Genomic DNA, 55,602 nt, shown 5'->3' with positions numbered 1-55,602 from the left:
CGCACTGCCATTGCGGCGGTGCGGGGCTGTTCGGGTGCGCGGCTGTTTGGCTGCGGGACGCGCAGCCTAGGCCCGGGTGACGCTGATGCGCACGTTCGGGCAGGAGTCTGCATAGCGGATCAGGGCTGCCTTCTCGGCGCTGTCAACCCGCAGGCCCCACCGGATCTTCACCGCGATCCAGTTGCCGATGTACTCGCAGCGGTTCACCGGCGGCATCCATGCCTCCGGACCCTTGGCTTGCTTGCTGGAGTTCAGTGCCGCCGTCTGCGCGTTCAGGGACCGGCCATCACCGAGGTCGTTGTAGAAGGCTACCCGGCGCGCCTGCGACCAGTAGCGGGCGCCGGAGCCCCACGCCTCATGGACGGGAACCGTATGGTCGATCTCCACGGCCGACGCCAGGGTGTGCGTGCGGTTGTCCCACCTCGTGACCCAACGGCCCGTGCGCACGGTGCACCGCCGCGCGGTGGTGTACGTCGCGGTGGCCTTCGCCTCCTGCAGCAGGACCTCGGCCCGGGTGTTCTGGCAGTCACGGTTGGTGTCCAGCCAGTTGCCGAAGTAGCGGGTCCGGTCGTAGCCGGCGTTGTTCTCCGCAGCCACCGTGAGGGCACGGGCAGCGGTGCGCAGCGGTGCGGAATAGTACGTGGCAGCCTCGGCCGGGACTGCCAGCCCGGTGAGCAGCAGTCCGGCGGCCACGGCGGTGGCGGACAGCGACCGGACCCAAAGGCCGGACCTGACGGACGCAGTGACGGCCACCACCCGGCGTCGGGCGTGCTTGAACGGACCTGTGTGCCCGGTCGGGCCTGCGTGATTGAACGTGCCTAGCGGCATGATTCCCCCATGATGATTCCTGGAACGGTACAAGTTGCTTGATGCGTCAACCAGCATGTCAGCCGGAACAGGGGAGAAGCGGGTCCTTGATCGGGTCTTGATGCAATCCTGTGGCAACGCTGCGGATGACTCCGGAACCGGCGGAACCGTTGTCATCCGGGCGACATGAGCCTAAGGTCGGACTGCACACCGCCGAGGGCGACAGGAGCCGGCATGGCCAGACTGATCTACTCGGGACTCATGTCCCTCGACGGCTACATCGCGGACCGCGACGGTAAATTCGACTGGGCCGAGCCGGACGCCGAGGTGCATTCTTTCGTCAACGAGCTGCAGCGGCCGGCGGGAACCTACCTGCTCGGGCGCCGGATGTATGAGGTGATGGCCGTCTGGGAGCATCCGGAAGACTTCGGCGATATTCCCGACTACATCCGGGACTTTGCCGACCTCTGGAAAGCAGCGGACAAGGTGGTCTTTTCCCGCACCCTGCAGGACGTGACCACCGCCCGGACCCGGATCGAGCGGGAGTTCGGCGCCGACGCCGTCGGACGGCTCAAGGCCGACGCCGGCCGGGACGTGGCGGTGGCCGGCGCGGACCTTGCCGCGTCAGCCATCCGGGCCGGGCTGGTGGACGAGTTCCAGATGTTCCTCTCGCCCGTGGCAGTGGGCGGCGGCAAGCGCTTCCTCCCGGAGGACGTCCGCCTCCGGCTTGAGCTGCTGGAGGAACGGCGGTTCGGGAACGGCACGGTCTTCCTCCGCTATGCCAACCGGTCCGGATGAAGCGGTCCGGATAAAGCGGCGCCGGCCTGCGGCGCGTGCCGCGCCTGTGACACTATCCTGCGACACAATGGGGGCATGACCCGTATCGCAATCATTGGCGGCCACGGCAAGGTAGCCCTGCATCTGTCCGCCCTCCTCACGGAACAGGGGCACAGTGTCACGTCCTTCATCCGCAACCCGGACCATGCGGCGGAGGTCGCCGCCACCGGTGCGTCGCCGTCGGTCCTTGACGTTGAAAAGTCGACGACGGCGGACATCGCCGCCGCGCTCGGGAGCCACGACGCCGTGGTCTGGTCAGCCGGTGCCGGGGGAGGGAACCCGGCCCGCACGTATGCGGTGGACCGCGACGCCGCCATCCGTTCCATGGACGCGGCCGCGGAGGCCGGCGTCGGGCGCTACGTGATGGTGTCCTACTTCGGCGCGGGCCCCGACCACGGGGTTCCCGAGGGGCACAGTTTCCACGCGTACGCCGAGGCCAAGGCGGCCGCAGATGAGTACCTCCGCGGCACCGATCTGGCCTGGACCATCCTGGGGCCGGGCTCCCTGACCGAGGGCCCGGGGAACGGGCTGATCGAGGCGAACCCGGACGACGCCAGTTCCGGCACGCAGACATCGCGCGCCAACGTGGCCATCGTTGCCGCCGCGGTGCTGGACTTGCCGGCAACCGCCGGCCGGACCATCGAATTCCGCGACGGCACCCAGCCGGTCGCTGCCGCGCTGGACGCCCTGCAGCAGTAGCGCAGGGCAGGAGAAGGGCCGCAGCGTTCCCGGTAGGGTTGAAAGGCACGGCCGCCCTCCGTCCGAGGCGTGGCGCACTCCGGGGAAAGTGGTCACATGGACCAGTTGGCACTCATCATCGGGCTCCTGCTCGCCACCGTGGTGGCCGTGGGCCTCGGGGACCGGCTGCGGCTGCCCTACCCGGTCCTGATGCTGCTCCTGGCCGTGGCGCTGACGTTCATCCCGGGCTTCCCGGACATCGAGATTCCGCCGGAGCTGATCCTGCCGATCTTCCTGCCGCCGCTGCTCTTCGCCACGGCGCAGCGGGGCTCCTGGGCCGTCTTCCGGGTCCGGTGGCGGACGCTGATCATGCTCGCCGTGGCCCTCGTCGTCCTCTCGACGGCCGTGGTTGCCGGCGCCGCCTGGCTCATGATTCCGGGGATCGGCATCCCGGCCGCCATTGCACTCGGAGCCATGGTGGCGCCCCCGGACCCCGTTGCGGTGGAGTCGGTGGCCGGCCGGGTGCACATGCCCCGGCGCCTGATCACGGTGCTGCAGAGCGAAGGGCTCTTCAATGACGCCGCCGCCATTGTCATCTTCCAGGCGGCTGTTGCCGCTGCGGTCGGCGGCACCAGGATAGGGCCCGACGTCGTCCTCAAGTTCGTCGTGGGAGCGGCACTTGCCGTCGTGGTCGGCATTGCCATGGGCTGGCTGACATCGCTGGTCACCCGGCTGGTGGCGTCCATGGTGGCCCGCAGCGCCGTGACCCTGGTGGTGCCCTTTGCCGCGTACATCCTCGCGGAGGAATTCCACGCCTCCGGCGTGATCGCCGTCGTGGTCACCGCCCTGGAGATGCAGCGGCATACCCGCCCGCAGGACGCCGCCGAGCGCGTAACCCGGACCGCTTTCTGGGACGTGGTGGAGCTGCTGGTGACGGGGCTTGCCTTTGGCCTCGTGGGGCTCGAGATCCAGGATGTTGTCCGCACGGAGGGTTCTGCGATCTTCGGGATGGCGGGCGCCGCCGTCGTGGTCTGCGTCCTGGTGTTCGCAGTGCGGTTCGGCTGGCTGGGACTGCTGGCCGTGTCCGCCCGGAAACAGAAGAACCTGCTGCAGCCGACCTCCGCCAAAGAGGTCCTGATCCTGACCTGGTGCGGCATGCGCGGGCTGGCCACCCTGGCCCTGGCGCTGGCCCTCCCGGTCGCGCTCGCCGACGGCACGCCGTTCCCGGCGCGTGACCAGGTGCTGGTCACGGCCTGTGCGGTGCTGCTGGCCACGCTGGTGCTGCCGGGGCTGACCCTGCCGTGGCTGATGAAGGTGCTGAACGCGTCCCAGGACGGCACGGAGGAGCGCGACGCGGCCCGGCTTCTGGCCCGCCGTGCCCAGGCAGCCGCCGTGGCCGCGCTGAAGGACCACGAGCTCGTGAAGGAGCTGCCGCCGGAGAAGGTGGCGCTGGTGAAGGAAAAGATGACCCGGCTGCACGCCGAACTGCTGGACGGCAGCCTCCGCAACGAGAGCCTCGCCGAGAAGCGTGAGCGGGGCAGGGAGCTGGCCATCACGGTCCAGACCATCGCCCTGGACGCAGCGCGGCAGGAGGTCGTCGCTGCCCGGAGCGAGCCGGACATGGATCCCGAGGTGGCGGACAGGGTGCTGCGCCAGCTCGACCTGCGGACCATGATCATGCCGGAGTAAGGATCACGCCGGAATAGAACAGCGCGAACGTACACTTGGGCCCCAAAAGCGTGTGGTTTTGCGGGCCCCAAGTGTACGTTCACGCCGGTCTTGGATCACGCCGGGATGTTCAGCTCCAGGTCCAGGGTGTTCGTCTCCACGTAGTCCAGGGCGCGCCGGACGGCGCCCACGGTGACGATCGAATCGCCCAGCGGTGAGACCGCCACCTGCGGCGGGGTGGCGGTGAACTCCGGCAGCCGGGCCGCAATCGGCTCGAGCAGAACCCCCGCAGAGTTGGCCACGGCCCCGCCGATCACCACGAGCTCGGGGTTGACCATGGTGGCCACAGAGCCGATCACCCGGGCCATCCTGTCGGCCAACCGGTCAAGGATCTTCAGTGCCTCTGCGTCGCCGGCAGCTGCCGCGGCAAAGACGTGCTCCGCCTCGGCCCCCGATGCGGCGTGTTCGCGGAGGGACGTCTCGGCGGTGCCCTCCAGCGCCTCCGCAGCCCAGACCCGGGCCAGCGTCGCGATACCGAAGGTGTCGCCCACGCCCTTCACCAGGTCCAGATAGGCGAGTTCACCCGCGCCGCCGCCGCTGCCGTGCAGCAGGCGGCCGTCTTCGATGACGCCCGAACCGAAGCGTTCACTGGCCAGGATCACGACGACGTCGTCCACGCCCGTCGCCGCGCCACGCCACCGGTCGCCGAGGGCGGCGAGGTTGGCGTCGTTCTCCAGCAGCACCGTCCATCCGTGCAGCTTGTCCAGCGCGGACTTGAGCCCGACGTCGAAGAGCCCCCAGAAATGCTGGGCCGCCAGGACGTTGCCTTTCCGGTCCACCGGGGCGGCGATGCCGGCGCACACGGCCAGCACGGCGTCGGGGGAGGCCCCCACACTGTGCAGCGCCATTAAGGCGGCCCGGTCAATGACAGCCACGCGCTCCTCGGCGGAGATGTCCTCAATCTCAAACGGCTGGCTGGCCCGTCCCAGCGCCTTGCCACGCAGATCGGACACCACCACCGTCGCCTTCGAGAAGCCCACGTCCATACCCAGGACATAGCCTGCCCGCTCGTTGAGTTCGAACCTGCGGGCGGGACGGCCCTTCTGGTAGCCGCCAAAGGCGCGCTGGTTCTCCAGCTCGGTTATCCACCCGCGCTGCATGAGGTCCTCGCACACGGAGATGGCGGTGGCCCGGGTCAGGCCAGTGGCCTGGATGACGTCGGTAACCGTCACCGCGCCCGAGGCGCGCATGAAATCCAGGACTGCTCCGGCGCTCACGCGGCGAAGCAGCTGCGGCGTGGCCGCCGTCATTTCGGACATGGTGTTGACCTCCTTGTGCTCTGCCCCACATAATACTTGAGGAACTAAATTTAGATTCCATATAAAATGACCACGTGGGCCGGACGGCCGCCGGCCACGGGATTCCCCTTCCAGCTTTTTCCTCAGCCTTTTGCAAAGGAGCAACTGTGAACTGCCCTTCGAAGCACCGCCCATTCAGGAACCCGCAACGCCGCGCCACCTGCCAGTACGCCGCCCGGACCTCCGCACTGTGAGCGCAATCCCGCCCAGCCACGAGACCCCGCTCAGCCGCCGCGCGCTGTTCAAGGCGGCCGGCCTCGCCGGCGCCGCAGCTGTCCTTCCGCTGGCGGGCTGCGGCTCCGTGCCCAGCAGCCAGAACGGCGTCACCACGCTGCGTTTCATGCAGAACAAGCCCGAGGTGGTGGCCTACTTCAACCGCGTGATCAAGGACTTCGAGGCGCTCAACCCGGACATCCGCGTCATCCAGGACTTCAATGAAGGCAACTTCGTTCCGGGCCTGGTCCGCAACGACCCGCCCGACGTCGTCACCCGGGGCTTCGCCCAGGCCACCGCCGACTTCGTCCGCAAGGGCGTTTTCGCAGACCTTTCGGACCATCCGGCCGCAGCCACGATCGACCCCAAGGTCCAGGACCTGGTCAGTTCCTGGGGACGGTACAACGGGCACGAAACCAGTGCCCTCCCGTTCTCCCTGGCAGCCGCCGGGGTCATCTACAACCGGGACGTCTTCGAGGCCCAGGGCGTGGCGGTCCCCACCACGTGGGACGAATTCGTCGCGGCCTGTGAGAAATTCAAGGCCGCCGGCATCACCCCGATCTACGGCACCTTCAAGGACAGCTGGACCCTCGGCCAGGGCATGTTCGACTACCTCGCGGGCGGCTCACTGGACGTCGCCGGCTTTTTCGCGAAGCTCACCGCCAAGGGTGCCGCCATCAGTGAAAACGCCAAAGAGTCATTCACCAGCAACTTCGGCCCGGTCCTGCCCAAGATGCTCGAGCTGGCAGCCTTCTCGCAGAAGGGTGCCACGAGCAAGAACTACGCGGACGGCAACGCCGCGTTCGCCAAGGGCCAGGCGGCCATGTACCTGCAGGGCCCGTGGGCGCTGTCCCAGCTGGTGGCCGCCAACAAGGACGTCAGACTCGGCAGCTTCCCGCTCCCCGTCACCAACAACCCCGCGGACACCAAGGCCCGGGTCAACGTGGACATGGCACTGTCCATCACCCGGAACACGCCGAACATGGCCGCGGCACGGCGCTTCGTCAGCTACCTGCTGGACCCCTCCGTCGTGAACGCCTACAACGAGAAGAACGCGGCGTTCTCGCCGCTCAAGGAAGCACCCGCCGTCGAAAATCCCCAGATCACCGGCCTCGCCGCCTCCGTGCGGGCTGGGCGGTACTACCAGGGAGCCACCACGTACTTCCCGCCGTCGGTACCGCTGTACAACTACATCCAGTCCTTCGTGTACGGCAAGAACGGCGAGCAGTTCCTTTCCGCCCTCGACGACGAATGGCGCCGGGTCGCCGAGCGCACCGCGGTCTGACCCACCCGAATCCAGGAGCCCCCATGACTACAACCTCCGAGACGGCGCAGGCAGCCCCGCCCGCCGCGTCGACCGTTTCCCCGAAGACCCCGCTGCGGTCCGTCCGTGCCAAGGGCCGCATCGACCCCGCCTACTACTGGATGGTGGTGCCGGTCCTGGCACTGTTCGCCTTCTTCATCACCCTGCCGGCCCTCGTCGGCGTGTTCTTCAGCCTGACGAACTACGCCGGCTACGGCGACTGGAAGTTCATCGGACTGTCCAACTACGTCAACATCTTCAAAGACCCGGCCATCCTGCAGTCCTACATCTTCACGTTCGTCTTCGCCCTGACCACCACCGTGGTGGTCAACATCGTGGCCCTCGCGATCGCCCTCGGCCTGAACGCCAAAATCAAGTGGCGCACCGGCATCCGCACCGTATTCTTCATCCCCATGGTGCTCTCGGCCCTGGTGGTGTCCTTCGTGTTCAACTACCTGTTCTCCAACACCCTGCCCGTGCTGGCGGACCGCTTCGGTGTGACGCCCCTGGCCACGAGCATCCTGGCCAACGAGAACTACGCCTGGCTGGCCATCGTGCTGGTCACGGTCTGGCAGGCGGCTCCCGGCGCCACCATCATCTACCTGGCCGGGCTGCAGAGCGTCCCCGCCGAGGTATATGAAGCCGCGGACCTCGACGGCGCCGGCAGCTTCCGGCAGTTCCGGAGCCTGACGCTGCCGCTCATCCTCGGCTACCTGGTCATCAACGTGATCCTCGGCTTCAAGGGCTTCCTGGGAACCTACGAAATCATCGTGGGCCTCACCGGCGGCGGACCGGGCATGGCCACCCAGTCCGTGGCCATGCGCATCTTCTCCGGCTTCACCGGCGGCGACTACTCCTACCAGATGGCGAATGCGGTCATCTACTTCCTGATCACCCTGCTGATCTCCGTCATCCAGCTGCGCCTCATCCAGCGCCGGGGGGTTTCACTCTAATGACAGCTTTTCCGCTTACCGCCCGCCGCACCCCGCACGATCCGGACCGCCCCGCACTCCGCCGGAACAACCGCTCCGGCCGCGAGGGCTACAAGGTCAACTGGTGGCTCACCGCGCTGATGCTGGTGGCCTCCCTGACCGTGCTCCTTCCGCTCTACTTCACCGTGGCCATGGCCCTGAAGTCCCCGGACCAGATCGGAACGGGCACGGGCCTCGCCTGGCCCAGCCCGGTGAACTGGGAGAACTTCGGCGCCGCCTACGTGGCAACGGATTTCCCGCGGGCATTCATGTCGACGGCGTTCGTCACCGTGCTCAGTGTCCTTGGTTCCCTGGCATGCAGCTCGCTGGTGGCGTATGCCATCGCCAGGAACTGGAATCGGCGGTTCTTCCGGGGCTCCTTCGTGTACCTGCTCTCGGCCATGTTCATCCCGTTCCCGGTGATCATCCTGCCGCTGATCAAGCAGACGGCCCTCCTCGGCCTGGACAACCCGGGCGGCGTGGTGTTCCTGCACGTGCTGGGCGGCATCTCGTTCAACACGCTGCTGTACATTGCCTTCGTCCGCTCCATCCCGGTGGAGCTGGAGGAATCGGCCCGGCTCGACGGCGCCACCACGTGGCAGGTGTTCCGCCGGATCATCTTCCCGCTGCTGGCCCCCATGAACGCCACCGTGGGCATCTTCGCCTTCCTCGGCTCATGGAACGACTTCCTGCTCCCGCAGATGATGATCGCCGATCCCGCCCTGCAGACCCTCCCCGTGGTGCAGATGCTCTTCCAGGGAGAGTTCAACACCAACTACAGCCTCGCATTCGCGTCCTACCTGATGGCCATGGCACCCACTTTGGTGGTTTACATCCTGGCCCAGCGTTGGGTACTCTCCGGAGTCATGCGCGGGGCCGTCAAGTAGACCCATCAAACCAGTCCAGCAACAATCCCAACCACAAGAAAAGGATCATCCCTTGTCCACCACCGCCACGCTGGCAACCCTTTCCGATTCCGACCGCCTGGCCGATCCGAACTGGTGGCGCCAGGCGTCCGTCTACCAGATCTACCCCCGCAGCTTTTCCGATTCGAACGGCGACGGTCTGGGCGACATCAAGGGCATCACGGCCAAGGTCCCGTACCTGAAGGCGCTGGGAATCGACGCGGTCTGGCTCAGCCCGTTCTACCCCTCGGCGCTCGCCGACGGCGGCTACGACGTGGATGACTACCGCAACGTGGACCCTAAGCTTGGCACGCTGGAGGACTTCGATGAGATGGCCAACGCCCTCCACGCCGCCGGCATCAAGCTGATCGCCGACATCGTCCCGAACCACTCCTCGGACCGGCACGAATGGTTCAAGGAAGCCCTGGCCTCCCCGAAGGGCTCCCCGGCCCGGGACCGCTACATCTTCCGGGACGGCAAAGGCCCCAACGGCGAGTTCCCGCCGTCGGACTGGGACTCGGTCTTCGGCGGCCCCGCCTGGGAGCGCATCACCGAACCCGACGGCACCCCTGGCCAGTGGTACATGCATATCTTCGCCAAGGAGCAGCCGGACCTGAACTGGGCCAACCGGGAAATCCGCGACGACTTCCTCAAGACCCTGCGCTTCTGGTCAGACCGCGGCGTGGACGGTTTCCGCGTCGACGTGGCGCACGCGCTCACCAAGGACCTCACAGAACCGCTGCTGTCCAAGCTGGAGCTGACCGAGGCCAACACCGGCACTGACGGATTCCCGGACGGCTCGCACCCGTTCTGGGACCGCGACGAGGTGCACGAGGTCTACGCCGAATGGCGCGAGGTCTTCAACGAGTACAACCCGCCGCGCACCGCCGTCGCCGAGGCCTGGGTGCACGCCACCCGCCGGGCCCGCTACGCCAGCCCCGAAGGCCTGGGCCAGGCGTTCAACTTCGACCTCCTGCAGGCGGACTTCGACGCCGAGGAGTTCCACGAGATCATCACCCGCAACCTGGCAGAGGCCGCAGCCACCGGAGCCTCCTCCACCTGGGTGTTCTCCAACCACGACGTCGTCCGCCACGCCACCCGATACGGCCTGCCCAAGGGCTCCAAGGGCAAGCACGCCAAGGGCCAGGACGGCAAGGACTGGCTGCTGGCCGGCGGCCCGGAAAAGGACCTCGACATCGAGCTCGGCAAGCGCCGCGCCCGCGCCGCCACGCTCCTCATGCTCGCACTGCCCGGCTCCGCCTACCTCTACCAGGGCGAGGAACTGGGACTGCACGAGGTGGCGGACATCCCGGAATCCGAACGGCAGGACCCGTCGTTCTTCCGCAACAGGGGAGTGGAAGTGGGGCGCGACGGCTGCCGCGTGCCGCTGCCGTGGTCCGTGGAGGGCACGTCCTTCGGGTTCGGCGACGGCGGCGCCCACCTGCCCCAGCCCGACTGGTTCAGCAGCTACGCCGTTGAGGCGCAGGACGGCACCCGGGGCTCCACGCTCGAGCTCTACCGCACCGCCCTGAAGCTCCGCCGCGAACTGCAGACCGCCGAAGAGCTGGAATGGATCGAAACCGGAAACCCGGACGTCCTGCACTTCAGCCGCCCTGGCGGCTGGCGGGCAGTGACCAACTTCGGGGACACCGCCGTCGACCTTCCCGCGGGCACGGTGCTGGTGAGCAGCGCACCGCTGGAAGACGGCAAGCTGCCGGCCAACACCACCGCCTGGCTGCGCTGACCCGCAGCGGGCTGACACGCCGCTGGCGCACCCCGGTTCTGACCGGGGTGCGCCAGCGGGTCCGTTTAACCGGGTACCCGGCCGGGCCTCTGTGCGAGGCCCGGAACAAATGAAAGAGTGATGCCATGACTGAACAGACTGCAGCACCCTACGGCCGGCTGCTCTACGGCTGCATGGGCCTGGGCGGGGACTGGTCGACGGAACCCCACGAAATCACTGACGTCGAGGCCGCGGCTGAGGCCATCGATGCGGCGCTGGACATCGGCGTCACGCTCTTTGACCACGCCGACATCTACCGGCACGGAAAAGCCGAAGCCGTCTTCGGCGAGGTCCTGGCCGGCACCAGCGGGCTGCGCGAGCGCATCCAGCTGCAGACCAAATGCGGGATCCGGCTGAACGAGCGGGGACTGGAAACCCACTACGACCTGAGCGCGGACGCCATCATCGAGCGCGTGAACGGCAGCCTCGAGCGCCTGCGCACCGACTACGTGGACATCCTCCTGCTGCACCGCCCCGATCCCCTGACGGACCCCGCGGAGGTGGCGGCCGCCGTCGGGAAGCTGATGGCAGAAGGTAAGGTGCGGGCTCTGGGGGTGTCCAACATGTCCGCCGCCCAGATCGAGTTCGTGCAGGACAGCCTCGAGACCCCGGTGGTGGCCAACCAGCTGGAGCTCAGCCTGCTCAAGCGCGACTGGCTGGAAAGCACAGTGCTGGTGAACCACCCCGATGCCCGGGGCTACAGCTTTCCGCACGGGACGCTGGAGTACTGTGCCCGGCAGGGGATCACGCTGCAGGCCTACGGCGCCCTGGCCCGTGGCCACTACACCGGCAACCCGCCCGAGCGGCCCACGCAGTCCGAGAGTGCCACAGCCGTGCTGCTGGCAGAGATGGCGCGGGAGTACGGCACCACCGTGGAGGCGGTGCTGTTGGGCTGGCTCATGAAGCACCCGGCCGGGATCGCGCCGGTCATCGGCACCGCCAACCCGGACCGGATCCGTGCGTGCGCCGGGGCCGCCCGCGCTGCCGAGACCATGACCCGCGCCGAGTGGTACAGGCTCTGGGTCACGGCCCGGGGAAGCAACATCCCCTAAACCCAACTAGGTCGCAGCTGAGGGCGTTCTGAGTGCTCGGAACACCATCTGCTGCGACCTAGTTGGGCGGAAGCCCCAGAGCGGGCCCGTCAGACCAACAGCCCTAGAGCGGGGCGATCTCCGAGTACGTGGAGGCATCACCCTTCAGGGCCTGGCTCTGCTTGCCGTCCACGCCCACCGGGATGTCCCCGGCGATAGTGACGCGGTTGAGCTTGCGCGGCTGGCCGTCGTAGTTGTCGGGTGCGTAGTGCTGGGTGATCCGGTTGTCGAAGAGCACCAGCTGGTTGGGCTCCCAGTTCACGCGGACCACGTTTTCGGGACGGGTTACGTAGGCCTGGAGCAGCCGGATGATGTCCCTGGACTCGGTGTTGGACAGGCCAACGATCCGCAGGCGCTGCGCGAAGCCCCCAATGAACAATCCGCGCTCGCCGGTCAGCGGGTGGACCCGCACCACGGGGTGGGCCGTCTCGAACTTGAGCCGGGTGAACTCCTTGCGGCGCTCCTCGGCGTTGGCGTGCTCCAGGTTCTTGGGCACCGAGTAGTCGTAGTCGTTGGTGTGGATGGCCCAGAGAGTGTCGGCGAAGTTCCGCAGCTCGTCCGGCAGGTCGCTGTACGCGCCGGCGGAGGATGCGATCAGCGTCTCGCCGCCGTACGCGGGCAGGTCGATGCTGCGCAGCGTGGACGCCTGCGGCGGGTTGACCACGAACGTGACATCCGTGTGCCAGTTGTTGGCCGAACCGTTCTCGCTGTCCACCGGCAGGACGTTCTCTTCGCCTTCCACGGACGCCACGGTGGGGTGCGCCTTGGTGAGTGGGCCGAAGTGGCTGGCGAACTTCACCTGCGCCTCGTCGGAGAGGATGTTGGCTTCACGGAACACCAGGGCCTTGTGCTCGTTGAGGGCCGCACGGATCTCTGCAACAGTCTCTGCCGGCAGGTCGCCGCTGAGGTCCAGACCCCGGATCTCGGCGCCGATGCGGGAGCCCAGCTTGGAGAATTCGAGCTTTGTTTCGGTAATGACAGTCATCGTTCTTTCCTCACTTTGTGCTGCGGTACTTTGTGCTGCGGTTATTTGAATCGGGCGTTACTTTGAATCGGTCAGGAGCCCGTTGAACTCATTGGTGTACAGCTTCTTGGCATCCAGGTCGGACTTGATGATGCCTGCGGACTTCAGGTACTCCTCCCAGCGGGTGAAGTCCTCATCCTTGATCTCGCCCTTGGCCGGGACGCCGACGCTCTTCCAGTACTGCAGGGCGGCGGGGTTCTCATTGCGGCCGCGTTCCTTCAGGATCTTGGTGAGCCGGGCAATGACTTCCTTGCGGGGAGTGGACCGCTCCCACTCGATGGCCTTCGCCACACCCGTGGTGAAGGTCCGGACCGTGTTGGGGTTCTGGGCGAGGAAGTCCTCCCGGAAGACGTAGGGTCCGCCGGCAAACGTGCCGAACAGGTCAAAGTCGCTGAAGACGGACCGCAGCCCGCCGTTGGCGACAGCCTTGTCCTGCAGGATACTGCCCAGCGAGCCGGCGTCCACCTGGCCGCGGCGGATGGCTTCCTCCGTGTCGTTCGGCGGAACCACTACGAGCTGGACCTGCTTGATCTCGTCCGCGCTCAGGCCGTTCTTGCGGAGGTAGGTGTTGATGACCGCCTCGGAATGTGCGCCAAGGGTGTTCACCGCGATCTTCTTGCCGATGAAGTCCCGGGCCGTCCTGATCGGGCTGTCTTCCTTCACGTAGAAGCCGTTGAAGGTCTTGCTGTCCTCGCCGTAGTAGTTGATGACGGCCTTCACCGGTGCGCCGGCCTCCACGAGCTTCACCACTGCGCCGGCGAACGCGCCGCCGAAGTCGGTCTGGCCTGTTGCTGCGGACTGGATGTCCTGCGGCCCGCTGATGGTGTTGCCCACCCAGTTCAGCTTGACGTCGCCCAGGTAGCCGAGGTCCTGCGCCAGCTCGGGAAGGGTGACGTTGTTGGCCCAGCCCTGGTAGCGGAGCTCCTTGACTTCATTGGCGCCGGGGGCTCCGCTGGCGCTTGTGTCATCGCCGGCGGCGCTCCCGCCGCAGCCGGACACCGTCAGGGCGATGACGACGGCGGCCGCAGCACTCAGGATGGTCAGGTGTCGTTTCATTGGGGGGTTCCTTCAGGGGGTTGGTTGGCTGGTGAGCCAGGTTCTTGGCGGCCGCTGCAACGGCCGATGGATCGATGTAAGCGCACTCGGCGGACGCGGAAAAGTGCCACGGTCACGGTGGGCAACCCTTGGAAATCCGCGGAAACACGGCGCAACAGCGGGTCATGAGGCGCCGCGTTGCGGCCGGTGAATGCCCGTGACGGGCGGTGCCGGGGCGCAGTTCCGACGGCGGTACACTGTGGCTTTTGTTCGTATTGGTCTGCCCCGTGGGGCCGATCTGCGTCGCGCACACGGGCGCGCGCCCGATACGGTAGAACCATGACGTCTACTTCCACAGCCGAGATCACCCGGCACGAACGCAATATCCCCGCCGAGATCGCCCGGTCGTGGCTGCTTGTCAACGCAATGAAAACCGAGCTTTTCGATCAGTCCGCCGTGTCCCGCGCGGACTCGGTCATCCTGGACATCGAAGACGCTGTTGACCCCTCGCAGAAGGACGTTGCCCGCGAGAACGTGGTGAACTGGCTCTCCGGTGGCGGCCAGGCCTGGGTGCGGATCAACGACGCCACCAGCAAGTTCTGGGCCGACGACCTCGCCGGCCTGCGCGGCACGCCGGGGCTGCTCGGCGTCATGCTGGCCAAGACGGAATCGGCCGACCAGGTCACCGAGTCCTTCCACCGCATGGATGGCAAGACGCCGGTGATCCCGCTCGTGGAATCGGCGCTTGGCATCGAGGAAGCCAACCACATCGCCAAGGCGCAGGGCGCTTTCCGCCTGGCCTTCGGCTCCGGCGACTTCCGCCGCGACACCGGCATGGCGAACACCCAGGAAGCCATGGCCTACCCGCGCGCCAAGCTCGTCGTTGCCAGCCGCGTCGGCAACCTGCCGGGCCCCATCGACGGACCCACGGTGGGCACCAACCACCCCATCCTGCGCGAGCAGACCGGCGTCACGGTGATGATGGGCATGACCGGGAAGCTCTGCCTGGCCATCGACCAGACCAGCGTCATCAACGAGGTCATCAGCCCCACGCCGTCGGACGTCGCCTGGGCCACCGACTTCATGGCCGACTTCGAGGCCAACGGCCGCGTCATCCGCGATGGTTCCGACCTGCCGCGCCTCGGCCGCGCCGAGAAGATCATGAAGCTCGCGGTAGCGTTTGGCGTACAGCCCGCGCTCTAGTCTGCATCAGCATTACCAGGAGACCCCGTGACCGATACCCGTTATCTGGTGCACGGGGTCTTTTGGGATGGGCCGCCGGCCGTTTCCGCAGCGTCCGACGGCGGCAGGCCGGTTCTGCGCCTCCAGCACCGTTCCGGCGGGTTCACTGAGATGGCTCTCGACGCCGGCACCCGCCTCGGATTCCGGGTAGCCGATGGGGTCAGGCACTGCCTCGGCCACACCAGGGTTTTCTCCGCAACCGGGCGCCGGCACGTGACGTGTCCGGACAGTGCTGATGCGCTCCGGGGCAGCCAGTGCGAGCCTTGCCAGCTGGCAGACGATACCAGGCTGATTCACGACTTCCACCGGGGCGGGCGGGTCCCAGCCGGCTTGCGGGACTACCTCATGCAGCCGCACTGGCTCTACGTCGCCACGTTCGCCAACGGTGCCAGCAAGATCGGCACGGCCTCACAGCCGCGCAAATGGAACCGGCTGGCTGAGCAGGGTGCGGTGGTCGCCCGTTACGTTGCCCTGGCAGAGGACGGGCGGGTGGTGCGCGTCCTGGAGGACCTGGCCACAAGCGAAGCTGGCCTGGCCCAGCAGGTGCGCGGCGCGGCGAAGGCCGCCGCCCTGACTGACCCGCTTCCGGGCGATGAGCTTGACCTCCTCAACCGGAGCCGGGCGGAGGACGTGCGGACGCTCCTGGCGGGCACCGCCGTCGGGGGTTTTGCCATTGTTGATGAGCAGTGGGTCCGTCCGGCGCAGGCCGCGGACCTCTGCGCGGCGGCTGCCCGGCACGCGTACCCGCACGCGATGCACAGCGGAAACCACGGCTTCACCCTCAGAGCCCTGTGCGGCAGCCACGGCCTGGCCGGCCTGGACGGCTCGGAACTGGACTTTGTGGTGAACCTCGGACTGCTCAAGGGCCGCCTGGTGGAACCGGGGGAGTACAGCTCGGAGGTGCCGGCGATGCAGGAAGCCCTTTTCTGAGCCCACACAGCCTGACTGGGTAAACTGGCACGGTGCTGCACGAATTCTGGGCCACCGCGCCCAAATCCTACAAAATCCTGGTCTTCACCGCGATGGGCCTCATCGCCGTCGGTCTCATCCTCAACATCGCAGGCAACGTCACCGCCAACCAGGGGCTCATGATCGCGTCCCTGCCGGTGATCGGCCTGGGCCTGGTGCTGCACATGGCCGGTCTGGTGGTCCGCGGCCAGCGTGTGCGGAAGAACATCCCCAAGTAGGAAACCCGCGGTAGGAAACCCGCGCGCCCGCCCCGATAGGCTTGAACCCATGACTATCAATCCGGACCTGCAGGGCCGAAGCTACCCTGCCGCAGAGGTGTATGACGTCGGCCGCGAGAAAATCCGCGAATTCGCCCGCGCCGTCAAGGCCACCCACCCCGCCCACTTCGACGTTGACGCCGCACAGGGCCTGGGCCACCCCGACCTCGTGGCACCGCCCACGTTTGCGATCATCATCGCCCAGCGCGCCGACGCCCAGCTGATCGAGGACCCCGAGGCCGGCATCGACTTCTCCCGCGTGGTCCACGCGGACCAGCGGTTCACCCACCACCGCCCGATTTTCGCCGGCGACCGGCTCGTCGCCGAACTGCACGTCGACGGCGTGCGCGCCATGGGCGGCGGCGCCATGATCACCACGCGCAGCGAGATCTTCGCGCTCACGGACGGGGACGGGCGCGAGCCGGTATCCACCACCAAGTCATCCATCCTGGTCCGCGGAGAGGGACAGTAGCCATGAGCCCCACATTCGAAGAACTCAGCGTCGGCCAGGACATCGGCAGCCGCAGCATCGAGGTGACCCGGCAGGACCTGGTCAAGTACGCCGGCGCATCGGGCGACTTCAACCCCATCCACTGGAACGAGGCCTTCGCCACGGGCGTGGAGCTTCCCGGCGTCATCGCCCACGGCATGTTCACCATGGGTGCCGCCGTGCAGCTGGTCAGCGACTGGGCCGGTGACCCGGCCGCCGTCGTCGACTACCAGACCCGCTTCACCAAGCCGGTGCTGGTTACCGACACCACGGGAACCGGCGACGCCGGTGCCGTGATCGACGTCAGCGGTGCCGTCGGCGCCCTGGATGCCGACGCGCGCACCGCTCGCGTGGACCTGACCGTGGTGTTCGACGGCCAAAAAGTCCTCGTGAAGGCCCAGGCCCTGGTCCGGTTGGCGTGACGTGATGCTGTCTTGAGTTCCACCGCCGTCCAGGCGCGGGAAGTCACCCTCTGGCGCAACGCCGTCGTGGTGGCTTATGCCGCCAGCGGGCTCGCGTTCGCGTCGTGGGTTTCCCGCCTTCCCGCGATCCGCGACGGCCTGAATCTCACGCCCGGCACGGTGGGACTGCTTCTGCTGTGCATGACGGCCGGGTCCTTCCTCTCGGTCTCCGCGTCGGGGCTGATCGTGCTGCGGCTCGGGTCCCGGCGGACCATCCGTTCCGGTTGCCTCATGGTGGGCTGCGGCCTGGTCCTGGCCGGTTTCGGCACGTCCGTCCTGTCCAGCCCGGTTGCGGTTGCCGCCGGGCTGGCCGTCGTCGGACTGGGCACCGCCAGCTGGAACACGGCATCCAACGTGGAGGGGGCCGCCGTCGAACGGGCCATGGGCCGGCACATCATGCCCAGGCTGCACGGCTCGTTCAGCCTCGGCACGGTTGCCGGAGCCGGGCTGGGCGCCTGGGCCGCCGGCGCGGCCGTGCCGGTCCTCTGGCACCTCGCCGCCGCCGGGCTCGTCGTCGCCGGTTCGGTGACGACGGCGGCACGCTGGTTCCGTGCGGACGTCACCCCTGCCGAACGCACGGCACCGTACCGGCCGGACAACTTCGAGGACCCCTCCACCGGGCCGCTTCCCGTCATCCGGGCGGGGAACGGCGGCGGCGAGGCCCCGCTGGACAACAAGCGCAAAATCGCCCAGGCCTGGCGGGACCGGCGAACCCTGCTCCTGGGCGTCATGGTGCTGGGCCTGGCGCTGGCCGAAGGCGCGGCGGGGGACTGGGTGGCCCTGGCGCTGGCCGACGGGCACCACCAGTCGGACGCGGCCGGCGCCGCCGGGTACGGGCTGTTCGTCACCTTCATGACCATCGGCCGGTTCGCCGGAACGGTGGTGCTCGACCGGTTCGGCCGGGTCCCCGTGATGCGCTGGTGCTCCGCCATGGCCGTCGTCGGGCTTGCGCTGTTCGTGTTCGCTCCGGCGCCGTGGCTGGCCTACGCCGCCCTGGCCGTCTGGGGGCTCGGCGCCTCGCTGGGTTTCCCGGTGGGCATGTCCGCGGCGGCCGACGACCCCGCCAAAGCCGCCGCACGGGTGTCCGTGGTGTCCACCATCGGGTATGGGGCGTTCCTGTGCGGCCCGCCGCTGCTGGGGCTGCTCGCCGAGCACGTGGGCATCCTGCACTCGCTGCTGGCCGTCATGGCCGTGCTGGTGGTGAGCTTCCTGCTGTCCCCGGTGGCCCGCAAGCTGCCCTGATTTTCCCTGCTTCTGTTCCCTATAGGCTGGACTGGTGACCTCCCCAATGCTTTCCGATCTGACCACGGCCGCCGTCGGCGGCCCCGCCGGCACTTATGTCGAGGCCCGCACCGAGGCCGAGATCATCGAGGCGGTGCGCGCGGCGGACGCCGCCGGTGAGCAGCTGCTGATCATCGGCGGCGGTTCCAACCTCCTGATTTCCGACGACGGGTTCCCCGGAACCGTCCTCAAGATCGCCTCCGAGGGGTTCACCGTCAACGCCGAGGACTCCTGCGGCGGCGTATCCGTGGTGGTCCAGGCAGGCCACAACTGGGACGCGCTGGTGGAGCACGCCGTGCTCCACGCCTGGTCCGGCCTCGAGGCGCTGTCCGGGATCCCCGGCGCCACCGGAGCCACACCCGTCCAGAACGTGGGCGCCTACGGCTCGGACGTCTCGCAGACCATCGCCGCGGTCCGCACCTGGGACCGGGAGCGCAACGCTGTGAAGACCTTCACCAACTCGGAGCTGAAGTTCGGGTACCGGGACTCCATCCTCAAGCAGACCACCGTCAACGGCTCCCCGCGCTACGTTGTGCTGACCGTCGAGTTCCAGCTGCCGCTGGGCCGGATGAGCGCACCCATCCGCTATGCCGAGCTGGCGCGGGTCCTGGGCGTCGAGCAGGGCCAGCGAGCCTACTCGAACGACGTGCGCCGCGAGGTCCTGCGGCTGCGCGCCTCCAAGGGCATGGTGCTGGACCCGGCGGACCGGGACACCTACTCCACGGGTTCGTTCTTCACCAACCCGATCGTCCCCGCTTCCGTTGCCGACGGCCTCCCGGAATCCGCACCCAGATACCCGGGTGGCGCCGACGGGCAGGTCAAGCTGTCCGCGGCATGGCTGATCGACCACGCCGGCTTCGGCAAGGGCTTCGGGCTGGAAGCCGGGAGCGTGTCCGGCGGCCGGGCCTCGCTGTCCACCAAGCACACGCTGGCCATCACCAACCGCGGCTCAGCCCGGGCGGCCGACATGGTGGCGATCGCACGCGAGGTGCGGGCCGGCGTGGTCGGGCGTTTCGGCATTGAACTGCACCCCGAGCCGCTCCTGATCGGCCTCACGCTCTAGCGCTGCGGCCCTAGGATGGGGTCATGGCAGCTGCGGTGAAGATCCGGGTTCCGCCCAGGGTGATGGGCCGTCTGAGGCTGGCGTCGCAGGGGCTCCTGGGACCCGGGTTCGACGGCGTGCCGGAGGCCGTCCGTGCGATGACCGCGATGCAGGCGCAGGATCTCCAGGCAGCGCTGTGGGCCGTGGGTGTCCGTGTTCCTAGCGCAGGCCTGGGCGACGTCCGCCGGGCGTTGGAAGACGGCTCGGTGGTCCGGTCGTGGCCCATGCGGGGCACGCTGCACCTGCTGGCGCCCGAGGATCTGCGCTGGATCCTGAACATCACCACGGCCCGGATGGTCCAGGGCACGGCCGGCCGGCACCGGCAACTGGAAATCACCGGCAGCGACGTCGAGGCCTGCCGGGAGACAGCCCTGGGCCTGGTTGACGGCGGACGGGCCGCGACCCGGGAGGAACTGTTCGCGGCGTTCGAGGCTGCCGGACAGGCCACCAAGGCCCAGCGCGGGGTCCACCTGCTGTGGATGCTGTGCCAGGGCGCCTCGCTGGTGCACGGGCCGCTGAACGGCAACCAGCAGAAGTTCGTTGCATTCGACCGTTGGATCACGTCCTCACGGGAGTTGGGCCGTGAGGAGGGGATTGCGGAGCTGCTGCTGAGGTACCTGCGCAGCCATGGACCGGCCACCCTGCGCGACTTCGCCTGGTGGTCCAGCATTCCTTTGACCGAGGTGCGGCGTGCCCTGCCAGCGGTGAGCGGCGAGTTGGTGGAGCTTGACCACGATGGAACCCAGTACTGGCTGTCGCCCGAGGTCGCCGCACTGCTGGACGACGGTGTTCCGGGCCAGCGTACGGTCCTCGCCCTGCCGGGATTCGACGAGTTCGTGCTTGGCTATACGGACCGGAGCATCGTGCTGCCGCCCGAGCACGCGCAAAAGATCGTCCCCGGCGGCAACGGGGTGTTCAAGAAGGCCATCGTGGCCGGTGGCGAGGTGACCGGCACCTGGGCGAGGCAGGGGAGCGGGCGCACGGCCGCCGTCGTCCCCGTTCCCTTCGACGACACGAAGCCCCTCGGTCCGGCGTCCCTGGCGGGTTTCCGCCGCGCAGCCGAAAGGTACGAGCGGTTCCTGGCGTCCTGACGGGCCGTGACGACGCTCCCTCACCTTTCGTCGCCTTTTTTGGCACGCTTCCTCACCTCCTGTGGCAGGGAAACGCTTTCGGCCACTTTGCGGAAACGTCCGGCACACGCAAAACCGGCCCCGCCCCGCATGGACGGCCCCTGGGGGCTGGTCGTGCGGGGGAGAGCCGGTTAAGGGCGAAGCGCCGTTACAGCGTGCCGGTGGCGATGTTGAGCATGCGGCGCAGCGGCTCAGCGGCGCCCCAGAGGAGCTGGTCGCCGACGGTGAAGGCGCTGACGTACTGCGGGCCCATCTCGAGCTTGCGGATCCGTCCCACGGGGATGGTCAGGGTGCCGGAGGCTGCCACGGGCGTCAGGTCGGCCATTGAGGCTTCCTTGGAGTTGGGCACCACCTTGGCCCATTCGTTGTCCTCGTCGAGCAGCTTCTCGATCTCGGCAACGGAGAGGTCCTCGCGCAGCTTCAGTGTGAGCGCCTGCGAGTGGGAGCGCATGGCCCCGATCCGCACGCAGAGGCCATCCATGATCACGTGGTTCTCATCCGAGGTGCCCAGGATCTTGTTGGTCTCGACTCCCGCCTTCCACTCTTCCTTGGACTGGCCGTTGCCCAGGTCCGCGTCGATCCAGGGGATCAGCGAGCCGGCCAGCGGGACGCCGAACTGCGTTGCGTCGATGTCGGTGCGCTGGTGCGCCAGCACCTTGCGGTCGATCTCCAGGATGGCCGACGCCGGGTCGTCCAGTTCCGAGCTGACCTCGGCGTTGAGGGTGCCGAACTGGCTGAGCAGCTCGCGCATGTGGCGCGCGCCGCCGCCGGAGGCGGCCTGGTAGGTCATGGATGTGCCCCACTCGACGAGGCCGTTCTTGAAGAGGCCGCCGAGACCCATCAGCATGCAGGAAACGGTGCAGTTGCCGCCGATGAAGTCCTTGGTGCCGTTGACCAGGCCCTTGTCGATGACGTCGCGGTTGATGGGGTCCAGCACGATGATCGAGTCGTCGTTCATGCGCAGGGTGGAGGCGGCGTCGATCCAGAGGCCGTCCCAGCCGCGGCTGCGCAGCTCGCCGTGGACCCGCTTGGTGTAGTCGCCGCCCTGGGCGGTGACGATAATCGGCAGCTTGGCCAGCGTTTCGACGTCGAACGCGTCCTCGAGCTTGCCGGCCCCTTCAGCAAAGGACGGGGCGGCACCTCCGGCGTTGGAGGTGGAGAAGAACACCGGGTTGATGTTGGCGAAGTCGCCTTCGTCCTGCATGCGCTGCATCAGGACGGAGCCGACCATGCCGCGCCATCCGACCAGGCCGACGGAGGGGGTAGCTGCTGTAGTCATTGAGCCAGTTTATCTTTGGATTTGGCAGGCCGCAGTCGGTTACGTCACGGCCGCAACGGCACCGGGTGCAAAGACCTCAGTCGACGGGCCGGGGAAGGTTGCGGGCTCTGCGCAGCTTCTCGGCCCTGCGCTCCTTGAAATAGCCCGCCCACGCCGCCAGGAAAGGAAAGAGGCAGGCCGGGAAAACCCACCATACTTCGCCAAGAATGTGCCACTGATCAGTGAGCGCCGCTTGGACCACGCCGTAAACAAGGCCTCCCAGGCAGGCGGTGAGAAGGATGGAAAGGAACAGCAACCCGCCGGAGCTGTTGACGGGCTTGACCAAGCCGCGGCCGTCGTCCTTGCGCACGCCGTATTCGGCCGGCGTGTAGCCCACCATTTCGCCGTTGCCGGCCCGGCGGTAGATCAGCTTGTCCTCAGGGGGCTGGGACGGAACGTAGCCGGGCTCCTGCGGGACACCCTCGCTACGCCTCGCCACGGGCATCCTCGATCGCGGCGAGCAGTCCGGCGTCATCCAGGCCAGCGGTTTCATCCACCTCGTCTTTATCGAAATCCGGAACACCGGTGGTCCAGGAAGACTCCTCACGGCGGATCAGCAGGTGCTGTTCGGAACCCAGGGTCTTGAAGACGAGGTACGCGGACCCGCCCTGGTTCTGCTCGGCATGCTGGCGGACCACCCGGAGCGTCGCTTCAGCCGAGGAGATGGCCGGATCCTGGGCAAAAACGAACCAGGTGCCCAGGAGCCTGGGCTGGAGCATCAAGGAAACGCCCGGTGCTTCCAGCATTGCCACGTTGTCCATCGATTCGCCGGTCAAGAGGGAGATCTCCGTCCACCGGGTCGCCTGACCCAGGGCAGTGGCGACAGCAGCAGCCACGCCCTTCACACCCAGGTCACCGTCATCGTCAACCGCAGCCAGGTCACGGGCCAGCAGCGAGGACGCTCCCGCGGTGGACAGGGTGACGTCGTCGATCATCTCTTCGGCACGGAAGACGCTGACTGAACGGTCGCGGGCAGGGCCCTCGAAAACGTTCAGCAGGTAGGCGAACTCGCCCACGCCGAAACCGATGACGTCGATGCCAAGGCGCGGTTCCTGCTGGGTTGGCTCCTGAACAGTCATGCTTGTCTCCTAATCGCCGAATCCGAGGAAGTTGCCCACGGACTTGCCTGCATCAACCAACGTATCCTTCGTGTCGCTGACGAACTTTCCGGGGTCCTTCACGGCGTTGACGACTCCCTCGCCGATGTCCTTGCCAACGCTGCTGATGGTGTCCCAGTTCTCGTACACAGCAATGCCGACGCTGGCGACCTGGCAGACAGTTCCGGCGGGAGGCGGCAGGAAGCAGCCAACGCCGAGGGCCGTCTTGCCGGCACCCATGAGGCCGCCCTTGATGTCGCCGTCGGAAAAGCTCTTCACGGAGTCGTAGGCGCTGAAGCCGACGCCGGCCCAGCCGAGTCCCCGCGCGAGGCCCGACTTGCCCAGCCATTCGAGCTTGGTGCCGGCCCCGATCCACGGTTTCTCCTCCAGGAGGGGACCGAACTTGGAAAGGACGCCAATGTGCTTGTTCAGATTCTTCAGCGACGCAATGTCAGTCGCCTTGTCGATCAGCCCCAGCCCGCGATGGGCGGACGCCGATCCCTTCAGCAGGTCGTCCAGGGCCGGGTTGCCGAGGAGCCGGTGTGCCGCAAAACCGGGGCCGCCGATGCGGTGGCTGCCCTGCAGGAAAGACTTGATGAAATCTGCGCGCTGGTTCTTCAGGACCCAGCCGTACTGCCCGAGGTGCTTGGCAAGGGTGAAGGGGGCCTTGATGAACTTGTGCAGGGTCATGCCCGCCCTGAGCGCTCCGATGCCCCCAAGCAGCACGCCGCCCAGTGTTCCTGCCCACGAGCTTCCCGGATCGCCAAGGGTCACGGGGCCGCCGCCGGAACCAGGGGCGGCGTCGCTGGCCTTCTCCTGCTCGTTGGCGTTATCCAGCAGCTTCCTGGACTCGTCCTTGAGGGCCCGTGCAGTCCGCTGGATGAGCGCCCGGTGGTTGCCGTTCCAGTCCGAGCGGAACTGGGCGGCGTCGTTGCCTTTCCACGAAGGGTTGTTGTTGATTTGGTTGGTCAGCTGCGATGACGTCTGCAGCAGGGTGTCCGAGACCTTTCCGAACTGCTGCGCGAGGGTGCGAAGCTGCGCGACGTCGGCGCCCCACAAATTACCTGTCACTCCGGCATCATCCCCCAAATCCTGACCGTTCCGCGTTGGCACGGTTGCTGCTAAGTCCAGCCATCACTTTAGTTCGGGCCCCAGGCCACCGCGATGGGCAGCGCTCCCCATCCGGACGCTACGGGCGGTCGGGCTCCTCCAGCAGCGCGTTCTTGCGGGCGCGCAGGGCAAAGAAGGAGCCGAAGGCGAATACCTGCGTCACCACCACCAGCACGATGATGCCGGCGATCTTGTTGCCGCCCAGGATCATGGTCAGGCCCACGATCGCGGACAGCAGTGCCAGAAGCGGCAGCAGCATGTAGCCGAGCACAAAGAGGGTTTCGGGTTTGCGCAGCATGTTCTAACCTTCCGAACGGTTCCACTTGGTGAACCGGTAGCGTGTGCCGTTGGCCGCCGTCAGCCAGCCGTCGGCGGGCACGGACGTGTCCGCCACCCAACCGTCGCCGAGCTCCGGGGCATACGTGTCGCCGTCGGCATCCACGTCGATGGTGGTGACCACCGCGACGTTGGCCAGGCCCGTGGACTCCTTGAAAATTTCGCCGCCGCCGAGGATCCAGACTGCTTCGCAGCCTGGGGCGAACTGGGATTCCAGCAGGGCATCATCGAGGGATTTAACGACGACGGCGCCCTCCGCCTCGGGCGAGTTGCCCCAGTTCTCCTGCCGGGTGATGACGATGTTGGTCCGGTTGGGCAGCGGACGGTACTTCGCAGGGAAGGACAGCCAGGTCTTGCGTCCCATGATGACGGGATGGCCTGTGGTGACCCTGGTGAAGTGCTTTAAGTCCTCGGGAAGGTTCCACGGCATGTCGCCGTTCTTGCCGATGACGCCGGCAGGCGTCTGGGCCCACACGAGTCCGATTCCGGACATCCCCGCGGCGATGTCCTCGCTGAAAGCCTGCCCGTCCATGGTGTCCTCCGTGCTCATACGGCGATCGGCGCCTTGATCGTTGGGTGGTGCCGGTAGCCCACCACTTCGAAGTCGTCCAGGGTGTAGTCGAAGATCGACTCCGGCTTGCGGGTGATCTTCAGCTGCGGGTACTCGTACGGTTCCCGCTCCAGCTGCTTCAGGACCTGGTCCATGTGGTTGTCGTAGATGTGCACGTCGCCGCCGGTCCAGACGAATTCGCCGGGCTCGAGTCCGGTCTGCTGCGCCAGCATGCAGGTCAGCAGCGAGTAGGACGCGATGTTGAACGGAACACCCAGGAACATGTCCGCGGAGCGCTGGTACAGCTGGCAGGAGAGTTTGCCGTCCGCGACGTAGAACTGGAAGAACGCATGGCAGGGCGGCAGTGCCATGTCCTTGAGTTCGCTCACGTTCCAGGCCGAGACGATGTGCCGGCGTGAGTCCGGGTTCGACTTCAGGCTCTCCACGAGCTCGGCGATCTGGTCAATGTGCCCGCCGTCCGGCGTGGGCCAGCTCCGCCACTGGACGCCGTAGACCGGCCCGAGTTCACCGTCGGCGTCAGCCCATTCGTTCCAGATGGTGACGCCCTGGTCCTGCATCCACTTGACGTTGGTGTCGCCCCGAAGGAACCACAGGAGCTCGACGGCCACGGACTTGAAGTGCACCCGCTTGGTGGTGATCAGCGGGAAGCTTTCGCCCAGATCAAAGCGGATCTGTCGGCCGAAAACACTGCTGGTTCCGGTGCCGGTGCGGTCTGATTTGTGCGTGCCATTGGCCATGACGTCGCGCAGAAGGTCTTCATAGGGCGTTGGGATGCTCACGCGTCCAGTCTATGGGATCCACAAAATCACTTCGGTTACCCTTTGTGGCCTTGCGTTGCCAGGAAGGACTCAGTCGTCGAAGGGTTTGAACTGCTCCACGGATACGATCCTGCTCTTGCTGCCGTGCGCTACGTGGCAGATGATCATTTCCCCCGGAGCGAGGTACGGGTCCGCGACCGGCAGCAGGCCCTTGAGCCGCGGGGTCATGTACCCGGCAAGCTGGCCCAGGACGGTGGGGAGCGCAGGCCGGTGGGTGCACAGCACCACTGCACGCTGCTTGTCGAACAGCGCGTCGACAGCGGCTGCCGTCTTCTTGGGGTTCCGGGCATGCCGGTGCTCCGTGAGCGCATTCACCAGTTTTATCTTGGCATCCGAGGACTTCGCATACGGGGCGATGGTCGCCACGCAGCGGAGCCAGGGGCTGGTGACCACGCGCAGGGGCTTCCACGCCTTCAGCAGCCGGTGCACCGCCTGCGCCTGGCGGATGCCGGTGGCGGCCAAGGGCCGTTCGCCCTCGGCCTTGGTCCATGAGGAGCGCGGTTTGGCCTTGGCATGGCGCACGACAACGAGCGGCCAGGTCTGCAGTTCCTTGCGGGCATGCGCCGCTGCGAGGTACTCCAGCGGCGCCCGGTCCGAGGGGTTGGACAGCAGTCCGGCGGCCCGTTCCGGGGTGCACCACATGACGCTGTCCACTTCCTTGCCGTCCGGGCGCAGGGAATTGCCCGTGACCTGGACGGCCCAGTAGTGCACAACCTTCAGTCCGGCGGAGACGTGGTAGTGGATGGGCGGGAGCGGGATGCCCAGCGGTGCCACGAGCCCGATCTCCTCCTCCACCTCACGGACGGCACACTCGGGGACCGTTTCGCCCGGGTCGAGCTTGCCCTTGGGCCAGGACCAGTCATCGTACCGCGGCCGGTGGATCAGGAGGACTTCCAGCTGGTCTTTCTTGACGCGCCAAGGAAGGGCGCCGGCAGCCGTGACGGCTACCGGCTCGCCCGGGTGATCGGTCTGATCCGCTATGGGTGAGTCGCTGCTCTTCAAAGGCCGGGTTCCTACCGCCGGGCGACGGCGCGCTGCCGGGAGCGTGATGCCAGGAGCCAGGACTGGACATCGTCGAGCTTGCGGCCGTCCTCGCCGATGTGGTGGCGGGTCCACTCGCCGTCGTTGTCCAGGTGCCAGCTGGAGGTCTCGGGGTCCATGTACCGGCGCATCAGGTCCAGGACGTAGGCGGTGTCTTCGCCGCCGGACAGCTGCACCAGCGCTTCCACCCGCCGGTCCAGGTTGCGGTGCATCATGTCCGCGGAGCCGATGTACACCACGGGGTCGCCGCCGTTGCCGAAGGCGAAGACGCGTGAGTGCTCAAGGAAACGGCCCAGGATGGAGCGGACCGTGATGTTTTCGCTCAGGCCGGGGATGCCGGGGCGCAGCGAGCAGATGCCGCGGACAATGACGTCCACCTTCACTCCGGCCTGGGAAGCACGGTAGAGGGAGTCGATGATGGACTCGTCCACCATGGAGTTGACCTTGATCTGCACGCGGGCGGGAATGCCTGCGCGGGCGTTGCGGATTTCGGTTTCGATCCTGTCGATCAGTCCCGAACGTACCGACCGGGGCGCCACCAGTAGACGCTTGAAGGTTGACTTCGGAGCGTACCCGGACAGCTGGTTGAACAGCTTGGAGAGGTCCTCGCCCACCTGTTCGTTGGCGGTCAGGAGTCCGAGGTCCTCGTAGTAGCGCGCGGTCCGCGGGTGGTAGTTGCCGGTGCCGATGTGGCAGTAGCGGCGCAGCCCGTCCACCTCCTGGCGGACCACGAGGGAGAGCTTGCAGTGGGTCTTCAGGCCCACGATGCCGTAGACCACGTGGACGCCGGCCTGCTCCAGCTTGCGGGCCCAGGAAATGTTGGCCTGCTCGTCGAAGCGGGCCTTGATCTCCACGAGGGCCAGCACCTGCTTGCCCGCCTCGGCGGCGTCGATGAGGGCATCGACGATGGGGGAGTCGCCCGAGGTGCGGTACAGGGTCTGCTTGATGGCCTGCACCTTGGGGTCGGCTGCCGCCTGTTCCAGGAACGCCTGGACGGAGGTGGAGAACGAATCGTACGGGTGGTGCAGGAGGATGTCCCGGCGGCGCATGGCGGCGAAGACGTTGGCGGCTTTGGACGTCTCGGACTCATTCAGGTACCGCGAGGTGTGGGGCACGTGCTTGGGGTAGTGCAGGTCCGCGCGGTCAATGCTGCCGATCACGGACAGGCCGCGCAGGTCCAGGGGTGCCGGAACGGAGTAGACCTCCGACTCGTCCACGCCGAGCTCGCGGATCAGGAGGGCGCGGATGTTCGGGTTGATGTCGTTGGTGACCTCAAGCCGGACGGGCGGGCCGAACCGGCGGCGCAGCAGTTCCTTCTCGAGCGCCTGCAGGAGGTTCTCGGCGTCGTCCTCTTCCACCTCGACGTCCTCGTTGCGGGTCACGCGGAAGGTGTGGTGCTCCAGGACCTCCATGCCGGCGAAGAGCTGGTGCAGGTGGACGGCGATGACTTCCTCGAGGGCGATGAACCGTGCCACACGGCCGGGCACCGAGCCGGCCCGGGGGCCGTCGATGGAGATCAGCCGGGGCAGCTGGTCCGGCACCTTGACGCGGGCGAAGAGCTCCTTGTCGCTGACCGGGTTCCGGACCACCACGGCCAGGTTCAGGGAGAGGCCCGAGATGTAAGGGAAGGGATGGGCGGGGTCCACGGCCAGCGGGGTGAGGATCGGGAAGACCTTCTCCGCGAACATGGCGCTGAGCCGGTGGCGGGCTTCGTCGTCGAGCTCGTCCCAGTGCATGAGGTGGATGTGCTCATAGGCCAGTGCCGGCCGGATCTGCTCGGCGTAGACCTGGGCGTGCCGCTGCTGCAGGCGGTGGGCTGCCTCGCCGATTTGTTCCAGGACCTGGACGGGGCTTAGCCCGGCGGGGGAGGGGACAGCGAGTCCTGTGGCGATGCGGCGCTTCAGGCCGGCCACCCGGACCATGAAGAACTCGTCGAGGTTGGAGGCGAAGATCGACAGGAAGTTGACGCGTTCGAGCAGGTACAGGTCAGGATCTTCGGCGAGTTCGAGGACCCTGGCATTGAACGCGAGCCAGCTCAGTTCGCGGTCCAGGAACCGGTCCGGGCTGATCTCGCCCTCGGGTTCCAGGATGGCGGCGAACTCGGGGATATCGATCCGGTCCTGCGTGGCGCGGGACGCCGGCACTTCGGAGGAGCCGAACCGGGCGCGCACAGGGGCCGCCTTGATTTCGGTGGTGGCTGTTCCGGCGGATTCCGGTTGCATGCGCTCTCCTTGAGTACTGGCGGGTTTATTTTCAACCTTACAAGCAATCACCCATCCGGGACCCGATGATTTCGAGGCCGGCGGCGCGCGTGCAGGAGGGGGTGATCAGCGTCCCTCAAGCGGCCCGTACATGACATCCATATCCCAGCGCGTGAAGCCCAGCCGCCGGTACAGCGAGACTGCCGGGGCGTTGTCCGCGTCCGTGTACAGCATGACGGCATGCAGGCCCTGCTGCTGGAGGTGCCGGATCCCGGCAATGGTCAGCGCCTTGCCCAGGCCCATGCCCTGGGCGGAGGGCGTGACGCCCACGACGTATACCTCGCCGATGGCCGCATGGGTCCCGTGCTGCGGGTGCACCTTGGTCCAGTGGTAGCCGAGGAGCCGCCCGTCCCGGTCCTCGGCCAGCAGGAAGCCGGCGGGGTCGAACCAGGGTTCGTCCATCCGGGCCTGCAGGTCGGCCCTGGTCAGCGAGCCCTGCTCCGGGTGGTGCGCGAAGGCTTCGCGGTTGGCGGCGAGCCAGGCCTCTTCGTCCTTGCCTGGCACAAAGGCGCGAATCGAGACCCCGTCCGGAAGACCGGCGTCGGGCAGGTCGGCGGTGGCGGTGGTGAGCCGCATCTTCCACAGCTCCCGCACCGGTCCGTAGCCATACCGGGCAGCCAGATCCGCTGCCGCCTCATGGTTGCCGTGCGACCAGGCCTTGAGCCCGTCCAGGCCGCGGGTGGACTTGAGCGTGCCAACGAGCCGGTCCGCCACGCTCTGGTTCCGGTAGCTGGGGTGGACCGCGATTTCCACCACGCCTGTCCCGTCCGACTCCTCGACGACGACGGCGAAGCCTGCCAGGTCCTGTGCCGTGGCGGGGTCCGACTGCTCGTCGGGGGCGTAGAGGGCAAGGGTCAGCAGTGTGTGCGGGCCGGTATCCGCTGCCCGCATGGTCACGAGGGTCTGTTCGGAAACGGGAGGATTGCCGTCCGATTCCTCGGCGGCGGCCAGCAGGACGCGGACGTCCCGCAGCAGGTCTTGATCCACGCCGCCCTTGATGACAAGGACGGGCCATTTCTCCGGGTGCGCAGAACTCATGCTGTAAGGCTATACGGACGCCACGCCCGCACGCCCGATTTGGAACAGGCCGCGGTGCCCCCGTATAGTCGTTACCTCAACCGGCATTCATGGCAGGTTGTGAGGGGGATCCACCACTGGGGTGGCCTCGATACGTTCGACCCGTATGTCCTCCACTTATAGTTCAAAATGCAGAACGGCCCGGCTCTGGTGAGCCGGGCCGTTCTGCATTTCTGCTGCGGGCGGTGCCGGGAAGCCGGCACCCTGGGGCGGGCCATACCGGCGCCCTGAGGCCTACGCCTCGGTGAGTTCGTCCTCCTGCTGGCGGATCAGCGTGAGCCGGTAGCCTACGTTGCGCACCGTGCTGATGAGGTTTTCGTGGTCGGCGCCCAGCTTGGCGCGCAGCCGCCGGACGTGGACGTCCACGGTCCTGGTGCCGCCGTAGTAGTCGTAGCCCCACACCTCGGTGAGGAGCTGCTGCCGGGTGAATACGCGGCCAGGGTGCTGCGCGAGGTACTTCAGGAGTTCGAATTCCTTGAAGGTCAGGTTCAGTGCCGCGCCGTTGACTCGGGCCGTGTAGCTCGCCTCGTCAATAACGACGCCGGCAGCCCGGATTTCGGAGGGGGCATCATCCTGCTCCGGTACAGCCCGGGCGACAGAGAGGCGGATCCGTGCCTCCACCTCGGCCGGGCCGGCGGAGTCGAGGACGATGTCATCGACGGCCCAGGCGGAGGAAACGGCCGCCATGCCGCCCTCGGTGAGAATTAGCACCAGAGGTGCGCTGAGGCCGGTGGCCTTCAGGAGTTGGGTCAGTGAGCGGGCGCCCACGAGGTCTTTGCGCGCGTCCAGGAGGACGATGTCGCAGGGGTCTGTCTCCAGCAGCGCGGTGGGCTCGGCCGGGAGGATGTGCACCCGGTGGTTCAGGAGCTCCAAGGCAGGCAAAATGTCCACCGATGACCCGGTGCTGTTGGTCAGTAACAGGATGTGCGACATTGTTCCTCCAAGGGGCTGTCCGCGCATCGTCGGGCGACTGAGCTGATGTTTGAGTATACCCAATGGCCCCCGGACCGATACTGATCGGCCGCACCCGCGCGCCTTGTTTACGACATATGGCGGTCATATAGGGCAGGATTGAAACCGTCAGGGGGCCGAGCCCTGCCCGTCAACGGCACAGCCAGGATGAGGTCGCAGCAGTTTTGAGTGCAGAGTCCGAGATGAGTACGCCGCGGCCTGCTCCCGAGCTGGGCGCTCCGGCCGCTGCAGGCCGGACGCTCCAGTCGTGGAGCATTGGAGTCGTTGGCCTGGTGGGCCTGGCGACGCTGGTGGCCAGCGTCTTCCGGACCCCGGATGTCCTCCTGGCGGTTGCTGCGCTGTTTGCCCTGGCGATCGGCGTCGGCTGGCCGCACTACCTGGAAATCCCCGCCAAGAAAACCCTGGCCGCAGTGATCGGGCTGTCAGGGGCCGGCTCTGCCGTTGCAGCCTCTTTCGCCGCCGCCCCCGGCTACCTCAACTGGACGCCCGGCTTCATTGCCCTGGGTGTCGGCGCGGTCTTCCTCGTCCAGCTGGTGCGCGGCACCGGCCAGGCGCAGCGCCTCGAGTCGACGCTCGGCTGCAGCGTGGGGGTCCTCCTGTCCTGCCTGGGCTCCGGATGGATCGCCAGCGCCAGGTTCAACGGCGTCAAGGAGATGGTGCTGGTGGCGGGCATCAGCGCCGCCGTCGCACTGCTCGCCGGCCTCATTCGCTGGCCCGACCGGATCATTGCGCCGCTGGGCATTACCCTGGCCGGACTGGCCGGGCCGCTGGCCGGGCTGGTGTTCTCCGACATCGCCGTTTTGCCCGCCGCAGTGTTCGGCGTTGTGGTGGGAGCGGTCCTGGTCAGTTTCCGCAGGCTGGTGACACTCCGGGGCGCTCCGCTGAACTTTCCCGCTGCCCTGGGCATGGGTCTGGCGCCGATTGCGGCGGTCGGTTCGCTCGCCTACTTCATAGACAAACTACTCATCTCCTGACGGGTTAGGATGGCATCATGTCCGTACTTGCATTTGAAATCTTCTTCCTTGTCCTGCTCGGCGTTGCCAGCCTGTCCATGGCCTGGTTTGCCGGTTTTGTTGTCTACCGACTGTTCAAAGGACAGCGGTAACCCCTGCTTAGCGGTTTCGAGAGGTAGCGGCTGTGCCTATTGAAATTCCTACAGACCTGACCCCCGAACTGGTTCCCCTCTCCTGGCTCATCGGCGAGTGGGAGGGCCGTGGCCGGCTTGGGGCCGGAGATGAAGGTTCAGAGCACTTCCTGCAGCATGTTTCCTTCACCCACAACGGTCTGCCGTACCTGCAGTACCGTGCGGAAAGCTGGCTGACCGACGAGGACGGCACCAAGCTCCGGCCGCTCACTGTTGAGACCGGATTTTGGGCCCTGGAGCGCAAACAGCTGGAGGCCGACAGCGGCCCCGGCCTGGTTCCCGGGGACATCGTGCCCGTGCTGAAAAGCGCCGACGAGGTGGAAGCCCTCCGCAACAAGGATGGCGGCTTCGACATCTCGGTCTCCATCAGCCACCCGGGTGGCATTTCGGAGCTGTACTACGGGCAGATCAAGGGTCCGCAGATCCAGCTCAGCACCGACATGGTGATGCGCGGCAGCCACTCCAAGGACTACAGTGCGGCCACCCGGATCTTCGGGCTGGTGGATGGCAACCTGCTCTGGCGGTGGGACGTGGCCACCGGCCGCCCGTCGGCGTCCGGCGCGGCTGCACAACCGGCTGCCGAACCGGTTGTTGAGGCTGGCAACGGCCTCGAGGCGCACGCCTCGGCGTTCCTTAAAAAGGTCAGCTGACCGCAGCCACCCCGCTGCTTCAGAACCGCTGCCTCCGCACCGTCGCTTCCGTGGCGCAGGCACTGTTCGCCGGCGCTCCCTTCGGCTACTTTGGCCTCAGGTCTTCAATCCTGAGTCCGCAGCAATCCGATGGAGTGTCCGATGGATGAGTCCCCCCCGGCTGACTACAGCGACCTCAAAGCCGTGTACTTCAATGGCACGCTCAAGCGTTCGCCGGAGAAGAGCAACACCGAGGGGCTGATCACGGTAAGTCGGCTGATCATGGAGAAGCAGGGCGTGGCCACGCAGGTCATCCGTACCGTTGACCACGACATCGCCAGCGGCGTGTACCCGGACATGCGGGATCACGGCTGGGCCACGGATGCATGGCCCGAGCTGTACCCGGCCGTCAAGGATGCGGACATCGTGGTGGTGGCCGGACCCATCTGGCTGGGCGACAACTCCTCGCAAACCAAGAAGCTCATCGAGCGGCTCTACGCCCATTCGGGCGAGCTCAACGGGAAGGGCCAGTGGGCCTTTTACCCGAAGGTGGGCGGCTGCCTGGTCACCGGCAACGAGGACGGCATCAAGCACTGTTCCATGAACGTCCTTTACAGCCTGCAGCACATCGGCTTCACCATCCCGCCGCAGGCCGACGCCGGCTGGATCGGCCCCGTCGGGCCGGGGCCCAGCTACCTCGATGAGGGATCGGGCGGCCCGGAGAGTGACTTTACGAACCGGAACACCACATTCATGACGTGGAACCTCCTGCACCTGGCCCGGACGCTCAAGGACGCCGGCGGAATTCCCGCCTACGGCAACCTTCCGGAAGAATGGAAGGCCGGAACCAAATTTGGTTTCGAAAACCCGGAGTACCGCTAGGTGGCCGGAATACCCTCCCAGCCAAGGACGTTCCCCTTCATATGACTACCAAGAGCCCTCTGCTGTCGCGCCCTGGCGCCGTTGAAGCGGCTGGCGCCGACGCCGGCGTCGCATCCCACTACGGCGAACCCCTGCGGGAGCAGCGCGCACTGGCGGCCGGAACCGCCGTCGTCGATCTTTCCCACCGCGGAGTGGTGACGGTCACCGGACCGGACCGGCTGAGCTGGCTCAACACGCTGTCCTCCCAGCAAGTCGCCAATCTCCAGCCCGGTGAGTCCACCGAGCTGCTGCTCCTGAGTGTCCAGGGCCGCATTGAGTTCGATGCGCGCGTGGTGGACGATGGCGGGACCACCTGGCTGATCGTCGAGGCGGCCGAAGCTGGTCCCCTGGCCGAGTGGCTGACCAGGATGAAGTTCATGCTCCGCGTCGAGGTGGCGGACGTGTCGGCCGAGTGGGCGGTGGTGGGATCCACCAAGGCTGTGCCCGAATGGTCCGGCCTGCTGGTGTGGCAGGACCCCTGGCCCCACGTCGCCGCGGGCGGCTACTCATACGCCGTGGTCCCGGAGGACACCCACCCCGGCGCCGAACGTCCGTGGTTCGAATACCTCGTGCCGGCGGCGGAGCTCGAAGAGACGGTGGGGGACCGGAAACTCGCAGGTACCCTTTCCGCCGAAGCCCTGCGCGTCGCCGCCTGGCGTCCGAGGCTCGGCGCTGAAACGGACGACAAGACCATTCCGCATGAACTGGACCTGCTCCGCACCGCCGTGCACCTGGCCAAGGGCTGCTACAAGGGCCAGGAGACGATTGCCCGCGTGCACAACCTTGGCCACCCGCCGCGGCGCCTCGTGTTCCTGCAGCTCGACGGTTCCCAGCACACCCTGCCGGCTGCCGGCAGCGAGGTCCGGGTGGGGGAGCGCAAGGTGGGCACCGTGACGTCCGTGGCGCAGCACTACGAGATGGGCCCCATCGCGCTGGCAGTCATCAAGCGTTCGGTCGCCCCGGATGAAATACTGACGGTAATGGACGGGGATGAACCGTACACAGCCGCGCAGGAAGTGATCGTGGCGCCCGACGCCGGACAGGTCGTCGGAAGGCAGACAGGATTCCTGAGGGGGACCCACAAATGACAGACTCCACCGCACCCGGGGCCGGGGCTTCAGAGCAGCCCGCTTCCCAGCAGCCGGACGAGGAAACCCTCGAATTGGCACGCACCCTCCTGGACGCTGCCCGCAAGGGTGACACCGAGTTGCTGCGCAGCTACCTCAACGCGGGCGCCCCGGCCACGCTGACCAACCACGCCGGCGACTCGCTGGTCATGCTCGCCGCCTACCACGGCCACGCCGAAACCGTGCAGCTCATCCTGCACCACGGCGCCGACGCCAATGCCGCCAACGACAAGGGACAGACCCCGCTGGCAGGCGCCGTGTTCAAGGGCTACCCGGACGTCGTCCGGGCGCTGGTTGACGCGGGAGCAGATCCCGACGCCGGTTCCCCCTCAGCACGTGACGCCGCCCGGATGTTCGCCCGCGACGACATCCTGGAATTGCTGGGCTAGGCATTTTGGAGAATGTCAGCAGGCCCTGGCCTGCACTCTGGTCCCTCGTCATAGGGTTCTTCATGATCCTGATCGACACCACAATCGTTTCGGTGGCCAACCCGCGGATCATGGAGGGGCTGGACACGGACATCAACGCCGTCATCTGGGTCACCAGCGCCTACCTGCTGGCGTATGCGGTGCCGCTGCTGATCACCGGCAGGCTCGGCGACAGGTTCGGACCCAAGCGGCTGTACCTTGCGGGCCTCGTGGTGTTCACCCTCGCATCGCTGTGGTGCGGGCTGTCCGGCACCGTGGGCATGCTCATCGCCGCCCGCGTCCTGCAGGGCCTCGGCGCAGCGCTGATGGCCCCGCAGACCATGGCCGTGATCACCAGGATCTTCCCGCCGGACGGGCGCGGCGCCGCCATGGGTCTGTGGGGTGCCACCGCCGGTGTGGCGACGCTCGTCGGCCCCATTCTGGGCGGTGTGCTCGTGGACGGCCTTGGCTGGGAGTGGATCTTCTTCATCAACGTGCCCGTCGGGATCGTGGGCTTCATCCTTGCCTGGCGCTTCGTTCCGTCCCTCACCACCCACCCGCACCGGTTCGACATCCCCGGCGTGGTGCTCAGCGCCGTCGGACTTTTCCTTTTGGTCTTTGGCATCCAGGAAGGCGAGACGTACGACTGGGGAACCATCACCGGGCCGGTGACAGTGTGGGGGCTGATCATCAGCGGCATCGTGGTGCTGGCGCTTTTTGTCGGCTGGCAGGCGGCCAACAAGGGTGAGCCGCTGCTTCCGCTGGCGCTCTTCCGGGACCGCAACTTCTCGCTGGCGAACGTCGGGATCACCACCGTGGGATTCACTGTCACGGCTTTTGGCCTGCCGCTCATCTTCTACTACCAGATCGTGCGGGACATGACTCCTACGCAGTCTGCCCTGATGATGGGGCCCATGGCGCTGATTTCCGGCGGGCTGGCGCCCTTGGTGGGGAAGATCATTGACCGGGTGAACCCCAAATACATCACGTCCACCGGCCTGCTCCTCATGGCGGTGGCGCTGTTCTGGAATTCAGCACTCATGCATCCGGACACCCCGGTGTGGCTGTTCCTGCTGCCCAGCGCGGTGCTCGGCTTCGCGAATGCGGGCATCTGGGCACCGTTGAGCTCCACCGCAACCCGCAACCTGCCGATGCGGCAGGCGGGGGCCGGCGCGGGCGTCTACAACACCACGCGGCAGATCGGTGCTGTCCTCGGCAGTGCCGCCATCGCCGTCCTCATGCAGGCCAGGCTCGCGGCGGAACTTCCGGCGGCCCCCGGCGGGACGCCCGGGGGTTCGGGTGAGGCCGGCGGCTTCGGCGGCCAGTTGCCTCCCGCCCTGCATGACGGCTTTGCGACGGCGATGGGCCAGTCAATCATGCTGCCTGCGGCTGTAATTGTGCTCGGCGCCGCGGTGGCACTGTTCTTCGCCCGGCCCAAGGCGGTCCAGGGATGGGGCGGGCAGCGGCCCGCTGCCGGCCACGACGCGGAGGCGGCGACGCGCTAACGCACTTGGCCGAGCAGCACGCTGGTATGGATGCCGCCGGTGGAAAAGCCCAGGCTGCGTGCCGTCGCCAGTGAACCCTTGTTGCTGACGTCGGTGCGCCACTGCAGCGTCAGCCCGGAGGCCAGGGCCTCGTGGGCTGCCACCGAGGCCGCGAGCGATCCCAGTCCGCGGCGCCGCCACTCGGGGGCCACGAGAACCCCCATGTGGGCCAGGATGCCTTCCCATTCGGAGTAGGCGCCGCAGGCCACGGGCATCCGCTGCCCCTCGTCGTCGTGAATGATGGTGTAGCGGTTCTCGAGGTCGGACAGGCCCACCTCGTTCACGTCATCGGGCGGGCACAGACCCTCAAGCTCGATGGCCTCCGGATTGCCGTGCGACACCGTCAGCTCCTCCGCGGTCTGCAGCAGCGGCAGGTCGTCGGCGAAGAAGAGCGCCGCGGAGCCCTGGCCGTGGCCTCCGTGCGTCCGGGTGATGGTCAGCAGGGTGACGTGCTGGGCCATCTCCTCATCGGAAATGCCTGCCGCGGCATCCAGGGCCCACTGCGGACCCACGAGGGCCGAGCTGCCGAACAGGCGCACGAACTCGACCGAGTGCGCGGAGTCGTCAACCCTGGTGATCCGCTCGCCGGTTTCCAGGGCGTGGGCGAAAGCGCCGTCGTCGAGCCCCAGGCGGCGCGCCCAGGCAAGCTGGATGATGGCGGCGGATCCGGGGTCAAGGCTCATGGTCCCAGCCTACCGATCCCGGCCGCCCATCAGGCGCGAACGTACAGTTGTGGCCCCTGATTCTCCGGAGTCAGGGGCCACAACTGTACATTCGCGCTGCGGGAAGCCAGCCGGGGGAACGGGCTTAGCCGAAGAGGACCGCGGCTTCGTCGTAGCGGTGCTGCGGGACGACCTTCAGCTTGCCCAGCGCGGCTTCGAAGCCAACGTGGTCAATGTCGGTGCCGTTCAGCGACACCATGGTGCCCCAGCGGCCCTCCACCACGGAGTCGACGGCGGCCATGCCCAGGCGGGTGGCCAGGACTCGGTCGAAAGCGGAGGGGACGCCGCCGCGCTGGATGTGGCCCAGGATGGTGGCGCGGGTCTCGATGCCGGTCCGGGCTTCGATCTCCGGTGCCAGCTGGTCGGCGATGCCGCCCAGCCGGGGACGGCCGAAGGTGTCCAGACCGCGTTCGGAGTGGGGGCTCTCCATGTGCTCCGGCACGAACCCTTCGGCCACAACGATGAGCGGGGCACGGCCACGGTCATGGGCCTCGGTCACCCATTTGGTGATCTGCTCGATGCTGACTTTCTGCTCCGGGATGAGGATGGCGTGGGCGCCGGAGGCCATGCCGGCATGCAGGGCGATCCAGCCGACGTGGCGGCCCATGACCTCGGCGATCATGCAGCGGTGGTGGGACTCGCCGGTGGTCCGCAGCCTGTCGATGGCCTCGGTGGCGATCTGCACGGCCGTGTCGAAGCCGAAGGTGTAGTCCGTGGCGTCGAGGTCGTTGTCCACGGTCTTGGGAACGCCGACGATCTTCAGGCCGGCGTCGGTGAGGCGCTTGGCGGCCGCGAGGGTTCCTTCACCGCCAATGGCGATGATGGCGTCGATGCCCAGCCGGTCCATGTGGGCTTTGATGACGTCGGGTCCGCCGCCGTTCTCGAACGGGTTGGTCCGGGACGTGCCCAGGATGGTGCCGCCCTGCTTGGCAATACCGCGGACAAGCGTACGGGGAATGGGGATGATGTCACCCTCCACGACTCCGCGCCAACCATCGAGGAACCCCACGAATTCGTGGCCGTGGATGGCAATGCCTTTGAGGACGGCGCCGCGGATAACCGCGTTCAGTCCGGGGCAATCGCCGCCGCTGGTGAGGATTCCGATTTTCATTTTCTTGGCTCAAATCCTGGTTCGAAGGTTTTACGGGCAGAGCGCCACGCTGAGCTCAATTAGAGATTCTAGTGGGGAGTGTGGGGTAGGACACAAACGGTTACATCCCCGGGAGCCCCGGACGCCAGGGGCCGGCACGGTCCGGGACAGCAGAGCGCCCCCGTTCCGGCGGGAACGGGGGCACTGCATAACGGACGACGGCGGCTGCCGGCTTTGGGCGGTTACTACCGGCCCGTGCCGCGCTTATCGAGGAAGGATTCAAGCGCAATCGAGTTGTTCTGGTCCGGCAGGATCAGCCACGCCGCGAGGTAGAACACGATGGCCGGTCCGGGCAGCAGGCACAAGAGGAGGAAACCGATCCGGACGAATGCCACATCCACGTTCAGCTTCTCCGCGATCCCGCCGCACACGCCGCCCAGCCAGCGCTGCGGTCCGCGCTTCAGGCCAAGGCCCCTGACAATGCTGTAGAACTTTTCCATGGCTTAAGACTTCCCGTTTGTTGCGCTGTTGTCACGTTTCCGTGCTGAGAGCAGCCCGCCGATCACCAGGGCGGCCCCGGCCCCGATCATCAGGCCGATCACTACATATGTCCCGTTCAGGACCACGATTCCCAGCTGGGAGATGACGATCAGCACGGCCAGTGCGAGGACCACCAGCCCCCAGACGATGGTGCCTACGCGGGCCGGTGCTTCGGCGGGTTCGTCCGTGGCCCCGGTGGACGGCTTGGGCGCAGGGTTGGTGTCCGGTGACGGATCAAAACTGCTCATGTCAGTTACCTTCCTGGATGGCGATGTTGCTCACGGTGCCGTCGATCTGGAGGATCAGCCTGGCGCCGGGCTTGTCCGAGTTGTAGCTGCTTTGCCGGGAGGTGATCCCGCCCCGGCTGCCCGTGCCCTCGTTGAGGTTGCCCAGGGTCATGTCGGCGCGGACATCCACCGGCACGGTACGTGGAATGATGACCGTCACGTTGCTGGCCGTGGCGTCCAGGGGGATTACGACGTCGCTGCCCAGTGGCGGGTTCAGGTTCAGGCCGGTCAGGTCGACAGTTCCGCGGCCTCCGGTGATCTGGAAACCCTGGCGGGCCTGCTCGATGGTGACGGGATTCCAGTCCGCATTCTGGAAGCGGAACCGGTCACCGTTGGGCACGGCGCTAAAGATGCCGCCCACGATGAGCGCAACGACGGCGAAGAACCCGAGGGCGCCCGAGGTCCTGCCGCGCATTCCGGCCAGCAGGATGCCAAGCCCAAGGACCGCTGCACCGGCTGCCCAGACCACGGCGTTGGCCGACTCGCCCAGATCAATCAGGTTGCCGGCGTCGAGCGCTTTGAGCGTGCCGCCCGCCAGCAGCGCCAGTCCGGCGGTGATGGCGACGGCCGGCGCGCCCGGGCCGCTCGGCCTCGGCTTGGGCGCCGGAACCGGGGCAGGGACCGGAGCGGGCCGGCGCGGCGGAAGGCCGCCGCCGTAGGGGGCTGTGGGGCCGTACGGTTCATTGACGCCGTACGACGGGATGGCGTCCGGAGTCGGCGGCACAGTGTAGGGCTGGGCAGGAGCATGGCCGCCGGCAGCGAAGGATGACGCCGGGAACGGTGACGTGGCGGATCCCGTGGCGGCATTCGCTGGTGCGTTGCCGGCCGGTGCGTAGCCGTAGGCCGCCCGGCCCCCGGTGGTGCCGTTCACCGTTGCAGCGGTGCGGTTTTTGTTGCGCTGCGTCAGGAAGTAGATGAGGTAGATGACGCCGCCGATCCAGAACAGGGCCCAGAAGAAGCCGAAGCCGTCGTGGCCCCATCCCCAGAAGCCGCCACCCATGCCGGTGAGGCCGACGATCGAGGTGATGAGCGCGCCCGTCATGCCCGTGCTCCAGCGGCCGGCGCCCGCCTCCTGGGTGTGGATCCGGCCGTCGGGCTCAGGCAGCAGGGCCCAGCCGAGGCCGTACAGGAGGACGCCGATTCCTGCGAACAGCGTCAGCACGATGAAAATGCCGCGCACGATCAGCGGATCGATGCCCATCCTTTCGGCGATGCCGCTCGAGACGCCGCCGATCCAGCGGTCGCGTCCCCGGTGTACGCCGTGGCTGCGGATCCAGTCGAAGAAGTCCAGCGGCTGGGCGGCCCGGCCGTAACCGGGAGCGCCGTATGCGGGAGCGCCGGACGCGGGCGGCGGGAACAGTGGCTCAGTGGGGTTTTCCGGCCCGGCGCCGTTTGCCGGCTCTGTGTTTTCCGGACTTGTGTTTTCCGGTTCCGTGTTTTCCGGTCCGGCGGGGTGCTCCGGATCCTGGCCGGTGCTGCCCCCGGACGGGGTGCCCGGCTGCTGGCCTTCATTGGGGTTGGGGTTCTGCGGGTTCATACTTCGATACTGCCGTTTGTGCTGGTCAGTCCTCTATTGGGGAACACCCTGAGTCGTCCCTGACTTACCCCGGGTTCACCCTCACAACGGGACCCGGGAACCCTGATCCGTGTTTGGATTGATGCATGACCACTGCCCCTGTCCGCCCACCCCTGGTCCGCAGCAGCGACCGCCTGATCGCCGGCGTCTGCTCAGGCCTGGCGGTTCATCTTGGCTGGCCGGTGCGCATGGTCCGGATCGGCATGGTGGTGGCTGCTTTCGCCGGGGGCGCAGGGCTCGCGTTCTACGCGTGGCTGTGGATCATGGTTCCCACCGCGGACGAAAACGCCAAGCGCAATGCCCGCCGTCCGGCGTCGCCCATTGCCCCCGCCGTGAGCCTGCCGCCGGTGAGCCTCCAGTCAGGCCCGGCGCCCGCCCCTTTTCCGGGCCCTGTTCCTTTCTCGGGCGCGGGTCCTTCATTTTCCGCCGTCCCCCCGCCCTCGGGGGAGCACGACGCCGGCACCGTTTCCCAGCCCCCCGCGCCTGCCGCCGCTCCCGGCAGCACATGGTTCCGGATCCGAAGCATGCGCTACGGCAAGGAGATCCTGCTGGGCGCCGGGCTCCTGCTCGTCGCCGCGATCCTGATCGCCAGGCTGCTGGGCGTGGAGGTGCCCCTGGGCACGCTGATCCCGGCGGCGGCAATACTCGGCGGCGCGGCCATTGCCTGGATGCAGCTGGATGAAACCCGCCGGGCCGGGCTCGTCGACAAAACCAAGGCGGACCAGGCCGGTGGATGGGCGCGGCTGGCAGCGGGCCTCGCGCTCGTGGTGGCCGGGGTGCTGGTCATGGTCTCCGGGTCGGGCTCATGGCAGCAGACCTGGCTCGCGCTGCTCGCGTCCGTAGCCGTGCTGGGCGGCGTGGCGCTGGTGCTGCTGCCCTGGGGCCTGAAGTTCTGGCGCGACCTCGAGACAGAACGGGCCGGCCGCGTGCGGGCGACCGAGCGGGCCGAGATCGCGGCCCACCTGCACGACTCCGTACTCCAGACCCTTGCCTTGATCCAGCGCCGTGCCGGCAACGAGCACGACGTCGTCCGACTGGCGAGGGCGCAGGAGCGCGAGCTGCGGGGCTGGCTCTTCAAGGACCCCGCCCGCGATGCCGGCCAGCTCTCGGACCGGATCAAGGCCGCCGCCGCGGAGGTTGAGGACGGGCTCGGAAACGCCGTCGACGTCGTGACCGTGGGCGACACGGACATGACCGAGCGCCATGAGGCGCTGGTCCAGGCCAGCCGCGAGGCCATGCTGAACGCTGCCCGCCACGGCGGCGGTCCCGTCTCTGTCTATCTGGAGGTGTCCGACGGCGGCGCGGAAGTCTTCGTCAAGGACCGCGGCCCGGGCTTTGAACTGAGCGCAGTCCCGCAGGACAGGCTGGGTGTGCGGGAATCAATCATTGGCCGGATGAAACGGCACGGCGGCAACGCCGCCATCAACAGCGGACCTGACGGCACAGAGGTGCGCCTCAGGCTGCCTGCGGACGTCGCGGACAACGCGGAAGGAAAGTCATGACTACACCAGCAGGGGCAAGCGCGGCGGGACGAACGGTGCGGGTTGTGATCGTGGATGACCACGCGATTTTCCGGTCCGGCCTCAAGGCTGACCTCGACCCGAGCGTGGTGGTGGTGGGCGAGGCCGGCACCGTCGAACAGGCCATCGAGGTTATTGCCGCTGCGCGGCCCGACGTCGTGCTGCTGGACGTGCACCTGCCCGGCGGCCGCGGCGGGGGAGGGCGGGAAGTCATCACCGGTTCCGCGGCGCTCCTGGGAACCACGCGTTTCCTTGCCCTGAGCGTCTCCGATGCGGCCGAAGACGTCGTGGCCGTCATCCGGGCCGGTGCCCGCGGCTATGTTACGAAGACCATTTCCGGCGCGGAGATCACCGACGCCGTGTTCCGGGTCGCCGGTGGCGACGCCGTGTTCTCCCCACGCCTGGCAGGCTTTGTCCTGGACGCCTTCGGCACCGCCCCGGCAGACATCGCCGACGATGAACTGGACAAACTCTCGGCCAGGGAACTCGAGGTGATGCGGCTGATCGCCCGCGGTTACAGCTACAAGGAGGTAGCCAAGGAGCTCTTCATCTCGATCAAGACCGTGGAAACCCATGTCTCGGCCGTGCTCCGGAAGCTGCAGCTGTCCAGCCGCCACGAACTGACCAAGTGGGCCGCCGAGCGCCGCCTCCTCTAGCGCGGGCATTCCTCAAGCTTCCGATCAGGCCCGTCACGTCCTCGAATAAAGCCCAAACGCTCCCGCACCTTTATCGGTGCGGAAGCGTTTGGGCTTTTTCTGCAGGATCTGAGGGAGAATCCGTGGTTTTCCTGCAGGACGTGAGGGAGCGTCTGGGGTTACTGCGCCTTGCCGAGGAAGTCCTGGAGGCGGCCGACGCCGGTGGCGAGGTCTTCATCGCCCAGGGCGTAGGACAGGCGCAGGAAGCCGGACGGTCCGAAAGCCTCACCGGGCACCACGGCGACCTCCACCTCGTCCAGGATCAGCGCCGCAAGCGCGGCCGAGGTCTCCGGGCGGACCGTGCCGTTCGCCGTCGGGAATTCCTTACCCAGCAGCGCGCGGACGTCCGCGTACACGTAGAAGGCGCCCTTCGGCGTCGGGCATTCAACGCCCTCAATCGCGTTGAGCCCATCCACGATGGCCTTCCGGCGGCGGTCGAAGGCGACCTTCATCTCATCCACCGCGGTGAGCGGACCGGAGACTGCTGCCAGGGCGGCGATCTGCGGGATGTTGGACACGTTGGACGTGGCGTGCGACTGCAGGTTGGTGGCGGCCTTGATGACATCGGCGGGTCCGATCATCCAGCCCACGCGCCAGCCGGTCATCGCATAGGTCTTGGCAACACCGTTCAGGATCACTACCTTGTCACCCAGCTCGGGAGCGGCGGTGGCGATGGAGGTGAAGGGCACGCCGTCGTACGTCAGGTGCTCGTAGATCTCGTCGGTGACCACCCACAGGCCCTTGGCGGCGGCCCACTTGCCGATTTCGGCAACCTGCTCGGGCGAGTAGACGGAGCCGGTGGGGTTCGACGGCGACACGAACAGCAGGATCTTCGTACGGTCCGTGACGGCTGCTTCGAGCTGCTCCACAGTCACCAGGTAGTCCTGCTCCGGGCCGGCAAAGACCTCCACCGGAACGCCGCCGGCGAGACGGATGGCCTCGGGGTAGGTGGTCCAGAACGGCGTGGGCACGATCACTTCGTCGCCCGGATCCACGAGGGTGGCGAACGTGTTGTAGACGGCCTGCTTACCGCCGTTGGTGACCAGCACCTGGGACGGGTCGGCCCTGTAGCCGGAGTCCCGGAACGTCTTCTCGGCAATAGCCTTCTTCAGCTCGGGCAGACCGCCGGCGGGGGAGTAGCGGTGGTACTTCGGCTGGCTGGCGGCGTCGATGGCGGCCTGGACGATGTAGTCCGGGGTGGGGAAGTCGGGCTCGCCCGCACCGAAGCCAATCACCGGCCGGCCGGCCGCCTTCAGCGCCTTGGCCTTGGCGTCGACAGCCAGGGTGGCGGATTCGGCAATGGCAGAAATGCGTTGGGAAACGCGGGCGGAAGACATGGCAGGTCCGTTCTTCGCTTGCAGCTGGTGAGCTGAATGGTGGATTTCGACGAAATCTACTCTATGCTGTTCACCGGATCGTTCGAGGTGGAACACGGCTTTGTGACTGCGGTGCAGCGCCGATCCAGAAGCTGAAAACGGTCCGAAATGAGGCTGGTTCGACGTAAGCGCAGTTGTTGCGTAGACTGGTTCTCCGGTGTTGAAAACACGGATGATGACGTGCGCCCCAGATGGCCTTGGGGAAAAGTGCGGCCTCATCGGTTTTTGATCCATAGGGTAGTGGCGCAATTGGTAGCGCAGCGGTCTCCAAAACCGCAGGTTGCAGGTTCGAGTCCTGTCTGCCCTGCGCAGGCTGTTCCGGCGAAAGCCGGAGCAAGCGCAGCAATCAAAGGTTCAGTTCAGAGCCGGGTAATCCGACTTGCGAGGATGAGTGAGGAACAGGTGACCGAAACAGCTGCAAGCAGCTCCAAGGGCCGCCCCGCTAAGAACGCCGCCAAGGCTGGCTTCTTCGCTCGCATTGCACTCTTCATCCGCCAGGTCATTGGCGAACTGAAGAAGGTCGTTGCCCCTACCCGCAAGGAACTGATCAACTACACGCTTGTGGTGCTCGTATTCGTAGTCATCATGATGGTGATCGTCACTCTGCTGGACCTGGCGTTCGGCTCCGCGGTGAGCTGGGTCTTCAGCGGTACAGGCGCCACGGACAACTAAGGCGATCGGTCCGCAGACTGCGTGGGCTCCCCGGCCGGATTCCGGCAAGGAGCTGCGGGGTGTGCGGAATTGAGCCATTTAAATAGGCAATTAGGCAATGAGGAAGCAGGAGACCAAGTGTCTGAGCAGGAGCTCGAGGTAACTGAGACTGAGCTGGATGAAACCCAGAACCCCGCGGCTGAGTCCGCTGAGGGCTCCGAGGTTGAGTCTGCTGCGCCCGATTCCGAAGGCGACGCCGATTTTGAAGACGACGCCGAGACCGACGCTGACGACGCCGAGACCGACGACGTGACTGACGCCGACGACGTGACCGGAGAGGACGCCGAGGAAGGCGCCGAAGGGACCGACGTCCTGGCCGCTGCTGCCGCCCAGGCCACCGACCCGGCCGAAGAGTTCAAGTCCAAGCTGCGCCGCCAGGAGGGTGACTGGTACGTCATCCACTCCTACGCCGGCTACGAAAACCGCGTCAAGGCCAACCTTGAGACCCGCATCCAGACCCTGGACATGGAAGATTACATCTTCGAAATCCAGGTTCCGATGGAAGAAGTCGTTGAGATCAAGAACGCTCAGCGCAAGGTCATCAACCGCGTCCGCATCCCCGGCTACGTGCTGGTCCGCATGGACCTGACCGACGCCTCGTGGGGCGCCGTCCGCCACACCCCGGGTGTCACCGGCTTCGTGGGCAACGCCCACAACCCCGTGCCGCTGCGCCTCGATGAGGTCTTCTCCATGCTGGCCCCGGTCTTCGAAGAGGAGCAGGCAGAGAAGGGCAAGCCCACCAAGCAGGCTGCCGCTCCGGTGAACGTCGACTTCGAGGTCGGCGAATCGGTCATCGTCAAGGAGGGCCCGTTCGAGACCCTGCCCGCCACGATCTCCGAGATCAAGGTGGATTCCCAGACCCTCGTTGTTCTGGTGTCCATCTTCGAACGCGAGACCCCGGTCACGCTGGCCTTCAACCAGGTCACCAAGATCTAGCTGATCACCACAGATTTCGTTCCGAAGCGGCCCGCTTTAGCAGTTCCGGAACGGCCGACCGCCTCGCCATGGCGGTCAACCACCTGAGGCACGCTCCTGTGTCCCAGGACGCATTTGAGAGAAGGACCCTACATTGGCTCCCAAGAAGAAGGTCACCGGCCTCATCAAGCTGCAGATCCAGGCAGGTGCCGCTAACCCGGCCCCGCCGATCGGTCCTGCGCTTGGCCAGCACGGCGTCAACATCATGGAATTCTGCAAGGCGTACAACGCTGCGACGGAAGCCCAGCGCGGCAACGTTATTCCTGTTGAAATCACCGTCTACGAAGACCGTTCGTTCACGTTCATCACCAAGACCCCGCCGGCTGCAGAGCTCATCAAGAAGGCTGCAGGCGTCGCCAAGGGTTCGGCTACCCCGCACACCGTCAAGGTTGCCAAGCTGACCCAGGCCCAGGTCAACGAGATCGCCTCCACCAAGATGGAAGACCTCAACGCCACCAGCCTCGAAGGCGCAGCGAAGATCATCGCCGGCACCGCCCGCTCCATGGGCATCACCGTCGAGGGTTAATTCCCCGCTGATGCGGCGCCGGGTCCGGGAAACCGGGAACGACGCCGGGCAGCACCGCCGGGAAACCGGCACCACTGAAACATTGAAATGCCGCTAGTCCGCACGGAATAAGAACAGTCGGACTCGCGGCTGTGGCAGGGCCCAGCGCGGTCCGCAGACCACAACTGCACAAGGAGAAATAAGCAGCATGGCAAAGCGCAGCAAAGCATACGAGGCAGCCGCAGCCAAGATCGACGCGGAGAAGTTCTACGCGCCGTTCGAGGCAGTGACGCTCGCCAAGGACACCAACCCGTCCAAGTTCGACGCCACCGTTGAGGTCGCCTTCCGCCTGGGCGTTGACCCCCGCAAGGCCGACCAGATGGTCCGCGGCACCGTCAACCTGCCGCACGGCACCGGTAAGACCGCCCGCGTCCTCGTGTTCGCCACGGGTGAGAAGGCCGAAGCAGCAATCGCTGCCGGCGCCGACTTCGTTGGTTCCGACGACCTGATCGAAAAGATTGCCGGCGGCTGGACCGACTTCGACGCAGCCGTTGCCACCCCTGACCTCATGGGCAAGGTTGGCCGGCTCGGTAAGGTCCTGGGTCCGCGTAACCTGATGCCGAACCCGAAGACCGGCACCGTCACCCCCGATGTCACCAAGGCTGTCAACGACATCAAGGGCGGCAAGATCGACTTCCGCGTCGACAAGCACTCCAACCTGCACTTCATCATCGGCAAGGTTTCGTTTGACGCCACCAAGCTGGCCGAGAACTACGCCGCTGCCCTCGAAGAGGTGCTCCGTCTGAAGCCGTCCGCTTCCAAGGGCCGCTACATCCAGAAGGCAACGGTTGCCACCACGTTCGGTCCCGGCATCTCCGTTGACCCCAACGTCACCAAGGTTCTCATCGAGGCGTAACCCTCGCGAACCTGCGGCCGAGTATCCGGCCAGCACCAAAGGACCGTCCGGCATGTGCCGGGCGGTCCTTTTGCATTCCGTGGCCCTTATCGCACTAAAGTACGACGGCGGGACTCCCGTTCGGCGCGTCGGCTCGCCCTGTTGGACTCAGGGCGTTGCGGCTAGGCTGATCCGGTGACGACGCCCTCCTACCGGATCGAGCCGCTGTTCCTGCCTGGGTCACTTGACGCGCCCGACGCCACAGACTTCCTCGAATTCAGCGACCTCAGCGACGCCCTGGTGCTGGAGACCTGGGGCAACCTGGACCGGGCAACGCCCCGCAAGGCCCGGCTGGAGGCGTGGCGCGACGACGACTACGAGAAGCTGCGGCTCTTCTTCGTACGGCTGGACGACCGCATGGTGGCACGGTCCTGGGTGCGGTTTACCCAAAAGGAGAACCTCCAGGATGCGTTCCTCAGGGTGGACGTCCTCGACGGGTACAGCGGCCGCGGCATCGGCCAGGCCCTCCTGCGGCATGCGGAGGCTCTGGCGGCGGAGAACGGACGCAGCACCCTGCAGTCCTTCACCGAGCACGCGCCCGGGTTCGATCCGGACGGGCCGGGAATCCTCCGGCCCGGAACGGGGACGGGCGGGGTCCCGGCCGCGGCCCGCGGCGTACGGTTCGCCGCGGCTGCCGGTTACACCCTCGAACAGGTGACGCGTTTCAGCGCTCTGGACATGCCGCCGTCGGACGGTGTCCTTGACGCGCTGGAAGGCGAGGCAGCCGGCATCGCGGGGGACCAGTACGAAATTCTCGGCTGGACCGACCGCTGTCCCGATGAGTACGTCGAAGAGATGGCAGTGCTCATGTCCAAAATGAGCACGGACACCCCGGCAGGGGCGCTGCACTACGACGCCGAGGTGTGGGATGCCCAGCGCGTCCGGCACGTCGAGGACGAGTGGAGGCGGGCGGGCCTGGAGTCGCTGGTGGCAGTGGCCCGGCACACGTCGAGCGGCGAGCTGGCCGCCTACTCGGTGCTCCAGCACTCGGACGAAAAACCGTGGCTGGCCGAGCAGGACGACACTCTCGTGGCCCAGGCACACCGCGGGCACCGGCTGGGGATGCTCGTCAAGGTGCTCAACCTGCGGCGCCTGCAGAAGAACCATCCCGAGGTGGAGCGGGTCCTGACATTCAACGCCGCGGAGAATGACCACATGCTGGCCATCAATATAGCCCTGGGCTTCCATGCGGCAGGGTACGACGGCGAGTGGCAGCGCCGGCGTTAACCGGCATATGCTGGCGACGGATACACCGCGTGGACTCAAGCCCGCAGCCTTCAGGGCAAGCGGCGGAAACGGCTGGGGATGATGGCAATAGAGGTGCGGATCGAGCGGCTGTGGATTCCTGACTCCGTGGACGCTGCCGACGCAGCGGACTTCCTCGCGGCAGTGGAGGTGGGGCGCAAGGTCCGGATGGATACCTGGGGCAGTGACGACCTCGCCTACACGCCGCTGGAAAAGCTTCTCGAACTGGACGACCCGTACGAGCGCCAGGTGATCCTCGTGGCGAAGATCGGCGACGAGATCGTGGGCACCGTGGACATCGCCCTTCCCCTCGCCGACAACCTGGACCTTGCCGAGTTCACGCTGGACATCCTCCCCGAATACCAGCGCCAGGGCGTGGGCCGGCAGCTGCTGGAGGCTGCCGAGCACTTCGCCCGGGAGGAGGGCCGCACCATGATCCTGGTGGACACCAACCACCCGGGCGCCTCCCTGCACGAATTCGCGCCCGAGCAGCTGGTGCCCGGGTCGGGCCAGGGCTATGTGCCGCTGGGCAGCCGCGAGGTGGATTTCGCCCAGCGCACCGGGTACACGCTGCAGCACATTGAACAGTTCAGCTCGTGCGCGCTGCCGCTGGACAGCAAGCTGGTGGCCGAGCTCGAGGCGGAGGCGCAGGAGGCCAACAGCGGCCGCTACCGCTTGCACCACTGGACCGACCGCTGCCCGGAGCGATGGCTGGAAGCGGTGGCGGCCCTCGAAAACCAGGCCGGCGGCGACGCCGGGCCGGACGACAGTATGGTTTTCGACGCCAGGATCCTGCGTGAAGCGGAGGAAGTCACCATCTCCCAGGGACGGCGCACGGTGGTGACCGCCGTCGAGCATATCGCCACGGAGACGCTTGTGGGGCTGACCACCATCAGCGTCCTGGCGCAGCGGCAGGACGTCGTCTTCCAGGACGACACGGTGGTGCTACAGGCTCACCGCGGCAACAAGCTCGGCCTGCTCATCAAGGTGGCCAACATGGAGCGCCTCACCGAGCAGTTCCCCGACGCGCGGGTGATCTACACGTGGAACGCCCCGGAAAACCGGTACCTGCTCACGGTCAACCGCCAGCTCGGGTTCACGACGGCGGGAGTCACCGGGATCTGGCAGAAGGAACTGCCGGACCTGGGACCGAGCAGGAGCTAGACCGATTTGGTTATCCGCAGAACCCTCCCGTAAGCTTGAACTACCAAAGACCGTCGGTTGTTGGAATCCCACTCTTTCGAGCTCAGCTCAACTCTGCAGTTGTGTGCGGAAGGGCCAGTGGGTTTCCGGACGAAGGACCCTGAACATAGGGCGGCCGGCGCAGGTGAACGAAGCAAAGCTCCGCTGTCATGAACAGCGTTGAGCCAAGCCCCGTGCATCTGCGCGGGGCGTTTTTAGTTTTAGCTCACCTGAGCGGGGACCCGGAATACCGGCACTATCCCCGGAAGGAGGGTTATGGCAACGCCTACCAAGGTTTCAGCAGTAGCTGAGATCACTAACGATTTCAAGGAATCGAACGCCGCTGTCCTGACCGAATACCGTGGGCTCACCGTTGCACAGCTCAAGCAGCTGCGTGTTTCTCTCGGCCAGGACACCAAGTTCGCGGTCGTCAAGAACACCCTGACCGCTATTGCAGCCAAGGAAGCTGGTGTCGAAGCATTCGACGGCCAGCTCGCCGGCCCCACTGCAATCGCGTTCATCAAGGGTGACGCAGTTGCAGCTGCCAAGAGCCTGACGGATTTTGCCAAGGCCAACAAGCAGCTGGTCATCAAGACCGGTTACTTCGAGGGCAAGGCACTGAACGCCAGCGAAGTTGCTGCCCTGGCAGCACTCGAGTCCCGCGAGCTGCAGCTCGCCAAGGTTGCAGGCATCCTCAAGGCCCCTGCTGCCGCTGCTGCACGCATCATCGACGCACTGCGCCTCAAGCTTGAAGAAGAGAACGGTGCTCCGGCTGAAGCCGAAGCCCCCGCCGCTGAAGAAGCCCCGGCCGCAGAAGCAGCAGAGACCGAAGCTCCGGCCGAAGCCGCAGCCACCGAAGAGAACTAATTCTCTTTCAAACCAGACTCGGTGTGAAGGCAACGGCCCAGGCCGCCAAGCACCACCTATAGGAAGGACGCCACACCATGGCGAAGCTCAGCAACGAAGAGCTCATTGAAGCTTTCAAGGAACTGACCATCATCGAGCTCTCCGAGTTCGTCAAGCTCTTCGAAGAGACCTTCGAAGTTACCGCTGCTGCTGTTGCGGTTGCCGGCCCCGCCGGTGGCGCTGCCGCTGAGGAAGCCGAAGAGAAGACCGACTTCGACGTCATCCTCGAAGCTGCTGGCGACAAGAAGATCGCAGTGATCAAGGAAGTTCGCGCCATCACCTCCCTCGGCCTCAAGGAAGCCAAGGACCTGGTTGACAGCGCTCCCAAGGCTGTTCTCGAAGGCGCCACCAAGGAAGCTGCCGAGAAGGCAAAGGCTCAGCTCGAAGAAGCTGGCGCCACCGTTACCCTCAAGTAACACTGCTTGTTCAGGAATCCCTGTCCACTCCGGTGGGCGGGGATTCCTGCGTTTAACCCAACTAGGTAGCAGTTAAGGGCGTTCCCAGGGCTGAGAACGCCCTCATGTGCTACCTAGTTGGGTTCACTGATGTCCGCGAGCACCGCGCCGAGGGCCGAGACCAGGGCGTCGGCGTCCACGAATGCGCTGTAGCCGTGCTGGCCCGCGCCCATGGATATCCGCTTGCCGGCGATGGTCCGGTCCGCGTAGACAGGCCATGCCGTGGTGCTGCCGAGCGGCGTGATGGTGCCGCGCTCATAGCCGGTGGCCTCCAGTGCCACGTCCGCGGCAGGAAGCGAGAGCTTGTTGACGCCCACCAGGCTGCGCAGCTTGGGCCAGGAGATCTGGCGGTCGCCCGGGATGAGGGCGAAGAGGAAGCTGCCGTCCTTGTGCTTCACCACGAGGGATTTCACGATGTCCGCCGGGCTGATCCCTAGGATCGCGGCCGCCTCTTCGAGGCTGCGGGCCGCCAGCCGTTCGACGAGCTGGACGTCCAGGCCGCGCGCCACGGCGTCGGCAAGGAACCGCTCCCTGCCGTTCCTGCCGCCGTCGGTCCCGTTAGGTCCCGACGGCGGCACGTTGGGTCCCGACGGCGGAACGCCGTTCATCAGTCGCGGAACAGCAGGAGGGCCTCACCCTGGCCGCCGCCTCCGCAGAGCGAAACCGCCGCCTTGCCCTGGCCGCGTCGCTTCAGTTCATGCGCCGCATGGAGTGCCAGCCGTGCACCGGAGGCACCGATCGGGTGGCCCAGCGCGATGGCACCGCCGTGAATGTTGCACTGCTCCAGCGGGTAGTCCAGGTCCTTGAGGGACTGCACGGCCACCGAACCGAACGCCTCGTTGATCTCGATGAAGTCCAGGTCCGCGGCACTCCAGCCGGCCCGGTCCAGCGCGTTCCGGATGGCGTTGGAAGGCTGGGAGTGGAGGGAGTTGTCCGGCCCGGCCACCTGCCCGGGCTTGCCCACCACAGCCAGGTACTCCAGCCCGTTTTCCTCCGCGAACTTGCGCGAGGTCAGGACCAGGGCGGAGGCGCCGTCGGACAGGGGAGAGGAGTTGCCGGCCGTGATGGTGCCGTCGGTGACGAAGGCTGCCCGCAGTCCGGCCAGGGACTCGACGGTGGTTTCCGGCCGGACGCCCTCGTCGGTGGAAACCACCACTGGATCCCCCTTGCGCTGCTTGACGCTGATCGGGGAGATCTCGTCGTCGAAAACGCCGTTCTTCGAGGCAATGGCGGCGCGCTGGTGTGAATTGGCGGCCACAGTGTCCTGCGCGGTCCGGTCAATGCCCAGCGTCAGGTTCTTGGATTCGGTGGACAGTCCCATCGACTGGCCATCGAACGCGTCGGTCAGGCCGTCGTGTGCGGCAACGTCCAGCGCCTGGACGGTCCCGTAGTTCCACCCCTGGCGGGAGCCGGGGAGGACGTGGGGTGCCCGTGTCATCGACTCCTGGCCGCCGGCGACGACGACGGTGGCGTCGCCGGCGCGGATCATCCGCGCCGCGTCGATCACCGCGGTAAGCCCGGAAAGGCAGACCTTATTAATGGTCACGGTGGGGACGTTCCAGCCGATGCCGGCGCCGATGGCGCTCTGGCGGGCCGGGTTCTGCCCGGCCCCGGCCTGAAGGACCTGGCCCATGATGACGGCGTCCACCTGGCCGGAGTCCACTCCGCTCGCCGCAATGGCCGCCTTGATCGCGTGCGCCCCGAGCTCGACGGCGGTGAAGCTCGCCAGTTGCCCGTTCAGCCGGCCCTGCGGGGTACGTGCGCCGGACAGGATGACAACGTCGCTGTTGTCCACGGAATTGCTCATGGATGTTCTCTTCCGATCTTTGGTCGTTGGTTGGCCTAAGGGTATCGTGAGCCCGGTCACCTATCCATTCAACGCTGGGAAGGCGGGGTCCATTCCGGTTAGGTGCCCGTGGCAACGGTGCTTGCATTCTGCTGGCAAGTGGGGTAGACACGCGTGGGGTTTTGCCGTATCGTAGATATTTGCGTCTTCCCTGTTTACCTTCAGCCTTCATATAGCGGTGGGCTTAGCCTGTTAGCTGTTCCATCAATGTGCCGTGAACAACGTCACCAGCATGGGCAGCACCAGGTTCCGGGTCATATAGCGGAACCGGATGGTAGCACTGCGGAGTCACTCCGCAGGGTGAAAAGCGGGGGAGATCTGAAAACGCCTGAAGGTCTGTGGAAGGATCCCTCTTGGTCGCCTCGAGCACCTCTAATAACGAAACCGCTAATACGGCAAGCACCGATGGTGCGACTCGCCGGCTCTCATTCGCAAAGATTCACGAACCTCTTGACGTTCCGAATCTGCTTGCCCTGCAGACGGACAGCTTCGACTGGCTGGTCGGAAATGAACGCTGGCAGGCCCGCGTTGCGAAGGCCGTCGAAGAAGGCGACCTGAGCGTCGCCACCACCTCCGGTCTTTCCGACATCTTCGAAGAGATCTCCCCGATTGAGGACTTCCAGGGCACCATGTCCCTGAGCTTCTCCGATCCGGAGTTCGCTGATCCGAAGTACACCATGGCTGAATGCAAGGACCGGGACGCTACGTACTCGGCACCGCTGTACGTCAAGGCCGAATTCATGAACAACAACACGGGCGAAATCAAGCAGCAGACCGTGTTCATGGGTGACTTCCCGCTGATGACCGAGAAGGGCACCTTCGTCGTCAACGGCACCGAGCGTGTCGTCGTTTCCCAGCTGGTCCGTTCCCCGGGCGCCTACTTTGAGCGCGCCGCCGACAAGACCAGCGACAAGGACATCTTTACCGCAAAGATCATTCCGTCCCGCGGCGCCTGGTTCGAGCTCGAGATCGACAAGCGCGACCAGGTCGGCGTGCGCCTCGACCGCAAGCGCAAGCAGTCGGTCACGGTGCTGCTGAAGGCCCTCGGCTGGACTGAAGGCCAGATCCTCGAGGAGTTCGGCCAGTACGACTCCATGCGTGCAACGCTGGAGAAGGACGCCACCGAAACCCGCGAAGACGCCCTGCTGGACATCTACCGCAAGCTGCGTCCGGGCGAGCCGCCCACAGTCGAGGCTGCCCAGTCCCTGCTGGACAACCTGTACTTCAACTCCAAGCGCTACGATCTGGCCAAGGTTGGCCGCTACAAGATCAACCGCAAGCTTGGCATCGACCGCTCCCTTGGCGACAAGGAAGCCTCGGTCCTGCACGTTGAAGACATCGTGGCCATGATCAAGTTCCTCGTCGCGCTGCACGCCGGCGAGAAGACCCTCATGGGCAAGCGCGACGGTGAAGACCACGAGCTGCGCGTCGAGATCGATGACATCGACCACTTCGGCAACCGCCGCATCCGCGCCGTAGGCGAGCTCATCGAGAACCAGGTCCGCACCGGCCTGTCCCGCATGGAGCGCGTCGTCCGCGAACGCATGACCACGCAGGACGTCGAGGCCATCACGCCGCAGACCCTGATCAACATCCGTCCCGTTGTGGCAGCCATCAAGGAGTTCTTCGGAACCTCCCAGCTGTCCCAGTTCATGGACCAGAACAACCCGCTCTCGGGCCTTACCCACAAGCGCCGCCTCTCCGCGCTTGGCCCCGGCGGTCTGTCCCGTGACCGTGCCGGCATGGAAGTCCGAGACGTCCACCCGTCCCACTACGGACGTATGTGCCCCATCGAAACCCCTGAAGGCCCGAACATTGGTCTGATCGGCTCGCTGGCATCCTACGGCCGCATCAACCCGTTCGGTTTCATCGAGACGCCGTACCGCCTGGTCAAGGATGGGGTCGTCTCCGACGACGTCCAGTACCTCACGGCCGACGACGAGGCAGAGGTCCTGATCGCACAGGCCAACGCTCCGCTCGACGAGAACAAGCGCTTCGCTGAAGAGACCGTCCTGGTCCGTGCCCGCGGTGGTGGAGG

56 protein-coding genes and 1 tRNA gene (1 of these 57 only partly in view) are annotated in these 55,602 nt (G+C 66.6%); 34 read left to right on the top strand and 23 right to left on the bottom strand.

From position 1 onward, the window contains the following. Positions 1-66: 66 nt before the first annotated feature. Positions 67-828 (bottom strand): HNH endonuclease family protein, encoded by a 762-nt coding sequence (locus ABRP34_RS07780; RefSeq protein WP_353712766.1) that lies wholly within the window; start codon positions 826-828, stop codon positions 67-69. Positions 829-1,041: 213 nt separating this feature from the next. On the opposite strand from ABRP34_RS07780, the gene ABRP34_RS07775 reads away from it, so the two are divergent. The 3 genes from ABRP34_RS07775 (at position 1,042) to ABRP34_RS07765 (ending at position 4,011) form a co-directional block, all read left to right on the top strand. Further along, positions 1,042-1,605: a dihydrofolate reductase family protein gene (locus tag ABRP34_RS07775; RefSeq protein WP_353712765.1), complete on the top strand. Its 564-nt coding sequence runs from the start codon at positions 1,042-1,044 to the stop codon at positions 1,603-1,605. Positions 1,606-1,680: 75 nt separating this feature from the next. Next, entirely contained in the window at positions 1,681-2,343 is a 663-nt protein-coding gene (locus ABRP34_RS07770) for an NAD(P)H-binding protein (protein WP_353712764.1), read from the top strand. 96 nt (positions 2,344-2,439) lie between these two features. Continuing rightward, positions 2,440-4,011, top strand: a complete 1,572-nt coding sequence (locus ABRP34_RS07765; protein WP_353712763.1) for a Na+/H+ antiporter — start codon at positions 2,440-2,442, stop codon at positions 4,009-4,011. Positions 4,012-4,106: 95 nt separating this feature from the next. On the opposite strand, the gene ABRP34_RS07760 is transcribed toward ABRP34_RS07765, so the two are convergent. After that, on the bottom strand, positions 4,107-5,309 hold the full coding sequence (locus ABRP34_RS07760; protein WP_353712762.1) for an ROK family protein: 1,203 nt from the start codon (positions 5,307-5,309) through the stop codon (positions 4,107-4,109). 229 nt (positions 5,310-5,538) lie between these two features. Between ABRP34_RS07760 and ABRP34_RS07755 the strand changes: the two genes are divergently transcribed. The 5 genes from ABRP34_RS07755 (at position 5,539) to ABRP34_RS07735 (ending at position 11,575) form a co-directional block, all read left to right on the top strand. Continuing rightward, the gene (locus ABRP34_RS07755) at positions 5,539-6,846 is read left to right on the top strand and encodes an extracellular solute-binding protein (protein WP_353712761.1); all 1,308 of its coding nucleotides are present in this window, start codon (positions 5,539-5,541) and stop codon (positions 6,844-6,846) included. A gap of 23 nt (positions 6,847-6,869) precedes the next feature. Beyond that, positions 6,870-7,817: a sugar ABC transporter permease gene (locus ABRP34_RS07750; RefSeq protein WP_353712760.1), complete on the top strand. Its 948-nt coding sequence runs from the start codon at positions 6,870-6,872 to the stop codon at positions 7,815-7,817. Then, a complete protein-coding gene (locus ABRP34_RS07745; protein ID WP_003803925.1) occupies positions 7,817-8,722 on the top strand; it encodes a carbohydrate ABC transporter permease in 906 nt (301 codons plus the stop codon). The genes ABRP34_RS07750 and ABRP34_RS07745 overlap by 1 nt, the downstream gene beginning before the upstream one ends. Before the next feature lie 52 nt (positions 8,723-8,774). After that, the gene (locus tag ABRP34_RS07740; RefSeq protein ID WP_353712759.1) at positions 8,775-10,484 is read left to right on the top strand and encodes a glycoside hydrolase family 13 protein; all 1,710 of its coding nucleotides are present in this window, start codon (positions 8,775-8,777) and stop codon (positions 10,482-10,484) included. 125 nt (positions 10,485-10,609) lie between these two features. Further along, the gene (locus ABRP34_RS07735; RefSeq protein ID WP_353712758.1) at positions 10,610-11,575 is read left to right on the top strand and encodes an aldo/keto reductase; all 966 of its coding nucleotides are present in this window, start codon (positions 10,610-10,612) and stop codon (positions 11,573-11,575) included. A gap of 103 nt (positions 11,576-11,678) precedes the next feature. Here ABRP34_RS07735 and ABRP34_RS07730 read toward each other — a convergent pair whose 3' ends face one another. Together ABRP34_RS07730 and ABRP34_RS07725 are read right to left on the bottom strand one after the other, a co-directional pair. After that, on the bottom strand, positions 11,679-12,599 hold the full coding sequence (locus ABRP34_RS07730; RefSeq protein WP_003803919.1) for a TauD/TfdA family dioxygenase: 921 nt from the start codon (positions 12,597-12,599) through the stop codon (positions 11,679-11,681). A 57-nt stretch (positions 12,600-12,656) separates the two neighbouring features. Beyond that, positions 12,657-13,694, bottom strand: a complete 1,038-nt coding sequence (locus ABRP34_RS07725; protein WP_353712757.1) for an ABC transporter substrate-binding protein — start codon at positions 13,692-13,694, stop codon at positions 12,657-12,659. A gap of 318 nt (positions 13,695-14,012) precedes the next feature. Here ABRP34_RS07725 and ABRP34_RS07720 point away from each other — a divergent pair, with 318 nt between their 5' ends. The 8 genes from ABRP34_RS07720 to ABRP34_RS07685 are packed head-to-tail and all read left to right on the top strand — an operon-like array spanning position 14,013 to position 20,566. After that, a complete protein-coding gene (locus tag ABRP34_RS07720; protein WP_003803915.1) occupies positions 14,013-14,876 on the top strand; it encodes a CoA ester lyase in 864 nt (287 codons plus the stop codon). A 27-nt stretch (positions 14,877-14,903) separates the two neighbouring features. Next, entirely contained in the window at positions 14,904-15,845 is a 942-nt protein-coding gene (locus ABRP34_RS07715; protein ID WP_353712756.1) for a DUF2797 domain-containing protein, read from the top strand. 32 nt (positions 15,846-15,877) lie between these two features. Continuing rightward, entirely contained in the window at positions 15,878-16,102 is a 225-nt protein-coding gene (locus ABRP34_RS07710; protein ID WP_003803912.1) for a DUF3188 domain-containing protein, read from the top strand. Between the two features lie 49 nt (positions 16,103-16,151). Beyond that, positions 16,152-16,613 carry a MaoC family dehydratase N-terminal domain-containing protein gene (locus ABRP34_RS07705; RefSeq protein WP_003803911.1) on the top strand — a complete coding sequence of 154 codons (462 nt, stop codon included), beginning with the start codon at positions 16,152-16,154 and terminating at the stop codon, positions 16,611-16,613. A gap of 2 nt (positions 16,614-16,615) precedes the next feature. Beyond that, positions 16,616-17,053, top strand: coding sequence for a MaoC family dehydratase (locus ABRP34_RS07700; RefSeq protein WP_003803909.1), 438 nt, complete (start codon positions 16,616-16,618; stop codon positions 17,051-17,053). Between the two features lie 12 nt (positions 17,054-17,065). Beyond that, on the top strand, positions 17,066-18,334 hold the full coding sequence (locus ABRP34_RS07695) for an MFS transporter (protein WP_353712755.1): 1,269 nt from the start codon (positions 17,066-17,068) through the stop codon (positions 18,332-18,334). A gap of 34 nt (positions 18,335-18,368) precedes the next feature. Beyond that, entirely contained in the window at positions 18,369-19,436 is a 1,068-nt protein-coding gene (locus tag ABRP34_RS07690; RefSeq protein ID WP_353712754.1) for a UDP-N-acetylmuramate dehydrogenase, read from the top strand. A 23-nt stretch (positions 19,437-19,459) separates the two neighbouring features. Further along, complete coding sequence (locus ABRP34_RS07685; RefSeq protein WP_353712753.1) at positions 19,460-20,566, top strand: winged helix DNA-binding domain-containing protein; 1,107 nt, start codon at positions 19,460-19,462, stop codon at positions 20,564-20,566. A gap of 187 nt (positions 20,567-20,753) precedes the next feature. Here the strand turns inward: ABRP34_RS07685 and asd are convergent, their stop codons facing one another. The 11 genes from asd to ABRP34_RS07630 form a co-directional block, all read right to left on the bottom strand. Beyond that, entirely contained in the window at positions 20,754-21,884 is a 1,131-nt protein-coding gene (gene asd / locus ABRP34_RS07680; protein WP_353712752.1) for an aspartate-semialdehyde dehydrogenase, read from the bottom strand. A 76-nt stretch (positions 21,885-21,960) separates the two neighbouring features. After that, the gene (locus ABRP34_RS07675; protein ID WP_353712751.1) at positions 21,961-22,362 is read right to left on the bottom strand and encodes a hypothetical protein; all 402 of its coding nucleotides are present in this window, start codon (positions 22,360-22,362) and stop codon (positions 21,961-21,963) included. Then, complete coding sequence (locus ABRP34_RS07670; protein WP_003803895.1) at positions 22,349-23,002, bottom strand: hypothetical protein; 654 nt, start codon at positions 23,000-23,002, stop codon at positions 22,349-22,351. Before ABRP34_RS07670 ends, ABRP34_RS07675 begins: the two co-directional genes overlap by 14 nt. A 9-nt stretch (positions 23,003-23,011) precedes the next feature. Continuing rightward, positions 23,012-24,091, bottom strand: coding sequence for a WXG100 family type VII secretion target (locus ABRP34_RS07665; protein WP_353712750.1), 1,080 nt, complete (start codon positions 24,089-24,091; stop codon positions 23,012-23,014). A 118-nt stretch (positions 24,092-24,209) separates the two neighbouring features. Further along, positions 24,210-24,428, bottom strand: coding sequence for an NF038396 family protein (locus ABRP34_RS07660; RefSeq protein WP_307104378.1), 219 nt, complete (start codon positions 24,426-24,428; stop codon positions 24,210-24,212). Positions 24,429-24,431: 3 nt separating this feature from the next. Continuing rightward, the gene (locus ABRP34_RS07655) at positions 24,432-25,016 is read right to left on the bottom strand and encodes a dihydrofolate reductase (protein ID WP_043419266.1); all 585 of its coding nucleotides are present in this window, start codon (positions 25,014-25,016) and stop codon (positions 24,432-24,434) included. Then, entirely contained in the window at positions 25,013-25,816 is an 804-nt protein-coding gene (locus ABRP34_RS07650; RefSeq protein ID WP_003803887.1) for a thymidylate synthase, read from the bottom strand. The genes ABRP34_RS07655 and ABRP34_RS07650 overlap by 4 nt, the downstream gene beginning before the upstream one ends. A gap of 69 nt (positions 25,817-25,885) precedes the next feature. Then, entirely contained in the window at positions 25,886-26,857 is a 972-nt protein-coding gene (locus ABRP34_RS07645; protein ID WP_003803885.1) for an NUDIX hydrolase, read from the bottom strand. 11 nt (positions 26,858-26,868) lie between these two features. Next, complete coding sequence (locus ABRP34_RS07640; protein WP_353712749.1) at positions 26,869-29,118, bottom strand: RNA degradosome polyphosphate kinase; 2,250 nt, start codon at positions 29,116-29,118, stop codon at positions 26,869-26,871. 105 nt (positions 29,119-29,223) lie between these two features. Beyond that, positions 29,224-30,195 carry a mycothiol synthase gene (mshD, locus tag ABRP34_RS07635; protein WP_353712748.1) on the bottom strand — a complete coding sequence of 324 codons (972 nt, stop codon included), beginning with the start codon at positions 30,193-30,195 and terminating at the stop codon, positions 29,224-29,226. A 273-nt stretch (positions 30,196-30,468) separates the two neighbouring features. Continuing rightward, positions 30,469-31,167, bottom strand: coding sequence for a response regulator transcription factor (locus ABRP34_RS07630; RefSeq protein WP_190608154.1), 699 nt, complete (start codon positions 31,165-31,167; stop codon positions 30,469-30,471). A 221-nt stretch (positions 31,168-31,388) separates the two neighbouring features. On the opposite strand from ABRP34_RS07630, the gene ABRP34_RS07625 reads away from it, so the two are divergent. The 6 genes from ABRP34_RS07625 to ABRP34_RS07600 all read left to right on the top strand — a co-directional run bounded on the left by ABRP34_RS07625 (position 31,389) and on the right by ABRP34_RS07600 (position 36,939). Beyond that, positions 31,389-32,180, top strand: coding sequence for a hypothetical protein (locus tag ABRP34_RS07625; RefSeq protein ID WP_043419264.1), 792 nt, complete (start codon positions 31,389-31,391; stop codon positions 32,178-32,180). A gap of 163 nt (positions 32,181-32,343) precedes the next feature. Further along, entirely contained in the window at positions 32,344-33,000 is a 657-nt protein-coding gene (locus tag ABRP34_RS07620) for an FABP family protein (RefSeq protein WP_003803876.1), read from the top strand. 141 nt (positions 33,001-33,141) lie between these two features. Next, positions 33,142-33,861, top strand: a complete 720-nt coding sequence (locus tag ABRP34_RS07615; protein ID WP_353712747.1) for a flavodoxin family protein — start codon at positions 33,142-33,144, stop codon at positions 33,859-33,861. Positions 33,862-33,902: 41 nt separating this feature from the next. After that, positions 33,903-34,988: a glycine cleavage T C-terminal barrel domain-containing protein gene (locus ABRP34_RS07610; RefSeq protein ID WP_353712746.1), complete on the top strand. Its 1,086-nt coding sequence runs from the start codon at positions 33,903-33,905 to the stop codon at positions 34,986-34,988. Continuing rightward, entirely contained in the window at positions 34,985-35,416 is a 432-nt protein-coding gene (locus tag ABRP34_RS07605; RefSeq protein WP_003803873.1) for an ankyrin repeat domain-containing protein, read from the top strand. Before ABRP34_RS07610 ends, ABRP34_RS07605 begins: the two co-directional genes overlap by 4 nt. 5 nt (positions 35,417-35,421) lie before the next feature. Beyond that, complete coding sequence (locus ABRP34_RS07600) at positions 35,422-36,939, top strand: DHA2 family efflux MFS transporter permease subunit (protein WP_353712745.1); 1,518 nt, start codon at positions 35,422-35,424, stop codon at positions 36,937-36,939. Here ABRP34_RS07600 and ABRP34_RS07595 read toward each other — a convergent pair. The 5 genes from ABRP34_RS07595 to ABRP34_RS07575 form a co-directional block, all read right to left on the bottom strand. Beyond that, positions 36,936-37,661: a GNAT family N-acetyltransferase gene (locus tag ABRP34_RS07595; RefSeq protein WP_353712744.1), complete on the bottom strand. Its 726-nt coding sequence runs from the start codon at positions 37,659-37,661 to the stop codon at positions 36,936-36,938. The genes ABRP34_RS07600 and ABRP34_RS07595 overlap by 4 nt on opposite strands. Before the next feature lie 124 nt (positions 37,662-37,785). Next, positions 37,786-38,811 carry a 6-phosphofructokinase gene (locus tag ABRP34_RS07590; RefSeq protein WP_003803870.1) on the bottom strand — a complete coding sequence of 342 codons (1,026 nt, stop codon included), beginning with the start codon at positions 38,809-38,811 and terminating at the stop codon, positions 37,786-37,788. A gap of 224 nt (positions 38,812-39,035) precedes the next feature. Next, a complete protein-coding gene (locus ABRP34_RS07585; protein ID WP_353712743.1) occupies positions 39,036-39,290 on the bottom strand; it encodes a PspC domain-containing protein in 255 nt (84 codons plus the stop codon). Positions 39,291-39,293: 3 nt separating this feature from the next. Then, positions 39,294-39,578 (bottom strand): hypothetical protein, encoded by a 285-nt coding sequence (locus ABRP34_RS07580; protein WP_353712742.1) that lies wholly within the window; start codon positions 39,576-39,578, stop codon positions 39,294-39,296. A gap of 1 nt (position 39,579) precedes the next feature. Then, positions 39,580-41,154 (bottom strand): PspC domain-containing protein, encoded by a 1,575-nt coding sequence (locus ABRP34_RS07575; protein WP_353712741.1) that lies wholly within the window; start codon positions 41,152-41,154, stop codon positions 39,580-39,582. Positions 41,155-41,279: 125 nt separating this feature from the next. On the opposite strand from ABRP34_RS07575, the gene ABRP34_RS07570 reads away from it, so the two are divergent. Then, the gene (locus ABRP34_RS07570) at positions 41,280-42,695 is read left to right on the top strand and encodes a PspC domain-containing protein (protein WP_353712740.1); all 1,416 of its coding nucleotides are present in this window, start codon (positions 41,280-41,282) and stop codon (positions 42,693-42,695) included. After that, positions 42,692-43,369 (top strand): response regulator transcription factor, encoded by a 678-nt coding sequence (locus ABRP34_RS07565; protein ID WP_003803859.1) that lies wholly within the window; start codon positions 42,692-42,694, stop codon positions 43,367-43,369. The genes ABRP34_RS07570 and ABRP34_RS07565 overlap by 4 nt, the downstream gene beginning before the upstream one ends. 158 nt (positions 43,370-43,527) lie before the next feature. Here ABRP34_RS07565 and ABRP34_RS07560 read toward each other — a convergent pair whose 3' ends face one another. Further along, a complete protein-coding gene (locus tag ABRP34_RS07560; RefSeq protein ID WP_353712739.1) occupies positions 43,528-44,745 on the bottom strand; it encodes a pyridoxal phosphate-dependent aminotransferase in 1,218 nt (405 codons plus the stop codon). A 273-nt stretch (positions 44,746-45,018) separates the two neighbouring features. Here ABRP34_RS07560 and ABRP34_RS07555 point away from each other — a divergent pair. The 9 genes from ABRP34_RS07555 (at position 45,019) to rplL (ending at position 51,679) form a co-directional block, all read left to right on the top strand. Beyond that, a tRNA-Trp gene (locus ABRP34_RS07555) sits at positions 45,019-45,091 on the top strand. 95 nt (positions 45,092-45,186) lie between these two features. After that, positions 45,187-45,456: a preprotein translocase subunit SecE gene (secE, locus tag ABRP34_RS07550; protein WP_003803855.1), complete on the top strand. Its 270-nt coding sequence runs from the start codon at positions 45,187-45,189 to the stop codon at positions 45,454-45,456. 117 nt (positions 45,457-45,573) lie between these two features. Beyond that, positions 45,574-46,431 carry a transcription termination/antitermination protein NusG gene (gene nusG / locus ABRP34_RS07545; RefSeq protein ID WP_353712738.1) on the top strand — a complete coding sequence of 286 codons (858 nt, stop codon included), beginning with the start codon at positions 45,574-45,576 and terminating at the stop codon, positions 46,429-46,431. A gap of 133 nt (positions 46,432-46,564) precedes the next feature. Beyond that, a complete protein-coding gene (gene rplK, locus ABRP34_RS07540) occupies positions 46,565-46,996 on the top strand; it encodes a 50S ribosomal protein L11 (RefSeq protein ID WP_003803853.1) in 432 nt (143 codons plus the stop codon). A gap of 187 nt (positions 46,997-47,183) precedes the next feature. Continuing rightward, positions 47,184-47,891 (top strand): 50S ribosomal protein L1, encoded by a 708-nt coding sequence (rplA, locus tag ABRP34_RS07535; protein ID WP_003803842.1) that lies wholly within the window; start codon positions 47,184-47,186, stop codon positions 47,889-47,891. A gap of 174 nt (positions 47,892-48,065) precedes the next feature. Then, a complete protein-coding gene (locus ABRP34_RS07530) occupies positions 48,066-49,157 on the top strand; it encodes a GNAT family N-acetyltransferase (protein WP_353712737.1) in 1,092 nt (363 codons plus the stop codon). An 81-nt stretch (positions 49,158-49,238) separates the two neighbouring features. Continuing rightward, positions 49,239-50,339, top strand: coding sequence for a GNAT family N-acetyltransferase (locus ABRP34_RS07525; protein ID WP_353713330.1), 1,101 nt, complete (start codon positions 49,239-49,241; stop codon positions 50,337-50,339). Positions 50,340-50,633: 294 nt separating this feature from the next. Then, the gene (gene rplJ, locus ABRP34_RS07520; RefSeq protein ID WP_314191560.1) at positions 50,634-51,224 is read left to right on the top strand and encodes a 50S ribosomal protein L10; all 591 of its coding nucleotides are present in this window, start codon (positions 50,634-50,636) and stop codon (positions 51,222-51,224) included. A gap of 77 nt (positions 51,225-51,301) precedes the next feature. Then, on the top strand, positions 51,302-51,679 hold the full coding sequence (rplL, locus tag ABRP34_RS07515; RefSeq protein WP_003803837.1) for a 50S ribosomal protein L7/L12: 378 nt from the start codon (positions 51,302-51,304) through the stop codon (positions 51,677-51,679). Positions 51,680-51,792: 113 nt separating this feature from the next. On the opposite strand, the gene ABRP34_RS07510 is transcribed toward rplL, so the two are convergent. Together ABRP34_RS07510 and ABRP34_RS07505 are read right to left on the bottom strand one after the other, a co-directional pair. After that, positions 51,793-52,326: a YbaK/EbsC family protein gene (locus ABRP34_RS07510; RefSeq protein WP_353712736.1), complete on the bottom strand. Its 534-nt coding sequence runs from the start codon at positions 52,324-52,326 to the stop codon at positions 51,793-51,795. Beyond that, positions 52,326-53,525, bottom strand: coding sequence for an acetyl-CoA C-acetyltransferase (locus ABRP34_RS07505; RefSeq protein ID WP_003803835.1), 1,200 nt, complete (start codon positions 53,523-53,525; stop codon positions 52,326-52,328). Before ABRP34_RS07505 ends, ABRP34_RS07510 begins: the two co-directional genes overlap by 1 nt. 392 nt (positions 53,526-53,917) lie before the next feature. Between ABRP34_RS07505 and rpoB the strand changes: the two genes are divergently transcribed. Then, a protein-coding gene (rpoB, locus tag ABRP34_RS07500) for a DNA-directed RNA polymerase subunit beta (protein WP_307104323.1) crosses the window boundary here: on the top strand, positions 53,918-55,602 show its 5' portion. It continues 1,822 nt past the right edge of the window; the window shows 1,685 of its 3,507 coding nt (coding positions 1-1,685); it begins with the start codon at positions 53,918-53,920; its stop codon lies beyond the right edge, outside the window.

The sequence above is a fragment of the Arthrobacter sp. K5 genome (assembly GCF_040448525.1).
Lineage (GTDB): Bacteria > Actinomycetota > Actinomycetes > Actinomycetales > Micrococcaceae > Arthrobacter > Arthrobacter globiformis.
Note: the sequence above shows the minus strand (reverse complement) of the source record. Positions and strands in the feature narration are given on the sequence as shown.

What these genes read in the sequence shown, in the direction of transcription:
- ABRP34_RS07640 (WP_353712749.1), bottom strand. Translation starts at nt 29,118, where the DNA reads ATGCAACCGGAATCCGCCGGAACAGCCACCACCGAAATCAAGGCGGCC.
- ABRP34_RS07505 (WP_003803835.1), bottom strand. Translation starts at nt 53,525, where the DNA reads ATGAGCAATTCCGTGGACAACAGCGACGTTGTCATCCTGTCCGGCGCA.
- ABRP34_RS07590 (WP_003803870.1), bottom strand. Translation starts at nt 38,811, where the DNA reads ATGAAAATCGGAATCCTCACCAGCGGCGGCGATTGCCCCGGACTGAAC.
- ABRP34_RS07760 (WP_353712762.1), bottom strand. Translation starts at nt 5,309, where the DNA reads ATGTCCGAAATGACGGCGGCCACGCCGCAGCTGCTTCGCCGCGTGAGC.
- ABRP34_RS07510 (WP_353712736.1), bottom strand. Translation starts at nt 52,326, where the DNA reads ATGAACGGCGTTCCGCCGTCGGGACCCAACGTGCCGCCGTCGGGACCT.
- ABRP34_RS07765 (WP_353712763.1), top strand. Translation starts at nt 2,440, where the DNA reads ATGGACCAGTTGGCACTCATCATCGGGCTCCTGCTCGCCACCGTGGTG.
- ABRP34_RS07565 (WP_003803859.1), top strand. Translation starts at nt 42,692, where the DNA reads ATGACTACACCAGCAGGGGCAAGCGCGGCGGGACGAACGGTGCGGGTT.
- ABRP34_RS07660 (WP_307104378.1), bottom strand. Translation starts at nt 24,428, where the DNA reads ATGCTGCGCAAACCCGAAACCCTCTTTGTGCTCGGCTACATGCTGCTG.
- rplL (WP_003803837.1), top strand. Translation starts at nt 51,302, where the DNA reads ATGGCGAAGCTCAGCAACGAAGAGCTCATTGAAGCTTTCAAGGAACTG.
- ABRP34_RS07525 (WP_353713330.1), top strand. Translation starts at nt 49,239, where the DNA reads ATGGCAATAGAGGTGCGGATCGAGCGGCTGTGGATTCCTGACTCCGTG.
- ABRP34_RS07630 (WP_190608154.1), bottom strand. Translation starts at nt 31,167, where the DNA reads ATGTCGCACATCCTGTTACTGACCAACAGCACCGGGTCATCGGTGGAC.
- ABRP34_RS07570 (WP_353712740.1), top strand. Translation starts at nt 41,280, where the DNA reads ATGACCACTGCCCCTGTCCGCCCACCCCTGGTCCGCAGCAGCGACCGC.
- rplJ (WP_314191560.1), top strand. Translation starts at nt 50,634, where the DNA reads ATGGCAACGCCTACCAAGGTTTCAGCAGTAGCTGAGATCACTAACGAT.
- ABRP34_RS07750 (WP_353712760.1), top strand. Translation starts at nt 6,870, where the DNA reads ATGACTACAACCTCCGAGACGGCGCAGGCAGCCCCGCCCGCCGCGTCG.
- ABRP34_RS07735 (WP_353712758.1), top strand. Translation starts at nt 10,610, where the DNA reads ATGACTGAACAGACTGCAGCACCCTACGGCCGGCTGCTCTACGGCTGC.
- ABRP34_RS07705 (WP_003803911.1), top strand. Translation starts at nt 16,152, where the DNA reads ATGACTATCAATCCGGACCTGCAGGGCCGAAGCTACCCTGCCGCAGAG.
- ABRP34_RS07610 (WP_353712746.1), top strand. Translation starts at nt 33,903, where the DNA reads ATGACTACCAAGAGCCCTCTGCTGTCGCGCCCTGGCGCCGTTGAAGCG.
- ABRP34_RS07655 (WP_043419266.1), bottom strand. Translation starts at nt 25,016, where the DNA reads ATGAGCACGGAGGACACCATGGACGGGCAGGCTTTCAGCGAGGACATC.
- ABRP34_RS07775 (WP_353712765.1), top strand. Translation starts at nt 1,042, where the DNA reads ATGGCCAGACTGATCTACTCGGGACTCATGTCCCTCGACGGCTACATC.
- ABRP34_RS07625 (WP_043419264.1), top strand. Translation starts at nt 31,389, where the DNA reads ATGAGTACGCCGCGGCCTGCTCCCGAGCTGGGCGCTCCGGCCGCTGCA.
- ABRP34_RS07560 (WP_353712739.1), bottom strand. Translation starts at nt 44,745, where the DNA reads ATGTCTTCCGCCCGCGTTTCCCAACGCATTTCTGCCATTGCCGAATCC.
- mshD (WP_353712748.1), bottom strand. Translation starts at nt 30,195, where the DNA reads ATGAGTTCTGCGCACCCGGAGAAATGGCCCGTCCTTGTCATCAAGGGC.
- ABRP34_RS07595 (WP_353712744.1), bottom strand. Translation starts at nt 37,661, where the DNA reads ATGAGCCTTGACCCCGGATCCGCCGCCATCATCCAGCTTGCCTGGGCG.
- ABRP34_RS07770 (WP_353712764.1), top strand. Translation starts at nt 1,681, where the DNA reads ATGACCCGTATCGCAATCATTGGCGGCCACGGCAAGGTAGCCCTGCAT.
- ABRP34_RS07585 (WP_353712743.1), bottom strand. Translation starts at nt 39,290, where the DNA reads ATGGAAAAGTTCTACAGCATTGTCAGGGGCCTTGGCCTGAAGCGCGGA.
- ABRP34_RS07745 (WP_003803925.1), top strand. Translation starts at nt 7,817, where the DNA reads ATGACAGCTTTTCCGCTTACCGCCCGCCGCACCCCGCACGATCCGGAC.
- ABRP34_RS07725 (WP_353712757.1), bottom strand. Translation starts at nt 13,694, where the DNA reads ATGAAACGACACCTGACCATCCTGAGTGCTGCGGCCGCCGTCGTCATC.
- ABRP34_RS07780 (WP_353712766.1), bottom strand. Translation starts at nt 828, where the DNA reads ATGCCGCTAGGCACGTTCAATCACGCAGGCCCGACCGGGCACACAGGT.
- ABRP34_RS07580 (WP_353712742.1), bottom strand. Translation starts at nt 39,578, where the DNA reads ATGAGCAGTTTTGATCCGTCACCGGACACCAACCCTGCGCCCAAGCCG.
- ABRP34_RS07720 (WP_003803915.1), top strand. Translation starts at nt 14,013, where the DNA reads ATGACGTCTACTTCCACAGCCGAGATCACCCGGCACGAACGCAATATC.
- ABRP34_RS07670 (WP_003803895.1), bottom strand. Translation starts at nt 23,002, where the DNA reads ATGACTGTTCAGGAGCCAACCCAGCAGGAACCGCGCCTTGGCATCGAC.
- ABRP34_RS07730 (WP_003803919.1), bottom strand. Translation starts at nt 12,599, where the DNA reads ATGACTGTCATTACCGAAACAAAGCTCGAATTCTCCAAGCTGGGCTCC.
- ABRP34_RS07575 (WP_353712741.1), bottom strand. Translation starts at nt 41,154, where the DNA reads ATGAACCCGCAGAACCCCAACCCCAATGAAGGCCAGCAGCCGGGCACC.
- ABRP34_RS07605 (WP_003803873.1), top strand. Translation starts at nt 34,985, where the DNA reads ATGACAGACTCCACCGCACCCGGGGCCGGGGCTTCAGAGCAGCCCGCT.
- ABRP34_RS07700 (WP_003803909.1), top strand. Translation starts at nt 16,616, where the DNA reads ATGAGCCCCACATTCGAAGAACTCAGCGTCGGCCAGGACATCGGCAGC.
- rplA (WP_003803842.1), top strand. Translation starts at nt 47,184, where the DNA reads ATGGCAAAGCGCAGCAAAGCATACGAGGCAGCCGCAGCCAAGATCGAC.
- ABRP34_RS07685 (WP_353712753.1), top strand. Translation starts at nt 19,460, where the DNA reads ATGGCAGCTGCGGTGAAGATCCGGGTTCCGCCCAGGGTGATGGGCCGT.
- ABRP34_RS07615 (WP_353712747.1), top strand. Translation starts at nt 33,142, where the DNA reads ATGGATGAGTCCCCCCCGGCTGACTACAGCGACCTCAAAGCCGTGTAC.
- asd (WP_353712752.1), bottom strand. Translation starts at nt 21,884, where the DNA reads ATGACTACAGCAGCTACCCCCTCCGTCGGCCTGGTCGGATGGCGCGGC.